Genomic DNA, 57671 nt, shown 5'->3' with positions numbered 1-57671 from the left:
TCCCAGTTTACCTGTTCCCGACGCTGCCGCCCTCGCGCGAAGCGCAACACTGCGTGCCCGCATCGCCGCGGAGATAAGCGACCACGGCGGCTGGCTGCCATTCTCGCGTTATATGGAGCTGGCGCTCTACACGCCGGGCCTCGGGTATTACAGCGGTGATAACGTCAAATTCGGCCGCAGTCCCGCGGACGGCAGCGATTTCATCACCGCCCCGGAACTGACGCCGCTGTTCGGGCAAGCATTCGCGCGCCCCATCGCCCAAGCGCTGAAAATGGCCGATGCCGATACCGTGCTGGAATTCGGCGCGGGCAGCGGGAAGTTGGCCGCGGATCTGATTTTGGCGTTGCACGCCTTGTCGGTTGAATCGGCTGTCGAATCGGCCATGGAAGCGCCGCTCTGCCGGCACTACACGATCGTCGAACTGTCGGGCGAACTGCGGGCGCGGCAACGCGATACCTTGGTCGATCTTCTCGCCCGCGCGGGCGCGACAGGGCCCGCTGGCGCTGCACCCGAGCAAGGCGACGCGGACGCGCGGCAACACGTGCGTGACTGGGTCGACGCCCATGTGACGTGGATCGATCGCTTGCCGGAGCGCTTCAGCGGCGTGGTGATCGGCAATGAGGTCCTCGATGCCATGCCGATCACGCTGCATCCGCTCAGCGCCGGCCGATGGCATGAGCGCGGCGTCGCGCTTGATGGCACGCAACTCGTGCAGCAAGATCGTCCGAGCGCGGCGCCTGCAGCACTGGCGCCGCCGTTACGCGCGCTGTTCGAACAGGTCGGGCGCAGTGGTCAGGACTATCTGGTGGAGACGCATGGCGCGGCCAGCGCGTTTGTCGCCACCGTGTGCACGATGCTCGAAAAGGGCGCGGCGATCTTTATCGATTATGGCTTTCCCGCGCACGAATATTTCCATCCGCAGCGCGGCGCGGGCACGGTGATGTGTCATTACCGGCATCAAGCGCATACCGACCCGCTGCTCTATCCCGGCTTGCAGGACATCACGGCGCACGTCGATTTCAGCGCGATGGCGCAAGCGGGTCTGGACGCGGGCGCCGATATCCTCGGCTATATGTCCCAAGGCCGCTTCCTGATCAATTGCGGCATCGCCGATCTGCTCGCCAAGCAGGCCAGCCCGGAAAAACCTGCGCAGTATCTGCCCAAGGCCAATGCAATGCAGAAACTGTTGTCGGAAGCCGAGATGGGGGAACTGTTCAAGGTGATCGGCTTTTCGCGGGGGCTGGAGGATATTCCCGATGCTTTCCTGACCGGCGATCGCTCGTGGACCCTGCTGCCGGACGATGAGGACGAAGACGGGGAAGAAAACCCGTGCGCCGATGGTGGCGCCGATGCGGTCGGCAACGCAGCGGCAGCCGGAAACGGCACATCATGATCCGCTGGTTCATCACATCGTTCATCGCGACGATGTTGCTCAACGCCTGCTGGCCCTGGCTCAGCAAGATCGGCGTGGGCCGCCTGCCGGGCGATCTGCGCTTTCGCGCCTTCGGGCGCGAGTATGCCTTTCCCTTCATGTCGTCGATCGTGATCACCGCGATCGGCTTCGCGCTGGTGCGCGTGCTCTAGCCGGTAACGGTCAAGAGCAAGATAAAGGTCAAGGTCACCGTCGCGCCACGCTTCGACGGCTTTTACCCCGCGTTCAGTCCGATTTCGGCTCGCCCGGCAAGGCGGCCGCCACGGCCGCTACGCGCGCATCGTGCACGGCATCCTTGATGCGCGCCGGCTGCGCGGCGAACTGTGCCGCCACCGCACCGGCATCGACACTGCGTGCGGCCACCAGCGCCAGACGCAAACGCTCCGCCTGAGGATAGGGATTCGCCTCGAAACCGAGCCGCCCGCGCGCATCGGACTCGCAAGCCTGCAAGGCCTCGGCGAAGCGCGCCGGCTTGCGCAAGGCGTCGCACCGTTCGAGCAAACGCACCAAGGCGGCCGCGCCGAACTCCCGCACCCGATGGATATTGCCGTGCTCGCGCGCGACCATCACCGCCAGATCGCGACAGTCGTTCGGCACGCGCAACCGTTCGCACAGCGGCTTCAGCAAATCGACGCTGCGTCCCTCATGACCGATATGGCGCGGCAACACATCGGCCGGCGTTCCCGCCTTGCCGAGATCGTGCGTCAGCGCCGCGAAGCGCACCGGCAGCGCATAGCCGGCCGCCGCCGCGTGATCGGTCACCATCATCACGTGCACGCCGGTATCGATTTCCGGATGGTAATCGGCGCGTTGCGGCACGCCGAACAGCGCATCGACTTCGGGTAGGATGCGCGCCAGGGCGCCGCACTCGCGCAAGACCGCAAACATACGCGACGGCCGCGCTTCCATCAGCCCCCGCGCCAGCTCTTGCCAGACACGCTCCGGCACCAGCGCATCGACCTCGCCGGCGGCGACCATGCCGCGCATCAGTGTCATCGTTTCCTCGGCCACGGTGAAATCGACGAAGCGCGCCGCAAAGCGCGCCAGACGCAGAATCCGCACCGGATCCTCGTTAAACGCCGGACCGACATGCCGGAAGATCCGCGCGGCCAGATCGCCTTGCCCATCGTACGGATCGACGATCGGTCCGACCTGCGTGCCGTCCGGCGCAATCGCCTGCGCCATCGCATTAACCGTCAGATCGCGACGCGCGAGATCTTCTTCCAGCGTCACATCCGGCGCGTAGTGAAAGACGAAGCCGTGATAGCCCGCCGCGGTCTTGCGTTCGGTCCGCGCCAGCGCGTATTCCTCCTGCGTGGACGGATGCAGGAAGACCGGGAAGTCCTTGCCTACCGGCCGAAAGCCGCGCGCCGCCATCTGCTCCGGCGTGGCGCCCACCACCACGTAGTCACGGTCCTGCACGGGCAGGCCGAGCAAGCCATCGCGGATCGCGCCGCCCACGGTGTAGATCTCCACTTACAACACCTCGTCGTAACGCGCGATGGCCGGTTCTTTCTGGGCATCGGCGATCCACGCCTGCACCGCAGGCAACGCGATCACGCGTGCCATATACGCGGCCGACGATGCGGACAGCGACGGACCGTAAGTCTGGAAACGCATGACGACGGCGACATACATCGCATCGGCGACGGTGAAATCGCCGTACAGGTAGGGACCACCGGAATGCGCCAACGCTTCGGACCAGATCGCATCGATGCGCGCGATATCGGCATGCGTGTCCGCATCCAGATGCTTCAGCCGTTCGGCACCTGCACGCGCGCGGATATTCATCGGCATATTGTTGCGCAGCGCCGCGAAACCGGCGTGCATCTCGGCACTGATCGAACGGGCGCGCGCGCGTGCGATCGCATCGGTGGGCCACAGCGCTTTTTCGGGAAAACGTTCGGCCAGCGTCTCGCAAATCGCCAGCGAGTCCCACACGGTGATCGGCCCATCGATCAGGCAGGGCACGCGACCACTCGGCGAATAACGACGAATGATGTCGGCGGTGTCGGGTTGGGCCAGCAGAACGAGTGTTTCCTGAAACGGCAGATCGAAGTGCTTCATCAGCACCCACGGACGCATCGACCAGGACGAATAGTTCTTGTTGGCGATAACCAGTTGCATCATTGCAATACGCTCCCGAATAGGTTCAAGCGATGCGTGGAAAATAACGCTCCGGGAGACCCATCGCCTGCGCCACGGCCCTGGCTCAAGCTCAGGCCGACGGTTTCCAACGCTGTCCCACCGGCAGGCCGCGCAGATAAGCGCCCGCCACCGTTTCCAACGGCGCCGGCGTCACGCGCAGCAGCGGATCCATCGGGCCGCTCAGCACCGAGTCCACCTCCATCGAATCGATATTGTCGCGGGTGATCGGCGGATTGGGAAGATGCTCGAAGAGCGCGCCCTGAAGCCTCCCGGCCCAGCTCGGCAAACCGATGATCGGACGACGATGTCCGCTGGCCTCCCCGGTGAAGCGCACCAGCTCCGCCAAGGTATAAACGCCCGGACCACCGAGATCGAAAACCCGTGGCACCGTGGGCGCATCCAGTTCGATCATATTGACCAAAGCGCGTGCGACGTCCTCGACATAGATCGGCTGGAATCGCGCATCGGGGCACGCCAGCGGCATGAAGGGCGCGATCTTCAGCACCTGGGCGAAGGTGTTCAGGAACTGATCGCCCGGCCCGAAAATCACCGAGGGTCGAAACACCGTCGCGCGCAGAGGCGTGCCGCCGTCGCTCTCGCTGGCGCGGACCGCCGCATCGATGCGCTGCTCGCCCTCGCCTTTCGAGCGCAGATACATGCTGGGGCCGTTCACATCGGAGTGCAATGCGCTGAGGTGCAGCAAACGCTGTATCCCCAGCGTCCGCATGGCCGTGCAGATCTTTTCCGGCAGCGCCACATGCGCGCGTGCGAAACCGGGACCATAGGGCGTGGCACGCTTGTCTTGCAGCACGCCAACCAGATTGATCACGACATCGGCACCATCGAGAAAGGCGGTGAGCTGCGCCGGCACATGCACATCGCATTCGGTGATGGAGATGGGCAGCATCTGGATCGGACGCGCTTGCACGCGGCGGCGCGTGGCCACGCGCACCGCATAACCGGCTTCCAGGAGTTGGGGAATGAGTGAGCGACCGATAAAGCCGGTCCCCCCGATGACCGCCACCGATTGATAACGCATGTCATCCTCCTTATGGGAACCGCGCACCGAGCGGCGCGCGGCATACCGCGTTCAGGGCGAGATCGTGCCCAAACGCTCGCGCAGCGACTTCGGCCGCCCTTCGAACAGCGCGCCGTAGTAGACGGTATTCGACAAGACATTCTCGACGTAGTCGCGGGTCTCGTTGAACGGAATCGTCTCGGCAAAGATCGCGCCTTCTTCCGGACGCGTCAATACCGCGCGCCATTGCCGCGAACGACCCGGCCCGGCGTTGTAGCCAGCCGATGCCAGCACCGGCGATTGATCGAACTGGTCGTAGATCATCGCCAGATAGGCGGTGCCCAACTTGATATTGGTATCGAGTTCGTTGATCTGCGCACGGCTCAGCTTGCCCATGCCCAACTTGCGGGCGACGAGATCGGCGGTGCCGGGCATCAGCTGCATCAGGCCGGACGCGCCCACGCCGGACTGCGCGTTATAAATGAAGCGCGATTCCTGCCGCATCAGGCCATACGCCCACTCGACATCCAGGCCCGTGCTTTTCGCATAGCGATCGACGATGTTGCGGAACGGCGCGAGGTAGCGCAGCGAGAAGTCGTGCTCGCTACGCGTCCGGTCGGCCGTGTTGACCGCGCGGTCGAACAATTGGATCTGGTTCGCGTAATTCGCCGCCGCCAGCAATTGGCGATCGCTCATCCCGCGCAACTGCCAGTTCCACTCGCGATTGCCCTCGAAGCGCATATTCAGATCGTAGAAGCGACGCGCCAAGACAAAACCCGGATTGCGGCCGGCATCGGCGATTTCCTGCGCGCTGACCGTCGTGCGCGGCGGAATCGTCGTCGCGCCGCCCAGTGCCTCGTTGGCCAACTGCCCGTAGAAGCTGTACTGATTGGCAATCGATTGGAACAGCGTCTGTGCACCGGCCTGATCGCCGCCTTGTCCTGCCTGCTGCATCGCACGGGCGCGCCAATAGACCCAGACCGGCTGGTCGCGCAGGACCGGCGGCATCTCCTCGATCGACCAACGCACCATCGTCCAATCCTGCGCGCCCAAGGCGGCACGGGTGCGCCATTCGTATTCGTTCAGCGTCAGCTGCGTACCGGCAGTCATCCGATACCAGTCCACGGCCGCCGGCATTTGCTTCAAGGCCGCACGATAGGCAATCGCGCCCCAGCCGATGCCCCGCTCGGCCTCGGTCAGACGCGGCGCGACATTGGCGTAAGCCACGGCGGCCTGCGCCGGATCGTTCGCGGCGATCCGAATGATGGCCAGCAGCGCGAGCTGATGCGCGGGATCGTTCGTGCGGATTGTTTGGGACAGATAGATCGGCGGCTTGTCCGTGGCCATCGACAGCACCTGATCACTGGGCTTGTACGGACCCAGCGCATCGCCGATGCGACGGCCCAGCGACGTATAGTTGCCCTCATAGGCCAGGCGCATCTGCGCCCAGACATCGTCCGAGGTGAACTGGCCGCTCGCGGCCAGCGCGCCGATCAGATCGACACAGCCATCACCGTACCAGCGCGGATTCGTCAGCAGCAGACGCGCCGGTTCGGCCACGCTCTCGCCACGCGCCGCGCGTGCCTCGAGCGCATAGCATTTGACTTGCGTGTCGTCGTCGAGCTGGAAGCGCGGGTATTGCGTCATGAACGTGCGCCAGTCGTGGCGCGCGCCCAGCACGGTCAAGTAATCGTTGCGCAGACGATCGGCGATCGCGGTGCCATCGTATTGCTGCAGAAAGCCCACGATCTGGTCGTCCGGCGCGTCGAGCCGCGCCTTGCCCGACTGATCGAACATCTGCGGCTTGATGCGGTAATACGCAACATAGCTCGGAATCGGATAGTCCGGAATCTGCGCGGCAAGCTGGGCGGCCGCAGGCGCGTCGTTTCGACGTGCCGCGTCACGCAACTGCAGGAAGATCCGATCCGCCGCGTCCGGCGCCATAGCGGCGGACTGCGCACGTACCGCTCCGGGGGAACTGCATGCCGCCAACACGACTGCGACCAGACCCGCCGCCATCGCGCGATATACTCGCACCATTGTCTCTGCCATCTTGCGTTCTTTTGAATGTGAACAGCATATCACGCAGTCCCAGCGCCGCAGCGCTCGTATGCGCGCTCCACACAACGGGCCGAACCGCATGAGCGCCAACTCCCCACCGCCCAGCGTTAACCCGTCCCCTGTCCCCGACGCGATCGATCCGATCCGCCTGGAAAAAATCGCACTGCGTAAGCGTCTGCTCCCCTTGCGACAAGCCGCCCTGACGTCGGATCCCGCGACCGAACACGCCATCGCGGCCGGTGTTCGGGCCTGGCTCGACGCGGGCGGCTTCCGTTGCGTCGGCTTCTACTGGCCGCTCGCCGGTGAGCCGGATCTGCGTGCGACCCTATCTCATTGGTTGGCCGACGACCCCACGCGTCGCGCCGCGTTGCCCACGGAAGTGCAGCTTGCAAGCCCTTTAAGGTTTGCCGGCTGGCGCCCCGATACCCCGATGCGCATCGGCCGGTACGGCATCGGCATTCCGGAAAACGACGCAGACGCACCGGCCGTTGACATCACACCCGACGCTTTACTGATCCCCTGCGTGGGGTTCGATGCGCGGGGCTTTCGCCTGGGCTATGGCGGCGGCTTCTACGACCGGACGCTCGCCGACGCCGCGCAGCGTCCGGCCACGCTGGGCATTGCGCTGGAGGCCACGCGGATCGCGGCACTGCCGACCGACACCTTCGATATCCCGCTGGACGCGATTCAGACCGAGCAACAGCGTTATCGGCGCTAAGCGAGCATCGACGCGAGGTCTTCGCGCTCGACCACCGTCGAGACAGATCGCCGTCGGTGACGCCAACGTTGCCGTGTACGGTTCGGCGCAGGCTTAGGCCGACGTCGCCTCCACGGCAACGCCGATCAAGGCCGCGTACTGCCGCATCGCGGCGTCGCTACGGAAGACCTCGCCCATGATCTGGTCGAGCGGCGCGTTTTCCCAGCCCACCGCTTTTTCGATCAGATAGGGCACCGGACTATGGGGCTCCGCCTGCCGTAGAAAGGCGGCAATCTCCGCCAGTGCACGATACGCGTCGACGCGGCGCCATTCGATCTGCGCGTCCTGAAACGTGACCCCAGGCCCGGCACCCCGGATCGAACGCCCGGATACGCCTGCGCCCTCGTTCGCGCTGTCCGGCGATGTCTCCACCCTCGTCTCCTCCGCTGCATCGCTGCCCGTCATATCGCCATCCGGCATTCCGGCCGACGACGCGCGACGCGACGCCGGTCGCCCATCAATCAGCCCCTGTATCGCCTGAAGCGCCGCCTCGATGGCGCGGTCGCCCTGGCGCAAAGTGGGCACTTGCATCCGGGTCTCGCGGTCCGCATGGCGCGCGACGCCGACGTCCAACGCATCGCGCAACGCGTGCCATTGCGCGGCAAAGGTCGTCAGCTGCGCGTGAAGGTCGTGTAGTGCGTCGATGCGTGCGGGATCGGCCTTTGCACGCCAGGTCGCGGCATCGGGCACGCCCACGCCCGCCTTGCCGGCAATCACGTCGGACCACCGTGCGGGCGTCAGATCCAACGCGGCACCATTCGCGTGCGCGGCCTCGTCGCCACCGTCCGAGGTGATGGCGCCACCCAGGGACGGACACACGCTCAGTTCATGCCGCAGCAGGCGTGCCACGGCCTCGTCGAGCCAGGCGAAGACATTGAAGCGCGCATCGCAATCGTCCGGTGCGATCTCGGGAAAGCCGTCACGCCAGTAATGCGACACCAAGGCCCGCATCACCATCACGCCGGCGCGCAATCCCGCGACGCCCGAGACATGAAACCATCCCTCACACAACCAGGCGCCCACTTGATAGTCTTTTCCGCTTTCGCCGAGCGCGCGTTGGCACAAGGCCTGTACCTTGCCCCAATCGGCCTTCTTCCGCGATTTGATCCACTCGCCTTGCGGTAGCGACGGATCGTCGGCGACGCGGGCCAGCTTGATCTCGCCGAACACCGGGTGATAGCGCAACGCGGCGCCCACGGGCGAGCCGCTGCCAAGCGGCGCCACGATCGCCGACATCGCGCTCACGAAGGGGGCAAGCGTCGCGTCTTCCCGCCACGCCTGGATCGTGACGTCCACGCGCGCTTGCCGTTCGGCTGCGATCGATTCGTCCGATGTCGACGCGGACACCTGCTCGCCTATCGCATCCACGGCCCACTCCGATGCGGGCCACGATACCGGCCGCGTGGGGTCACCATGCCGGCGCGCCCTGCGGCCGCCGAGCCGGCCAATCGATCGGCCGCACGGCCGTCACCGCGCCCGGTTGCTGGACGGCGTCGGATGCGGCATCGATCGTCGATCGTTCGTCGGATTGCAAGCTCACGCCGATGAAGACGCGCGCGTTGAGCGTCTCCTCCGTTCCACTGCGCGGATGCGCGTCCAGCGCATCGACCTGCGCCAATGTGGCGGCAGCGATCGGCAAGTCACACGTCTGCGTCGCGCCCGGGATGCAGGGCACGACGGGGAAGGAAAACGCCAAGGTTTCCGTGGCGCCGCCCTTCGCGAGTCGTTGGCGATCGATCATCGTCAGCAGCGCCCAGAGATCGTCGAAACGGAACGTCACCGTCTTGCCATCGGTCGCCAACGCCGGCTGATGGGGGTCCGTCCGGATGCGAATCTGCGCCTCATCTGCCAATCGCAAGGTCAAGACGATCGGATCTCCCGGCTGCCAGGCCAGTGCGGCCGGGCCTTGCGCCGTTAGCGCATCGCGCGGCTTACTCACACGCTGCACACCGGACTGAAACGTCCAATCGATGATCTGATTGCCGTACGATTCCGCCGCTTGATTCACCCGGAACGCGACCCGAATGCGCAACCCCTTTTGCAGGCCGACCGTCGCGAGCGTCGCCGGCGTCGTCTGGGTCGACGCGAGCGACGGTGCGGGGGTCATCGACGCAAGCACCGGCGCCATCGCCGCGAACTGCCGTGCAAACGTCGTCACCGATGCCGGCGTACTGGCGAGCCCGAACGCGCGGCTCTCCGCATCGACGGGCCCGGGCTGGGCTACAAAATGCCCAAACAGCGCCAGGGCTCTCGCGATCTGTCTGGGATCCGCTGCCGCCATGGGCCCAGCGTCATGCCGCCATGACGGCATGGCAAACGGAGCGCGGCCCGCGAGTTCCGCATTGAAGACGTTTTGGAAAGCCTGCCACGCGGTGCGTCGTTGCAGCACGTTCGCCGCGCGACATTGCGCCGATAGCCAGCGATACAGCTGCCATTGCGTCTCGCCGAAATAGTCCTGTGGCAAGGACTCGGGCGGCGCGGCCGCGATACGCGTACACGCGTCGGCGGCGGGCGCGCTTCCGTTTTCCGGACGACCGACGGCAAGAATGAACTGTTCGAGTTGCAACAGCGACGATGTCGGACTCCGCACCGCATGCCGCGCGAGATCCAGCACGATCGCGCGCCATTTTCGCGCCAGCTCGCTTTGCGCATCGGCAGCCGCCAGCAAGGGCAATTGCGCCTTTGCCTGTTCCGCCGACGCAACCACGTTCGCCGATTGCGCGCCGACGAAGGACGTCAATCCCTGCTGCGTGTGCACGCCGAAGGCGCACGCGATCGGCCAGGCGACCGCATCGCCGGACACGGCACGATCGCCCGCGCCGGCACGGGGACGCCCGCATGCATCGGCACGCGTCATCGCGCGGTCAATGGCGTAAGGGTCCGCCAGCGTCAACGCGCGATCCAACGCCGCCAGCCAGCTCATCGCATCGGCCGACACGCGCATCTGCAATTGCAACGCCGCGGGCTGCGCGCCGAGCGCCGTCAAGGCGTCGGCGATACGCGCCAGTGCCACACGGACGGCGGGCGCGGACGATGCCGCCGCCGCGTTGACGGGACCGTCCATCGCGGAAATCGGCACACGCTGCGCCGACTCGCCCAAGCGGTGCAGCAACATCACGGCGCGCTGCGCCTCGACGCCACGCGTAATGGCTTGCGCGACATCGGGCGTCAGCGGCAATACGGTCTTCCCAATAAATTGCTGGCGCGCGTCGTCCTGCATCGCCGCCGCCGTCAGCCCCTCCAGACGCCATCGCAGTACCTGCTGGTCTGCGGGCGCGGGGATGACCTGCGCGCGCGTCGGCGCCATGTAAGGCTGTGCCAACAGCGCCGTGAACGCGCTGCGCAAAGCGGTTCGCTCCGGCTTCACATGCCACGTCGCATCGACGCGACGCCACACGAGGCCGCTACCGGGGTCGGACAGCCACTGCGCCATATCGGATTGCAGCCCGCGCCTGCCGCGCGCCCAGCCTTCGCGCCAGTCCGTTGCGTGCACCGGTCCCAGCAATGCATTGCGCGCTATTCGGCCGGCGATACGATCGACATCGCGCGACACTGGCCACACGACAGGCCGGGATGGCGGAGTCGGCCCGACGACCGCGCGGGAAGCGCTCGCGCCCGCATCCCCCGCATCCTGTGCGTCTGCCCGCGCATCGGCGTCCCGCATCGGCTGGCGCGGAGGGCCCTCGGCCTCACTCAGCACCCAGCGCCATGCACCGCCCTCGACCATTGCCGCCTCGTCATCGAGCGCGGCGACGATCTCGGTATAACGCGCCGGCCAGTCGGCAGACGCGCCGTCTTGCCCATCGCCTTGTCCGAGCGCGCGCACCAGCGCATCGACGCGCCGGTCAGCCGATAACAACGGGCTCGCCGACAACACGTCGTGCCGCGCCCGTGCCGCGCGCAGCTGCCATGCCCTTTGCACGGCGCGAAGGACGTCCGGGTCTACCACGGAAGGCGGCCGCGACGCATCGTTCACGTAGCGATAGAACGTCCGCAAGCGATGCGCGACATCGCCCCGGACATCGTGCGCCATCACATCGCGAAACACCGTCCGAAAGTCGTCGGCATCGGCGGCCCCGCGAGCATCGGCGTTCCGGGCGGCATGCAATCGCTCCCATGCCAGCAAGGCCTGCGCCAATGCATCGACATCGTCCAGATAGGTCTGCACGTCGCGCATCGCAGGCATGTCGCGAGGGGTAGGGGTCGTGTTGTCGATGGCGTCCTCGGGCAAGCCGCCGCGCGCGTCGGCGTCTCGCCAGCCGGCGTCGGCTGCCTCGCTTCGATCGATCGCGTCTCTGGTCAAGCGTTGCATCTTGCGTCTGAAGGCCTGATCGAGCGCGACCACGGCCACGTCGCCAAACACTTGCTGGAATCGCGCGGACGCCCGCGCCTCCAGACGATCGAATGGCAGCCACATCCCGGGCATCGCGATGCGGGCGAGCGGCCCCGCCAGCGTGGTATCGACGGCGAGCAAGGCAATCGTCTTGTTGCGATACCAGTCGGCAGGCATCGCCTCCTGATGCTGCGCCGCAGCCGACATCGCGCTTTCATCGAGAAGTACATCGCGCAACGTCGCCGCCACTACTTTCGCGCGCGTTGCCGTCTGCCAGCTTGCCAGCCCGATACCGGCCGTCCAAGTCGCGAAACATGCCGCCGCGCCCCACAAGGCGATGCGACGTCCACTGCGCGCGCGCAAAAACTGCGTCGATGAGGCGCGCGTCAGCCCAACCTCCGCGAAAACTTTGCACAACAGGAGATCGCGGTAAAACGCCGGCTCGGATCCAGACGCCACCAACGGCGCGCTTGGCGGACAGTCGGCAGCGTCGCCGCCCCAGTAGATGCCGCGCAATAAAAACGGGTCGTGGTAGGCGTTGGGCCGCATCAAGGCCTCGATATAACGATGCAGCGGCTGGCGCATGGCGGCCCATTCGCCCGACAACGCGATCCATTCGGCCGCCGTGCCATCGATCCCACTGGCGCGATCGCGTTCCCGGTCATCGCGGCGCGGATCGGCGAACTGCTGCATCGTGGCATCCGCGACGTTTTCCAGCACCCGCGTCATCGCCTCGTCGACCCAGTCCGGCTCCCAACGTCGGTCCGGCGAATACGGCGACGACCAACCCACCATGCTGTCTCGCGCCGGCACGGAAAAGCCCTGCGCGAACGCCCGGAAGCCGGGGATCGCTTCGCATTCGCCGATGACCACATAGACCGTCACACGCATCGCGAACAGTCGCTGCAGATGCCAGAGCCGTTGATGCGCCAGTTGTGCCGCCTCCTTCAGCGCCACTTGCCCCTGCACCGAGTCATCGCGCAGCAGACGCGCCGGCACGACCAGCACGACCGCATCCAGCGGGCGGCCGGGACGATATCGGCGACAGCAACGCAGGAAGGCGTCCCAGACCGGCTGCGGCTGGCCCGGTACGCCGGAGGACGATGCGTGATCGATCAGCGGATGACGCAACTCGATGACCACGCCCCGGTCGGCACAGCGCCACGTCATGCCCGGCATCGCCGGCATGGCAGCAGGCTCGTCATCGTCGACCGCGACACGACGCGCCGCCAAGCGGCGTCTCATGATTGCCACCAGACGCGACGGCCACGGGCCGTCCGCCGCATGTCCGACATGCGATGCGGAGATCGGCGACCAGGGCGTGACGTCGAGATTCGACAGCGGTAGCGGTCGGGCATCGCGCGAGGCGTTCAAGACCAGCACGCAGGGTGCACCGTAGTGCATCCTGCGTGCGCCGATGCGCGCATCCACACGATCGGCGCAGGCGCGGAAGCCCTCGCGCAGCGCACGCAAGACGCTGGCGAGCGTTGCGGCGTTTGTTAGGCTCGTCGCGTTTGTTACGTTTGCCGCGTCCGGATCGCGTGCCGAGTCCGTCGAACGGGTCCGATCGGCAACCCCGCTCGCCTCTGCATCGACGGCAGCCGTCGCTGCGACGTTGCCGGCGGCAGGCGCGCCGCCCCCCCTCCGCGGCGCGGCGCGATTGCCCTTCATGCCAGCCGCAAGCATCGCGCGACTTTCGTGCAAGCCGATCCATCGGCGCCGGATCAGGACAACCATCGTCGCGATCAGCGCAACGCTTCCCAGGGCGGCCGCTATCGCCATCGTCAGCGCCGTCGTCGGCAGAGATGACAGCAGCGACATCACACTCACGTTATTCATATCCGCCCTTCCGTTGTGCGTTCACGCGCTGGCATCGCGATGCGCGGCATGAGAAGCGATTCGAACGACACGCGGCGGCTTCGTCAGCACTTGGGTCGAAGGCAGCATTGTTTGGCGCAGCGTCTCGCGCACGGGCCAACTGCTTGCAAGCCAGGCGAGTTCCGAAAGCACCAGCATCACGCCGATGCCAATCAAGACGACAATCGCCCACCGCGCCGGACGACGAAAGCGCATCGGCATGACGGTATCGAGCGTATGCGCATAGGGTCGGGCATCGACGCGACGCGGCCGACGCGCATCGTCGGAAAGCGGACGCTGCATCAACGCCTCGTAAAGCGCCCGTCGATACCGGGCGAGCTGCTCGGCCGCGCTCGCGCCGACAGACGCTTCCCCTAGCGGCGCGAATTGTCCGAGCGAGGCGAGGTGTCCGTGATAGCGGCCGCGATAACCCAGTGCCAGCATCGACAGATAGAGTCGTGCCAGCATCGGCGTGGACGGACGTTGCGTCTTCACGAGCCGCTCGATGCGGGCGAACACCGCATCGCCGGCCACATGACTGTTGAACAGGCGTGCCTCGATAAGGCAGCCGATCCATGCGGCCTGCCCAGGCCACGCGGTGTTCAGTAGCAGATCGTCCGCCAGCGCGGCGAACATATATTGCAGTTCATGCGCCGCCTCGCCTATCTCGGCGTAAGCGCTCATCTGCCACTGCACGCCCTGTAACTGCAGGCGTTGCACCAGGCGATCACTGACCTCCCGGGCCGCTTCGACCGCCCGCGTCGGGGGCGCCGTGGGCCCGTCCTCGGCACGCGGTGCCGGAGGCCCGTACATATCGGAGCCCGGCACCCATGCGGTGCTGTCGGCGACGAAGCTAGCCGCATCGACGGAGCGCGCGATCCCGTCGATTTCCGCCACGAAGGCGCGAAACGGCACGAATACCGCCGCATCCTGCCAGCTGGGAATGCTCAGCATGCGACGGCCTCCATCGTATTGCTTTCGCGCCCGTCGCCCTGGATCGGCAGCGCTTCGAGCAAGACGAATGTCGGCTCGTACACGGGCTGCCCAGGCGTAGGCGGCCGGTACAGCGCCAGCGCGGTTCCCGCCTGCAGGTAAGCGTGCCGCGTATCGATACGAAACACCGCACGAGTCGCGCTATCGCCGCCGATGCGCGTCGATGCATCATCGATCGCTTCGCGCGGCAGGCCGAGAACACGGCGCGCGCGTAGCGTGGGCAGATCGGCCTTCGATCCAATCACCGCGTTCGCCATCCACGCCGTCAAACCTTGTATCGTCCCGCCGATTGCGACGACCAGACAGCTGTCGCCGAGATCCTCTTCCAGAACCGCTTCATAGACCCCGTCGCGTAAGGTGAACGTGCGCTCGCGATAGCGCACGCTAACCGCCTGCATGGCCCGCTCGATATCGGCGATCAAGGGCATCACGCTCTTTCCCGGGTCGTCGTGATCGTAGCGATCGAGTAAGGCCGGCACCGTGTCCTCGAGCAACAGCGCCAAGGCGCCGCGGATGGCAGCGAGCGCCCCGAACAACGTATGCGGATGCAGGTCCGGCGTCTGCCGCATCGCCTCGACCTGCGGCAATGCCAGCGTCAGGCACCGAAGACCGTCGCGCGCAGCGAGACCCGGCTGCGCGCGCTGCCGTGCGAGAAACACCGCTTTGGCGCGCATCCGCACGGCGATATCGGACAGCCGCGCCATGATCGGCCCCTGATCCGCCAGCCGCAGCGACGGCGGCAGACGATCGTCGAGCATCACGACATCGGCGCTACGCCTTAACGTGGCGATCCGCAACACGTCATAGCGCGCATCGGGCACGTCGCCTGCCGCCAGGCGCAGATGGGGCACCCGGCGCGGCACCGCCACGGCATCTCCGCCGGATACCGTATCGGGCACGAGCGGCCCGGCAACGGATCGAAAACGTCGGCGCGCCGCCTTCGCATCGGCATCGGCATCGGCGGTGTCATCGGCAGGATTGCCTTGCAGCGTATGCGCCCCGGGAAGCGTCAAATACACATCGACGGCGTCGCCGTTCAGCAGCGCCGCGTGCCGCTGCAGATCGAGTTCGAGCGGCGCCTGCAAGGGGTCCGCCACGTCGTAGTGCACCACCGTGCCATCCGACATGACGGCCTCCAGCGCAAGGACCTGGATTTTGCCGAGTGCCAATGACATCGGCTCGAAACGACAGGACCAGACACCCCAGGCGAAGGGACTGGCGTGCAAACGATGCCAGCGCATCAGTTGGTCCACGCGCGCGTCCAGCAACTGGAAGTGCTGCGGCGACAACAGCATGCCCTCATGCCATTCGACCCGCTCGATGATGCTTTCCCTACGCTCGTCGGTCATGCCCTGGCCATCCGGTTGATACTGCGCACTACCGATCCATTACGACGTCGATTCGCTCCGGCCCCAACTGCACCGTGACCGCTCCTCTCCAAGTGGCGATCCGGGCCCGATGCACGCCCGGCGTGCCATATCGCGCAAACACGAAAGCGGCATTGGCCCGGCGCGACGTCATGTGCGCGCGCGGCAACGCCAGCGTCTGCCCCGGCACCACCTCGCGGGCGATGTAACGGAGACGATTCGGGAACAAGGCCTGCAAGGTCTCGCGTTGCGCAAACCACTGCGCCGCCGACAAACCCGCGAGGCGATCGCTCATTTCCGCGTCGGCACTCAACACCAGGTCGACCGCGACGGGATGGTTGGCATTCGCATCGACCGCCGCGACCAAGGACAGTCGCGACCAATGAATGGCATGCGACGCGCAGCCACTCGATACCGCCAGCACCAATGACAAGGCCGACACCACCGATAGCATCAACGCGACGCGCGTCGCGCCCTGCCGAAAACGGCGCGTACCACCGCTCCGCGCCCTCATCCGCCCACCGTCACGGTCGCCTGACCCGGCGCGACGATCTTGATGACGCCGCCCCACTGGCACAACAAGAGGCTCTTGCTATCCAGTGCCGGCGTCTTGCCGATCACGGTGCGCAATGCGCCGGGAATCCACGGCGCAGCACAGACAGGCACGCATGGCATCGGCGTCAACACACCGGCCGCGGCGGCGGTGGCAGCAGCCACCATCGGATTGGCCGGACAAGAACAAACACCGAAAGGCACGATATTCACGAGGGGAAGGTTGTCGGTAATGGTGGCCGCCGGCGTCCCCGACAGCGTCCGCTTCAGCGGCAGTACGTTCAGTACCGAAGGGGCGGCGCCGAACGTGCATTGCAGCGTGGCACCGGCGATCGTCAACAAGGCCATTGCAAATCCTCCCCGGTGCGCCAGGCACCGACGTCCATCAGTTGATCGACACCAGGCCGCCTTTCAACGTCAACATGCCGCCGCCGTCCACCGTCTGCGTCGCCGATGCTTTCGACGATATCGACAGCCCTTCGTTCGACAAGGTCGTCCCGGCCTTGTTCGTCAATGCCGTCCCCGCCTCATTGGACAGCGCGCCTGCCGCCTTGATCCCGATATTGCCGCCCACCTCGATGGTGAAATTGCCATCGATTCGCAACGTATAGTCCCCGGAGACCAGATGCCGATAGGCGGACCCATCGTGCACGGCATGATCGCCGTTGACCGTTTCGGTCCGCTTGCCCTGCACCGTCTGCGTGTCGTCACCTTCGGCGATTTCAAACACACGGTTTCCCTTGCTCACACGATGCGTCTCGTCGCCGTCGGCGATCGTCGTCGACATCGCATTCGTCACGTCGATCTGCATCGCCCGGCTGGCGTGAAGCGCCAACAATTGCGCGTCCGCCTTGTCGTCGAAGACCAGCGCATTGCCGTCGCTGGCACCCGCGCCGAAGGTGCGCGAGCGCAGGACCGTCTGCGTCTGCTCACGCGGCAAGGTGAGCGGCGGTGTGTGTACGTCGTTGTAAAGGGTCGCCGTCACGACGGGGCGATCCGGATCGCCCTCCACGTAATTCACCAGGACTTCCTGTCCGATGCGGGGCAACACCCAATGTCCCCACCCTTGCCCCGCCGTTGCTTGGGCAATGCGTATCCAGCACGACGCATGTTCGTCGGCAGCACTTGTGCGATCCCAGTGCAATCGCACCTTGATCCGCCCCGCGTCGTCGACCCAGACCGTTTCTCCCGCTGGCCCAACCACGACGCCGGTCTGCGATCCGGCGATGCGGGGCCTGTCGATCGGCTCCGGTCGAAAGGGGCAATCGACCGGCATCGCCGAAAACCGCGCCTGGTACCGCCCGTCTTGAATCTGATGCCGGACCGTCAACACACGGTAATCGCTATCGCCCGGCTTATTGGCGTCTACGCCGTCGCCTTTCAGCGCCATTCGCGACCACGCCGTCAAGGCATGACAACACGTCGTCCCGGACAGCGTGGCACGCGGGACGCCCGCCGCTTCCAAACGCCGCTGCGCCCGCTGCGCGCCATCACCGACATCGTCGTGCCCGCCCGGATAGACATACCGTGCGCCCCACGCCGCCGTGTTGCCCGCCTGCGCCAATAGCAAGCTGGCCGATGTCGTCGGCTGATAATCGTTGACGATCACCTGACGCGGCACCGCCGTCTGTGCCATGCGACGCGCCCACATCGTATCGAAGGCCATATGTTCCGCCGGGCGGCGCACATAACGCAGGACCTGCGTCGTACTACCCGGCAAGGCATACGACGGCACATCGGCGAGAATGAGCCGGGGCGGCTCCGCGGCCATGTCGAAACAAAAGAAGATGCCTGCTTCCGCCATCAGACGGGCGATAAAAGCGTATGCACTTTCGTCGTATCTCACACAATAATCGCGGACCGGATAGGTCTTCGTGAGACAGTCTTCGAAGGCGATATCGTGTTCGCGGAAGAGGCTCCCCATGATCTCGGGAAGACGCTGACCTTGATAGATGGAACGATCCGAATCGAAGGTCAGCAACGCTATTTTCGGCACGACGCTGGCGGTGTAGCAATGCACGATATCGTGGTCGTTTCCCGGTGCCGTTCGCGCGTCGCCCTCGACGATTTCGGACACGATCCCACGCACGAAACGATCGCGTTGCCCCGCGAAGCGCATGGTGATCGACAGCGGCCGCGTGATCATCGTCGTGACGTCGAGCGGTTCGCCGCTCACGGTGAACGCGATCGAAAACGCATAAAGCCGCGACACCCCCTCCTCGCCGTCCAGCGTGTCGAGCACGAGGACCTGATCGACGCCTTCGATGCGCAGGCTCGCCGTGAAGTCCGTGCGGTTTTCCGCATCAGGCATCGTCGTGCTCCCGGACCGCGTCATCGACCGTCGCGTGCTGGTCGAGCTGCACGGAGAAGCGCGCATGCCGCGGCGCGACGCCTCGCGTCCGGGTACACGATGGCCCACCGGACAGCCGCGCGGTCCATCCCAGCCGTGCACGCGATAGCGACAACGGTGCCACGGCACCCGTGTCATCCATGCAGACCGTCACATGCACCATCAGCCGTGACGGCAGATAGCGTTTCAAGGCCTCGATCAGCACGCCATGCCGCGCGCCGCCCGGCAGCAACGCATCCGGGGACACGCGCCCGCCAACCGCGCATCGCAACGCGATGCCCGCCGATTGATCCCATGCGCGTCGCCCCAGCGCGCAGCGCCCGTCGAGCACCGCGCCGGCCGTCCGTCGACCGGCGATCCGACATTGCTGGCGTGGATCGATCGTCAGCCAGCCGCCGACAAACGGCTTGGCGTCGGCGCGAATGTCCAGACGATGTTGCAGCAACGTTTCCAGCCCCTGGAGCGAGCGCGGCGCGCTGGACAGCAGTCCCGCATACGTCGGCCGGGTCGGCGCCGACCGCTGGGCGTCTCCCATCAACGCGCGCAGTACCGCCATCAATGGCGGACCATCGGCATCCCCCAAAGTCGACAGCGCGGCGAAGCGACGCTTCTTGCTGCGATACAAAAACGTCAGCAGACGATGATGGAAAATATCGAGAAAATCGCGCGTCGCGTAATCGCGCTGCGCCGCGCGTTCGAACAGGCGTCGCGCGAACGGCTCGGGCAACGGCCCCTGCACGCCGGCGAGCGCCATCACCGCGGTGCGCAACACCGTTGGCGCGCGCGATTCCCCTGTCGGCTCGACCGACGCGATATCGCGCGACTCGAATTTCATCGACGTGACCGCGCCCAACCGCACGGCCTCGTCTCGTCCGTCGCCATGCCCTAGCGGCACGCAGTCCGCCCGCGCACGCTCGATCAGGCGGATGGCCTGGAACAGGTTGTAGCGCTCCGGCTGCGCCGCGAGGCGCCGCATCACATCATCGGATAGGTCCCTGCGATGGGTGTCCACTGATGCCATATCTCGCCTCCCTTGTTCACCACCAGGCAAATGAATGTGTTGACCGAGGTGTACATCGCAAAGACCCGCGCCAACACGGCCGCGAGCAGCAAGGGCGATGTGCCCGCAAAGGCCTCTTCGTCGAATTCCATCGTGATACGTGTGCCGCGGCAAAACCCCCGCCAGCCTTCGTTTCCGAGATGCCAGGTCATCGCTTCGGCGCGCACCGTGCGCACGCCGTCGATCTGCGCTTTCTCGGCCACGCTCCCATACGAAAACACACTGAGCAGATCGTGCAGATAGCGCACCGCCTCGCCATTCGAAAACGTCTGGTAATGGAGCGTCAGCAGCGATACCAGGCGCCACAAGGCCTCGCTGCCAAGCGGCGGCAAGCGCGCGATGGTGGGCGATGCCAGGCTCTGCGCACGCACATGCTGCGATCCGCGGCTCAGCGTCATCCGCGCATCGGCGGGCATCTGCTCCGCAAGCCGCCGGTTCGAGCAAAGAAGGCGCGCATACACGGTCCATGCGGGGCGCGGCGTACCGGCGTGATCGGCATCGACGAAACTAATAAAGGCGTCGGTTCCGGGACGATGCGGACGTATCGATCGCGCCATCCGCGTCATCCATAGCAAGGCCGCATCGCGCGCCTGATGCGTTCCGGGCGCCACAGCGGGCGACAGCACCGGCGCCGGATCGGCGTCGGGCACACCGCTCGGCCCCCCCCGCCCCGATGCCGGCGACGCCATCGCGTAATGCCGTAGCGGCACGGTGCTGCCGCTGGCGCCGTCGATGTACCACGCGCCCTCCACCGCGACGATCTCCGTATAGGCGTCGTGCCGATGGTCCGCCACCAGCGGATAGTCGTAGTGCCGCTCGTCCACGCGCACCGGCTCGCTGGTTCGCTGGAACAGATTGATCACCGGTACGCACGCAAGATCGAAATGCGCGGCACGCACCGCCGGCAGCGCCCTGACGGAGCGGTCGTACTGAAACGTCAGGCGCGCCGTGCGCCCCTCGCCGAACGCGCCCGCCGGTAGATGCAGATCGAAGAAATGAAACTTTTTGGGAAAGACGAAATACTCCTGCAGCAGCACATACGGCAGATACGCCGGCGCCGGTGCGCCCAGCAAGGACTCCTCGGCCGCGAAGCCCACCTCCCGCCAGGCGCCCGCACCCAGCACCTGCGCCGGGCCTGCATCGGAATGCACGCTCACCTGCCGCACGGCGGTCAACATCAGCGCATAAAGCGGCGTCACTTCGGTCCAATCGCCGCAGAGATAGACCCGCAGACGGCGGATATCGCACTCGTGAAACGTTGCCCCGTGCGTCGTTTCCAACGTCAAGGTAATCGCGTCGTCGCCGGTCTGGGAAGCGCCGCTTACCCGCACCGGCCACAGCGTCATGTCCCAACCGGTACGAAAATGACAGGGCACGCCGTCCACCGTCTCCGCCTGCAAGGCCGTATGCCGGGCCAGCCGATAGCCAGCCGTGACCTTGCCCTGCGCCGGATCCAGCGACAGGCGGACGATCGACATCGACGGCAAAGGCTGCGCCAGCGAAGGGCAAACCTGCGCGAGTAGCGCACCGGCCAGCTCCGGGGCAGCTTGATCGATATCGCGATGGACGCGTGCCGTCAGAAAGGCGACGGCCTCGATCAGCCGCTCGGTTTGCGGATCTTGCGATTCCGTACCGGACAGCGCCAGACGCGCGGCCACGTTCGGATAGCGGGCAGAAAAGGTCGTGCCCTGCTGCCGCAGATACGCCAGCTCGTGCTTGTAGTATTCCAAGATGTCATCGGACATCGACGTTCGCCTGCAGGGACATCAGTCGGTCGCGACGGCAGAGCCTTGTATCGGGCCTTGCCACGCGGCATCGTCTTCGGACGCGGGATCGAGCGGCACGACGCGCGATAGCCCACGGGCCGATTGCGTCAAAACGAAATGCGCTTCTTCACGCACCGGCCCGGCCCTAATCCGCGCGCGGATCGACAACTGCGCATCGACGGGTCCCACCGAGTCGGCATGCAAGGTGATATGCACATCCGACAACCGTGGTTCGAAGCGTGTGATGGCCAATACCATTACACGCGCCAGCAATTGCCGATCCGCCGCGGACTGCATCGACAAGCCGCGGAGATCGGGCAATCCGTAATCGAGTAAATCCAGGATTTGCACTTCATAGCGCCGTATCGGCACACGTGACAGCGTTTGGAACAGATCCGACAATTCGTTTGCGATAGAGGCGCGCCACGCGGAGGCGAGATCGGCGTACGATCCCTTCTCCGTCCGGTGACGCGCCGGCGCGGCGCAACTGCCGTCCTCGCCATGCGACGCCAGTCGATCGAACAACAGCGACGGTGCATCGCCGATCGGATCGACACCAAGGCGGCGCGACTGCGGCAGGCGATGTCCGAAACGCACGGGTCCGATCGACATGACGGTGCCGATCAGCCTTTATTGTTCGTGGCGAAGTTCCACTTGGCCGAGGTGTTGCCCTTGCCCGCGGCATCGGTGCCTTGCGTCTTGTACGTAATCTCGATTTCCGAGAAGCTCAGCAAGACGGAATCGGAACCCTCCATATCGACCGCGGTCGTCCCCAGGCTGGCAACGATGACATTTTTCAGCGTGTAGACCATGTCGGGATTGGCGCCGGACTCCACGTTGCGCACGATGCTGATCGTCGCCGTGGCATGCGACTTTCCTTGCGCGCAGGCCTGATACAAGGTCGGCGTGGCCATATCCATCCGCTTCGTCAGCGAGAGCGTGTTGCCGGTGGGAATCCCCACGCCACGCCCGAGATTCGACGGATCGGTATTTCCATGATTCGCCACACCCATCGCCATCGTCTCGATTTCGATCGTGTCTTCGAACCCTTTCTTCGTGCTATTACCCTTTACGCCTTCCAGCTTCAATAAAATAGACATGTCGCGCTCCTTGCATGAAACATAGCAATCCTGATGATTGCCATGATGTCCGGGAAAGCGAATGCGACAAGGCACCGATGCGTTCCCGGGGTGAGCTGTCCTGCAAAAGCGGGCGCATCGACCACGCCGCCGCATCCGCAGGGCAAGCGTGGACGAATCAGGCGGCCGGTTCCGGCAAATCGGTCACCAAGCGCATCGACGCCGTCATTTCCTCCATCTGAAAATGCGGCTTGATGAAACACGTGGCGCGAAAGCTGCCAGGTCGCCCGGGCACTTCGGTCACATCGATGCGCGCCGCACTGAGCGGGAATCTGGCTTTCATATCCTGCGGCGCCGAGTCGTTCAATAAGACAAACGACGATACCCAGTCATTCAGATAGGCACTGATGGCTTCCTTCGATTGGAAACTGCCCACCTTGTCGCGCATCATGACCTTCAGATAATGCGCGAATCGCGACGCCGCCATGACGTAGGGCAAGCGGCTCGACAGCGCGGCATTCGCGTTCCCGGCATCGGTGCTGTACAAGCCCGGCTTGTTGACCGTCTGACTGCCGAAGAACGTCGCCGAACTCTCACCCTTGGCGCTGACCAGCGAGACGAAACCCAGGTCGCTCAGCTCCTTTTCGCGACGATCGGTGATGGCGACCTCGGCCGGGCATTTCAAGGCCATATCGCCCTCGTCGGTCTGGAAGACGTGCGCGGCAAGGCCCTCCACCTGGCCCCCGCCCTCCACGCCGCGAATTGCCGTCGGCCAACTATGCTGCGCAAATGCATTCGTGATGCGCAAGGCCAACTGGTAGGCCGCATTGGCCCACAGGTATTTGCTATGGTCGCTGCCGTTCACGTCCTCCTCGAACTGGAACGTCTCCACGGGCTGCGTCTTCGCGCCGTAAGGCACGCGTGCGGCATAGCGCGGGAGGACCAAGGCGACGTAGCGCGAATCCTCGGTTTCCCGAAAAGCACGCCACGGCGCCAGCTCGGCGCTCTCGAATGTCTTCGACAAATCGCGCGGCACGCCCAGCTCCGTGTACGACTTCAAATCGAACAACGAGGGGGCGGCAGCCGCGATGAAAGGCGCATGTGCGGCGGCGGCCACCTTTGAAATGCCCTCGAGCAAGGCCACATCCCGCGGGTGACGACCGAACGGGTAATCGCCGACGAGCAGGGAATACGGCGCACCGCCGAAGGTGCCGTACTCCTCCTCGTACAACTTCTTGAACAACACGCTCATGTCGTGATCGACCGCGCCTTCGATGTCCTTCAGCAGCTCCGCTTTCGACACGTTCAATACGCGTAACTTGAGCCGTGCGCTGGTTTCGGTACCGAAGACGAGATCGGACAGACCGCGCCAGGAACCCTCCAGCGCCTGAAACGTCGGGTCGTGCATGATGGCGTTCAATTGATCGGTCAGGATGGCATCGATCTGCGCAACCCGTGCGTTGATCATCGCCACCACGCTCTTGTCGGGACCGGCTTGCATGCCTTCATCCAGAATCTGCGACGCGAGCTGGCCGATCAGTTGCCGGGCATAGCCGCCTTGCGTCGGCTCGACCGCCATATTCCCCTCTTGGACGATGCGGTCGAGCAGGGACAGCGGCAGCAAGGTCGCCTCGGCGAGCGGTGCGCCGGACTCCGCCGTGACGGGTGTTTCGGTATTCATGGTATTGCTCGCGTCGATTGATCCGCATCGCGCGCCGTTTCCGGCGTGGCGCCGGCCGTGCCTGCGTCGTGTTGCAGCGCTTTCAGTGCCTCGGTATTGCTGACGACGCCCTCCAGCAGCGCGTCCAACTCATCGTTGCCATCGAGCTTTGCGAGCAGATCGCGTAGCTGCTGACGCGCTTCCAGCAAGCGCTTCAATCGGGGCACCTGGTTCACCAGCGCATCCGGATGAAAGTCGTGCATCGTGTCGAAGCGCAATGCCAATTCGAGATTACCCTCGCCTTTCATCGTATCGGGCGTTGAAAGCACCAAACGCGGCGCCATTCGTCCCATCACGTCGTTGAAGTTGTCCCGATCGATCTCGGTGAGTCGCCGATCCTTGAGCTTCGGCAGCGGTTTTTCGGGCATACCGGACAGATCCGATAACACGCCCACCACCATCGGGAGTTCCCGACGTTCGACGGCATCGCCAACTTCCACGTCGTAAGTAATTTGCACCCTTGGGGAACGGTTACGGCCTACCCATTTTTGCAAGCTATTCGACATACTCTGCTCCTGAAACGCATCCCGCTCTACAGGACAGGTCCTATGGTGGGATCACGGCTGGAAACCTTCGCTTACCACGGGCCATGAATCGCGCGAACGGCGCGGCGATTCCCTCTGGATAACCGACGGCGGGAGAGTGAACAGTAAGTCGTTGCTGCCGAGATCTATAGCTGGCGGGGTCTCAAAACCTTGGGACATCAGGAAGAAGTCTGCACCGCGCTGCGGTGTGCGCGGCAGCGCGACGGCACCGATACCGGGCATCGATCGGTCGATCGCCGCACGAAAACGCCGCCTCATCAGCGACCGCTTACCGTGCTCGGCGCCAGGCGTGGGCGCGGGAAATCAGCAGATTCGCCCGCCGCGGAGACGAATCTTGCACGCCGCCATAACGACACAGAATATTGGAGACTTGGTACGATGCTAAAACGTGCATCGAATCGATGTGACCGAGAAATTGCATGGATTGTCCTCATAACATCTAAAACGTCATCACATGGTTCGATTTCTGTTTCGACGGTTAGGCGTGCTGTTACCGACGTTTATCGGCATTACCCTGTTGGCATTTGCCCTGATCCACCTGATTCCCGGAGACCCGGTCGAAGTGATGATGGGCGAGCGCGGCATCGATCCCGCCTCGCACGCCGCCGCGCTGCATCGGCTTGGCCTCGACCAGCCTTTGCCGCTCCAGTACTGGCATTTCGTCTCGCACGCGATACGGGGCGACCTCGGGCAATCGATCGTCACCAACACGCCCGTCCTGCAGGAATTCTGGGCGCGCTTCCCCGCCACCTTGGAACTCTCGATCTGCGCGATGATTTTCGCCTTGGTGGTGGGCTTGCCGGCGGGCGTGGCCGCGTCCTTGAAGCGCGGCTCCACACTCGATCATGGCGTCATGGGCGCGGCGCTAACCGGCTATTCGATGCCGATTTTCTGGTGGGGGCTGATCCTGATCATGTTCTTCTCCGTGAAACTCGGCTGGACGCCGGTATCGGGCCGGATTTCGGTCGAGTACGATATTCCGCACATCACCGGTTTCATGTTGATCGACGCGGCGTTTTCCGATGACGAAGGCGCCTGGCGCTCCGCCGTCAGCCATCTGATCCTGCCCGCCATCGTGCTCGGCACGATCCCGCTGGCCGTCATCGCGCGGATGACGCGCTCGTCGATGCTCGAAGTGCTGCGCGAGGACTATATCCGCACGGCACGCGCGAAGGGCTTGTCGCGGACCCGCGTGATCATCGTCCACGCGCTGCGCAATGCGCTGATTCCCGTCTCGACGGTCATCGGCCTGCAGGTCGGCACGCTGCTGGCCGGCGCGGTGCTGACCGAGACGATCTTCTCCTGGCCGGGCATCGGGAAATGGCTGATCGATGCCATCGGTCGCCGAGATTATCCGGTGGTGCAAGGCGGCATTCTCCTGATCGCGTTGTTGGTGATCTTCGTCAATTTGATCGTGGATCTGCTGTATGGCGTGCTCGATCCGCGTATCCGCCATCGCCGCTAGGAGCCACACGATGAGTCGATTGCAACCCGCTGTCGATGCCGCCGTTCCCGCGGCGGCGGAAGGCGGCCTGCGCGTACGCGCGCGGGACTTTTTCCGGCAGTTCTCCACGAACCGCGGCGCGCTCGTCGCCAGCATCCTGCTGATCCTGCTGGTGCTGGCCGCCTTGTTCGCGCCCTGGATCGCGCCGCACGATCCAATCGTGCAATACCGCGAAGCCATTCAACAGCCGCCGGCCTGGGAAGCGCACGGCAGCGCGCGCTTCCTGCTCGGCACCGACGAAGCGGGCCGAGACATTCTGTCTCGCCTGCTGTACGGTGCGCGCCTCAGCCTGATGATCGGTCTGCTGTCCGTTTTCATGGCGATGATTCCGGGCACGATACTGGGCTTGATCGCCGCGTTTTTCCCGCGCTGGATGGATGCGCCGGTGATGCGGCTGATGGACATCCTGCTCGCCCTGCCCTCGCTATTGCTCGCGGTGGCGGTCGTGGCCGTGCTCGGCCCGGGCCTGGTCAATACGATGATGGCGATTGGCATCGTCGGCTTGCCGGCCTTCACGCGATTGACGCGTGCGGCGGCACAGTCCGAGCTGCAAAAGGACTACGTCACCGCGTCGCGTCTGGCCGGTGCCGGCACGTTGCGCCTGATGTTCTCGCAGGTTTTGCCGAACTGCGCCGCGCCGTTGCTCGTGCAGGCGGCCCTGAGTTTTTCCACCGCGATCCTCGATGCCGCCGCACTGGGCTTTCTCGGTCTCGGCGTGCAGCCGCCTTCGGCCGAATGGGGCGCGATGCTCTCGTCGGCGCGCGACTATATCGATAGCGCCTGGTGGATCGTGACGATGCCCGGCCTCGCCATCCTGGTGACCGTGCTGGCCATCAATCTGTTCGGCGATGGCTTGCGTGACGCGCTCGATCCGAAGTTGCGGAGGTTACGTTGAATTCTTCGTTTGAACAGCAGGACGTCAAACCGGGCGCGAGCGGCATTGGCGAGACGCTTCTCGATATCCGAAACCTGAGCGTCGCCTTCGATGGCGCGCCCGCCGTGGAGCGCGTGAACTTCACCGTGCGCGCCGGCGAGGTCGTCGGCGTGGTGGGCGAATCCGGCTCCGGCAAAAGCGTCACGATGCTGGCGCTGATGGGGCTAATCGATGCGCCTGGCAAAGTCACCGCGGACCGTGTCGCCTTCAATGGGCAGGACCTGTTGAAAATGTCGGACCGCCAGCAGCGCCAGATCATCGGACGCGACGTCGCGATGATCTTCCAGGATGCGCAGTCGAGCCTGAATCCGAGCTACACGATTGGTTATCAGATCGCCGAAGTCTTGAAACGCCATGAAGGCTTGCGCGGCCGGGCGCTGGAGCAACGGATTCTGGCCCTGCTCGAACAGGTCGAGATTCCCGATGCGAAGAACCGGTTGAAGTCTTATCCGCATCAGATGTCCGGGGGAATGAACCAGCGGGTCATGATCGCCATCGCCGTCGCATGCAATCCCAAACTGCTGATTGCCGACGAGCCGACGACGGCGCTCGACGTGACCGTCCAGGCCCAGATCATGGCGCTGCTGCGCAATTTGCAGCGCGAACGCGGGATGGCGATGGTGCTGATTTCACACGATCTGGCCGTGGTCTCCGAAATGGCCGATCGCGTGGCGGTCATGTACGCCGGCGAGCTTATCGAACGGCAAGCGGTACCGGCCATCTTCGAGGCGCCGCGCCATCCCTATACCGCCGCCCTGCTGGCCGCCATTCCAGAACACAATCGTGGCGCGGCACGCCTGACGGCCTTGGGCGGGATGGTGCCGGGCAAGGACGATCGTCCGAAGGGCTGCCTTTTTGCACCGCGTTGCGCCTTCGTCGAGCCGGCCTGCGAAGCGGCGCGCCCCGCCGTATTGCCGCCCGCATCGCAGCCGGGGGCTGGAGCAGACGCTCGGACCGCGCCGACGACGGCGCAAGCCGAAGCGGAAGCCATGTTGCTCGATCCGACGATTCCGCTGGTACGGTGCATCAAACCGCTGTCCACGCAGCAACCAGGAGGTGCGGCATGACGGAAAGCCCTCTCGCGATGCCCACCGAGGACGACGTCGCGCGCGACACCGCCCAAGGCACGCCGGACATCGCCTTGGAAGCGCATGCGCTGTCCAAACACTATCCCGTGCGCGGCGGATTTTTCGGCGGCACGAAGACGTTACGCGCATTGAATGGCGTCTCGTTGTCGTTGGAACGGGGCCGTACGATCGGCGTCGTCGGCGAGTCCGGCTGCGGCAAGTCGACACTGGCGCGACAGTTGACGATGGTTGAAACGCCGACCGACGGCAAGCTCGTCATCGACGGCCGCACGATCGCCGAAAACGGACAGCGCCTGCCCGGCACGCACGACGCCGACTTGCGACGACGCGTGCAGATGGTCTTTCAGAATCCGTACGCCTCCCTGAACCCGCGCAAGACCATCGAACAGGCCTTGGGCGAGCCGCTGCGGATCAACACGGATCTGCATGCCGACGCGCGGCTTGCGCGTATCCGCGACATGATGCAGACGGTCGGCTTACGGCCCGAGCATCTGCGTCGCTATCCGCATATGTTTTCCGGCGGCCAGCGTCAGCGGATAGCGATCGCGCGCGCGATGATCGTCGATCCGTCGATTGTCGTCGCGGACGAACCGACCTCGGCGCTGGACGTCTCCGTGCAGGCGCAGATCCTGAACCTGTTTCTCGATCTGCAGCAGCAGTTCCGTACGAGCTATGTCTTCATCTCGCACAATCTGTCGGTGATCGAGCACGTAGCGCACGACATGATGGTGATGTATCTGGGCGCGGTGGTCGAGACCGGCGAGAAGTCGCGTATCTTCAGCCAGCCGCGGCATCCTTATACGCGGGTGCTGATGTCGGCGACGCCGGCCCTGCGCGCCGAAAACCGTCGCGATCGGATTGCGATCGAAGGCGAATTGCCGTCGCCGCTTAACCCGCCGCCCGGCTGCACCTTCCACCGACGTTGCCCGTATGCAGTGGATCGCTGCCGGACCGAGGTGCCGGTATTACGGGCGGTGGACGGTCGCATGGTGGCCTGTCATCGCGCCGAAGAAGTAGCATAAAAGCGGCGTGATCCGATCGCCGCGAAGTAAAGGCGGCGATCGCCGGGCGTAAAAAAAAACCGGACAGGCTTCGTCCGGTTTTTTAGTGCCTCGGCGCTGCGTTACACCGAGACGATTTCGCGGCAGATGTCGCCTGTCGCCACGGCCGTATTCAGCGTGTAGAAGTGCAATCCCGGCACGCCGCCGGCGACGAGACGCTGGCACATGGCCGTGATGACATCGAGGCCGAACGCGCGGATGGACGGCAGATCGTCGCCATACGACTCGAGGCGACGGACGATCCAACGCGGGATTTCCGCGCCGCACATTTCCGAAAAGCGCACCAACTGCGAAAAATTGGTGATCGGCATGATGCCCGGCACGATCGGCAAGGTTGCACCGGCAGCGCGTGCATCGTCGACGAAGCGGAAGTAGGCATCGGCGTTGAAGAAATACTGCGTGATCGCCGAGTCCGCGCCCGCATTGACCTTGGTCATGAAATGCGCGAGGTCCTGCTTCGCATTGCGCGACTGCGGATGGCATTCGGGATACGCGGCCACTTCCACGTGGAACGCATCGCCGGAATGCTGGCGAATGAAGGCCACCAGATCCGATGCATAGCGAAACTCACCGGCGTCGACCATGCCCGACGGCAGATCGCCGCGCAATGCGACGATGCGGCGGATACCCGCCGCGCGGAAGGTGTCGAGGGTCTCGGTCAAACTTTCGCGCGACGCACCGACGCACGACAAATGCGGCGCCGCCTCGATGCCTTCGGCAGCGATGGCCTTCACCGTATCCAGCGTGCCTTGCTGCGTCGAACCGCCCGCACCATACGTCACCGACATGAAACGGGGATTGAATGCGCGCAATTGCGCGCGGGTGGCGGCCAGCTTTGCCACCCCTTCCGCGGACTTCGGCGGGAAAAACTCAAACGACAGTTCGATGGCAGCCATCGACAACACCTTTCAGAAGACCGCGCCGGAAAGACCCGGAGAGGCCTGGGCAAGACTTAGACAAAGCCCGAATCGCCTTTGCCCACGCCCCAACTCAGCCCATGCCCCAGAACGAGCGCGGACAACAACCACGAGATGACGCTGTACAGCAGGGAGCCGAAAAACGCCGACCAGAAACCGCTGACTTCGAAGCCTTTCAGCAGCCAGGCAGCAAACTGGAACAGCAATGCATTGATGACGAGGATGAACAATCCTAGCGTGATCAAGGTCACCGGCAGCGTCAACAGGACGAGTACCGGACGCAGCAGGATATTGATCAGGCCCAGCACCAGCGCCACGACCAAAGCGGTCCCAAACCCGCGAATCTTGATCGACGGGATTACGTACGGCAGGATCAACAGCGAGACCGCGTTGATCAGCCAAGCCAGCAGCCAGTCCATTGAAAACTCCTTCGGCGAATGCGCCATGCACGACGGGAAACGATATGACTATCGACGCACGTCATGCATGCCGCAGGCGCTCCCCGCGTGCAACGCGGATTAGTAGCGATAATGCGCCGGCTTGAACGGGCCCGACTTCGACACATCGATGTACTTCGCTTGCGTGTCCGTCAGTTCCGTCAGATTGGCGCCGATGCGGCCCAAATGCAGACGTGCGACCTTCTCGTCGAGATGCTTCGGCAGCACGTAGACCTTGTTTTCGTACTTGTCGCCATGCGAGAACAGTTCGATCTGCGCCAGCACTTGGTTCGTGAACGAATTCGACATCACGAACGACGGGTGACCCGTACCGCAGCCCAGGTTCACCAGGCGGCCTTCGGCCAACATGATGATGCGCTTGCCGTCCGGGAAGACGATGTGGTCGACTTGCGGCTTGATGTTGTCCCACTCGTACTGACGGGTGGACGCGACATCGATTTCCGAATCGAAGTGACCGATATTGCAGACTATGGCCTGATTGCGCATGGCCTTCATGTGATCGTGATTGATCACGTGCAGGTTACCCGTCGCCGTCACGAAGATGTCCGCGCGCGAAGCGGCGTAGTCCATCGTCACGACGCGATAGCCTTCCATCGCAGCTTGCAGGGCGCAGATCGGATCGATTTCCGTGACCCACACCGTGGCGCCTAGGCCGCGCAGCGATTGCGCGCAACCCTTGCCCACATCGCCGTAACCGGCCACGACGGCGACCTTGCCGGCGATCATCACATCGGTCGCGCGCTTGATACCGTCGACGAGCGATTCACGGCAGCCGTACAGATTGTCGAACTTCGACTTCGTCACCGAGTCATTGACGTTGATCGCCGGGAACGGCAGACGGCTCTCGCGCTCCATCTGATACAGTCGATGCACGCCCGTCGTCGTTTCTTCGGTCACGCCTTGGATGGCCTTCAGACGCGGCGAGTACCAATGCGGATCCTTTGCCAGCCAGGTCTTGATCGACTTGTACAGCGCGACCTCTTCCTCGTTCGTCGGGTTGGCGATCACCGACGGATCCGTTTCCGCGCGCGTGCCCAGCACCAGCAGCAACGTGGCGTCGCCGCCATCGTCCAGGATCATGTTGGCGTGTTCGCCATTCGGCCATTCGAAGATACGGTGGGCGTAATCCCAGTACTCGTCCAGCGTTTCGCCCTTCACGGCGAACACGGCGGTGCCGTTGGCGGCGATGGCCGCGGCGGCGTGATCTTGCGTCGAGAAGATATTGCACGATGCCCAACGTACGTCGGCACCCAATGCTTCCAGGGTTTCGATCAGCACGGCGGTCTGGATCGTCATATGCAGCGAGCCGGCGATGCGCGCGCCCTTCAGGGGCTGTGCGCCGCGGAACTCATCACGGATCGACACCAGGCCCGGCATTTCGGTCTCGGCGATCGCGATTTCTTTCTTGCCCCATCCGGCCAATGCGATATCGGCGATGACGGCTTCGGCATTCGGGGTGGATTTCAATACGGCAGCGTTCATCACGCCTCCTTTTCTAAAGTGGATAGAAATCAAGACGTGAGCGCCGTTGTGGCCAGATATTGGCCCAATTGACCCGCGGCGGCACCGTCATGACGATAACTCGCCAATGTGCCAAACCGCGTTTTCCGAGCCTGGCGGGGGAAATACCCCGTCGCAACGCTCCTCGGAAGGTCAGGAATTATAGCAAATTTTTGTACCGAAAACCTTTATTGCGGATCGGGACGGGCCTCGGGATCGATCGCCGGCATGGGGGGCGGAAGGTCGTCGCGGTCCCGTCGAAGCGGGCCGCGCGTAGCGGGCGGCGCATCGACACTAAACGGCACATATCCTCTCTGACGGAACCGCAAGGTGGGATAACGCCCGTCCGGCCCGGGTTGCAGCGAGGGCTTGCGAGGCGCGACCATGAAATCGCGAACGACATTTCCACTGATGAAGTAACCGTTGCGAAAATGCACGTAGTAGTCGATTTCGTTGATACCGACGACGAGTCGGACATCTTGTGGCTCAACACCGGGCGGCAATGCGTTGAACCCTTCGATACGCTCGGCTGGCGACCACCCGCCTGGAATGCGCACGCGTTGATCCACGTGCAGACGATGAATGGCTTCGTCGGTATCGCAATGTCGATACTCTCGGGTACCGGTAATCAAGAGTCGCATATCGATCGCGTTTTTTCGGTACGCGTACTCGAAAATCGTCTCGGCGTTGAATCGCGGTTCGACCTTGATCGCCTCTCGGATCACGGTAACGGCCATCGGCAGCATCGCATGGAGCGCTATCAACCCCGCACCGCGTCGGTCAGCCAGCGCATCACGGGCTTGCCGTCGGGCAGCATAATTTTCCGTTTTTTCGGCATCTGCCACCAGATGCTTGTGCTGCGGGGGGCTCGGCACAAAACTCTCCCGGACACCGTCAATGGCCAAGCAGCTGGCCCAGAGCAGTTCGAGTCGGCGTATCGCCCTTGCACGCGTGCGGGCGCGCGCTGCCGCCGCGATCATCCGCGCATAACCATCCTCATATTGGCCGACGTAATCGGCGACATCATAAATGCACGGAACGCGTCCCCCGCGCATCTCGCGTCGATGACCCGACGCAATCGCGTCAGCACCGCTTCGACGCAGCCCACGTTGACCACCGGCCAGGTGCCGGACCATTCGACACTTTCCGCCGCCTTTCGGCGGATCGACGCAACCCGGGGGACGTGCAGACCATGCCCCTCGGTGCGCGCTATCCTGTTGGCGGACGGTATCCGCTCGGTTGGCGCTATCCCGTTCGCCAGTGCACCACCGATGGCGCCACGCAGTTGTACACCGACGCCCGCAGTGGAAGGGGGCGCGTCTGCGAACCAGGCTAGCTGATAGAACGTGCGCTCTGCTATGTAGTCGGCGCCATGCGTTTCCTCACGCCGCAGCGGATCATGAAGGGATCCAGCCCCATGGACATAGTGACGAAAGTCATACGCTGGCGCCGCGGGATCGAAACGCCCCTGCAGTCGATTGCATGCGAGCAATGCCAGCGTCACGACATTCCCCATCGATAAGACGCCCAACCCCTCCTTCAATCCGGCCATATAGCGACATCGCGCCATTTTGATGGCCTCCGCAACGCCATCGGGAGACCGGTACGTCGAGCGGCAATGACCGAACCAGGATTTCAGCAGCCCATCACGCTTTCCCTTCACCGCAGGGCGCTTCTGCGCTTGCCGCGCGGCCATACGCTCGGCGCTGCGAATGTCGTCGATCAGCAAGGGAATCAGAATGGCTTCGTATTCCGAGATCGCTTTCAGCGCGACGTAGTAACGTGCGGCATCGTCTTGGCTAAATCGATCGGTCGGAAATACGGCTTTCACGTGGCGCGCTTTTTTGAGCGCACGCTCAACGAGGCTGCTTTGCACATAAGGCCAGGCGCTGTCGACGTCGACACTGCCCCGCAGATCGATTCGCACAGCGTCCTCCCATCTGGGCAGTGTCCGCAATGGACGTGCATCGATTTCGCCAACGCTGGCGCGAAGCGGCGCCTCGCCGCCCGGGATTTCGCCGCTTGATCGCGCGTCCTCGGTAATACCGCTCTCAGTGGCGCCTGCGACCTTGACCGATTCACGTAGCGTTCTGTTCGCCGTCTCCGTACACGTCCTTGGCAGGCCAGGCGCGTATCTACCGCTTTCCACTCTATACATACGACCCCGACGAAGCACTTTTGCGATTTCTCTGACGATTAGCAATCGGCGACAGGCTTGGCGTATCGCGCGGCGGCGTACGACGCCGGATGGCAAGGCCTAGCGTGATAGCGCCTTCCGCGCTCCTTGAAAAACCTGCGTTGCGTGTACGCGCTTGAGCAGACGCCCCCGAGCCGCCTGCTGTCACGAAAGGCGCTTAGTTGGTGGGAGGATGCCGAAGCCGTAATGTGGGGAAGCGCCCATCTCGGCCCGGCCGAAACGTTGACTCAGATTGCGGGGCGACCGGTTGCGGCACGACCGGTTCAGGGGGGCGTAAATCGCGCAACGCTTGCGCTTCGAGAAAGCTCCTGTGCTGATCGATCTCGCTTTGCGTGATCATAAAGCGGACGCTTTTCCCCTTCGGACGCGACTCGGGTGTGCGGAGCTGCAATCGTGGAAAATGCCCCTGTTGTGTGGGCCCGTATGGCCGCTCGGGAGGGGGGGCGATCGGACTGCTCGAGAGATTTTCGCTCTTGACATAGCCGTTGCGATAGCGCGTTTGCAAGCCAATATCGTTTTGCCCCGACATGAAATGGACGTCTTTCTGACGAACGCCTGGCGGGAGTGCGTTGAACCCGGCAATGCGATCGACAGGCGCCCAGCCGCCCGGGACACGCAAGCGTTGATCGACACGTTGACGTTCGAAATCGTAGTCCGTTTTAAGATTCCTATATTGCATCGTTTGGACATTGACGAGCCGTCTGTCGCACGCGTTTTTCCGCTCGGCGTATTCGAAGATCGTGTCGCTAGTAAAGCGCGGTTTGACCTTTGTCGCCTCTCGGACCAGCGCGGCGGCCATCGGCAGCATCGCATGAAGTGACATAATGCCCGCGCGACTCCGGTACGCCGCCAAGTCGCGGGCGTGGCGACGCGCTTCCTGGTCGGCCGCTTTCTGTGCGTCCGCAACAAGATGCTTGTATTGCGGGCGACTTGGCACTGTCGTTGCCGCAACGCAATTGGCTACCATGCATCCAACCCAAAGCGTCTCGTTTCGACGCCACTTCCGGGCGCGCTCACGGTCACGCGCCTCAGTAATGAGCATCTGGTCGTAGAGGCCGCGATACTGACCGACATAATCCGTCGCGACATATCTAAAGTCTTGATCCACTGTTTCCGCAAATGTCTGCAGAAACTCGCACGCGGTGTTGGCGAGATCCTCGTCGCTTCCTAGTGACAATGCCTGAAATAAGGCTCTCAACCCGTTTTTATAGAAGATGGGCAAGCCGTCAAGGAATGCGGTGCGCGGATTAATGGGATCAATGCCCCGAGACGGCGCTGGCTCGCCGGTGCGGGGTGGTTCCGCAGACAGCGCCGCCGCCAATGGGGCGTCGCCATAGTCGGACCGACGCTCCCGGCGGAGTTCGCTTTCGGCGATCTCGCCATGCACTCGCGCTACAGCAAGAAAAGCCGTTTCGTAGACCGTCAGCACTTCCAATACGACATCGAGACGCGCCTCGGAAAAGGATGCGAAGGCATCGTGATAATCACCGATACGCGCGTCAATATCGCGGCGGAGCTCGCTTAACACCGTCGTCACCGACCAGGCATTCATCGCCGGCCAATTGCCAGCCGAATCCAGACTTCGCCGCAGCTTGCGAATAGCCGACCGGGGAAGGGGCACGGACTCAGGCGTTTGCTCGCCTACTTGCTCGCTGCTCTGCTGGCCTTCTTGCTCGCCGTTTGTCGCTGCTGCCACTGTCTGCGCTCCGTCCAACAGCATGCCCGACGGCGCGGCCCGCAATCGCACCGTTTTACCCGCTGCAACCACGTCCCGAATCACCTCCGCAAATTGGGCAAGCTGGAAGAATTCACGCTCGGCAATGAAGTCTTCGCCTTCCGTTCGGGAAGCGTCACCCCATGTCGGCACTTTCAGAAATCGCCGCACGTTGCGTTGGAGATCGTACTTCGATGCACTCTGTGAAAATTGCTCGGCTAGTCGCGCACAGGCGATCAGGGTCAACGTCAAATCGTCACCCAAGGACAAAACAGCAAAGGCGTCTTCCAAACCCGCTTTGTAGCGCGTTGGTGCATTTTCGAGCGCAACACCGACGCCATCGCCGTAGTCGCATGGCGCGGGGCGCATGCCGTAAAAACACCCGAACAAACCCTTCTCCTTTTTCTCCCTTTTGTCGCGGCGATGCTTCTGTTTGGATGCGATCTGCGTCGCATCTTGAATTTGTGCCTTCAACATGGGTATCAGCGCCGCTTCATAGTGCGGCAAGGCCCGCAACGCGACGTAATAACGCGCCGCATCGTCGCCTTCGAACTGATCCCACGGGAACACGTCGCTCACTCGGCGCACCCGACGGAGCGCGCGTTCGACCATATCCGGATCCAGTCTGGGCCACATGCCATGAAGCCTGATGCTCTTTCGAAGATCGATCGCGGCTGCGTCCTGCCATGTCGGCATGGCAGGCATGGGCGGCATGGACGAAAGCGACGCCGTCGCCGATATATCGATGCTGTCGTCGATCGGCGACGCCACGGCTCTGCCGGAAGTGGCACTAGACCACACATCGCGTTCGACATTTCTCTCTGCCGTCTTTGTCAAACTATGCGTCCGCGCCCCATCCTCGTCCGCCACTTCGACGCAGGTTCTGGAACCTGCGCTCGCTTCACCGCCAACACCTGCTCTAAACATGAGGCTCCGACGAAGCACTTCTTCGTAATTTTCGCTGAAACAAACAGTGGCGCGCACGACGTTTCGCGTCACGCCCCCGATAAAACCCACTACGTGACGCTGCGCAAATATGCGCCGTACGATACATCCATCCCTCGGAGCGCGTGCCCCTCAGTGACGGATCCTCGCGCCGGCTTCGCGCGTGTCGAAACTGCTCTGTGCATAGACGTTTTCGCCGAATCTTTCAGCCATTCTGACCGGCTCAGAGAATACGTTTTCCACCGGAATGCTCGGCTCCGAGAACATGTCCCGACCACCACGACTGCCGAATCCAAAAGCGAGCCTTGGATAATTTCGTGCCTCGCTTTCTATCCCGATCGCTCCGCCCGAGTACGAATCGAAACCGCTCGACGCCGTCACCAAGCTACCGATCCGGCTAGTGATATCTGCTTCGTAGCCGCGCCCCGAAACCTCCTCGTCCCGCACGTGGCTGGCGACACGGCTGTCAAGAGGGTCATATCCGCTTGCGAACGACGCCAGCTCCTTTCGCCGTGCCTCACGAGACGTCGAGGGACGCATCGAGGTGGAAGCGGGAACGTTTTTCGACGGCGCCGAACGGCTTTTCATCAATTTCGCCGCACGCGATGATCGACTATCTTGCGCCTTCGCGACTGACCTGACCTCACCTAGTCTGAGCCGGTACCGGCGAAGGGGCGACACCACGGCGTCCCTGTCTTCGTGAATGGCGCCACGGAGCGATTCGACCGCCTCGATCTGGGCCCGACCTTTTGTCCAACCTTTCACCGCGCTCTTACGCGCATTGGTCGCCGCCAGAGTGATCGTCTCGACCGACCGTATAACGTCGTCATTGAGGATTCTTTCCACCTCCACTATTTCGTCCGGCTCGAGCAGGGGACTTGGCACCCCCAATCGCCACGTTGCTTGCGAGAGCCGCCACATCGTGTCCTCCAGGTATAAGGACGGGCAACTTTCCTGTATGACTTCAGCCGCTCTCAGAAAGTCCGCAATACGCGCCAACATCGCGCAGAATGCGCTTAGATCATCACCGGTGCCGCTTCCCATACCCGCACGCTGCCATGCAAGCCGCGCTTGTTCCTCCAAAGCACCAGGGTCGCCGCCCTGGCGCCAATCGTTCACCGCCGCGCACGCATCACACGAGCCACACCTGCTATCCGAACCCGAATTTTGACAACCCACTGCGCCTCCTTGACGTCACGCTGTATGTGACGTGATGCCCAACGATACGCAAATCAAACGAAATCGGACAGCTAGCCGTATGGACTAAATATTAATGAAGCAATTTATCTTTGCGAATAGGGCAGCCGCAACGCTGTATTTACTTAACAATCAATTTTTTGTTCTCCTACCCGACGCGATTCGGATGGCAGCAGGTATCTTTCTCAGGCGACACACCGCAAACTATAGTATGTAATGCAAACTATAGTGACATCCCCGGGCATCGCCGATCCTCGGATAACCGCGTCATACACTACAGGCGAGGGCAATGCATTTTCTTTCCCAGTTACTCCGAACCAAACCGCTTGAATGGGCTCTAAGACATCAGGCCACTAGTGACTCGACGCAGCCCGCACTGGCCCGATCGCTCGGCGCGCTGGATCTTGTCATGCTGGGCATCGGCGCCATCGTCGGCACGGGAATATTTGTATTGACCGGTACGGGCGCGATGATGGCAGGCCCAGGCCTCAGTCTGTCGTTTGTCGTCGCGGCAATCGCTTGCGGCTTGGCCGCTTTGTCGTATGCGGAGTTCGCTTCTTCGATCCCCATCGCCGGCTCGATCTACACCTACACGTATATTGCGATCGGTGAGCTGGCCGCCTGGTTGATGGGGTGGATTCTGGCATTGGAGTATGGGCTCGCAGTCTCAGCCGTTTCCATCGGGTGGTCGGGCTACTTCCAATCGCTATTGAATGGATTCGGCGTCGTGTTACCCATTGCACTGCAAGCAGCGCCCGGATCCATCCCTGGCGTCGCAACGCTGATCAACCTCCCCGCGTTTCTGGTGGTCATGGTGATCACGTCCCTGCTGGCGATCGGCATCCACAGTACGTCAAAGGTCAATAACGTCATGGTCGCCGTCAAGATCGGCGTCGTGCTGCTCGTGATTGGCGTCGGTGCGTTCTATGTTCGCCCGGAAAACTGGCAGCCTTTTCTTCCGATGGGGCTGGGCGGCGTATTCCAGGCTGCCGCGATCATGTTCTTCGCCTATATCGGATTCGATGCGGTCAGCGGGGCTTCGGAAGAAGTCAAGGAGCCGAAACGGGATTTGCCGATCGGCATCATCGGCTCGCTATTGGTCTGCACGATCTTGTATATCGGCGTGACGATCGTGTTGACCGGGATCACACCGTGGCGGGATTTCGCGGGCATCACGCACCCGGTATCGCTGTCGTTCCAACAAGTGGGCGTCTATTGGATGGCCGGCTGCATCGACTTGGCAGCCGTCGTCGGCATGCTGACGGTGATGCTCGTGATGGCCTATGGACAGACCCGGCTGCTGTTCGCCATGTCGCGCGACGGGCTGTTGCCCCCTGCTCTGTCAAAGGTCCATCCGCGCTTCAAGACCCCTTATCTGGCGACTTGGCTCGTTGGCCTCGTGTTCGGTCTAATTGGAGCCCTCGTGCCGTTGCAGAAACTCGCGGAACTGGTCAATTTCGGTACATTGACGGCTTTCGGCATGGTCTCGGCGTGCGTCATCGTGATGCGACGTACCCACAAGGATCTTCCCCGCGGTTTCCGCTGCCCCAGCGTGCCTGGGATTCCGGCAGTCTCAATCGCGATGTGCCTGTTTCTTCTCGCACAGTTACAGGCACTGACCTGGATCGCATTTGCCGTGTGGGTGACGGTCGGCCTGATCGTCTATTTCGGCTATGCCCGCACGCGGGCTCATATCGGCAGCACGTGATATCGCGATGAACCCGCCGCGCATGCGGCGGCCTGGGGGGCTCGCGTCCGAGCCAAAAAAGCAAAACGCGCCATGTTGAGCACGAGGCCCTGCATGGCGCGTTCGGTCGCGCATCCTCGCCGTAGACATCTTGGGCGAAGCGGGATCCGACGAAGGATAAAGGCTTATCCTTCGCCTATCGGGATTTAGCGCTTGATGCCGGCGGCGTCCGCCAACACAGCAGCCTTGTCCGTCGCTTCCCAGGTGAACTCCGGCTCTTCGCGGCCGAAGTGGCCATACGCAGCGGTCTTTTCATAGATCGGGCGCAGCAGATCGAGCATCTTCACGATACCCTTCGGGCGCAGGTCGAAATGCTCACGAACCAGCTTCGTGATGACGTCATCGGCCACTTTGCCCGTGCCGAACGTATTCACCATCACGGACGTCGGCTCGGCCACGCCGATTGCGTAGGAGACCTGGATCAGCGCCTTCGATGCCAGGCCTGCGGCCACGATGTTCTTGGCCACATAGCGGCCGGCATACGCTGCCGAACGGTCGACCTTCGACGGATCCTTACCGGAGAACGCGCCGCCACCGTGCGGCGCCGCACCACCGTAGGTGTCGACGATGATCTTACGGCCGGTCAGGCCGCAATCGCCTTGCGGGCCACCAATCACGAAACGGCCCGTCGGGTTGACCAGGAACTTGATGTCGCCCTTGATCAGTTCCTTCGGCATCACCGGCTTGATGATTTCCTCGATCACGGCTTCACGCAGGCGACCCAGCTCGATGTCCGGCGAGTGTTGGGTCGACAACACGACGGTGTCGATCGAGTGCGGCTTGCCATCGACGTAGCGAACCGTGACCTGCGACTTCGCATCCGGGCGCAGCCAGTTCAAACGGCCGTCGCGACGCAGATCCGCCTGACGCTCGACGAGGCGATGCGACAGGTAGATCGGCAGCGGCATCAATTCGGGCGTTTCGTCGCAGGCATAGCCGAACATCAGGCCCTGGTCACCGGCGCCTTGGTCGAGATTGTTGTCGTGCGCGCGGTCCACGCCTTGGGCGATATCCGGCGACTGCTTGTCGTACGCGACCAATACCGCGCAACCCTTGTAGTCGATGCCGAAGTCGGTATTGTCGTAACCGATTCTCCGAATCGTATCGCGGGCGATCTGGATATAGTCGATATTCGCCGTCGTCGTGATTTCACCGGCCAAGACCACCAAACCGGTATTGCACAGCGTTTCGGCAGCGACACGCGCATATTTGTCCTGGGCCAGGATGCCGTCAAGAATCGCGTCGGAAATCTGGTCGGCGACTTTGTCGGGATGGCCTTCGGAAACAGACTCGGAAGTAAACAGATAATCGTTTGACACTTTGCAACACTCCCTTGCGGAACATTAATCGGTTACGAGAGGACATTTGGCACGTCACGTAGCCGACTCATTCGCTTTTTTGAGGTGACAAGCACCTCAGGGAGGCTGCAAAGCGGCGACGCTTTAGCGGTTTTTTTCGCGATCCTCGGCGCTGGCGACGTACAGATGCCTGCCCCGGTGGACCGCCTTCGCCCCGCAAGTTGTCCGTTAACTCGGCGAAGAAGGTATAACGGTTATTATAGCGACTTTGTTTTTTCTGCGCTCGTTCCGGTGGTCCTGACAACCCCACGCACCGGAGGGTTTACCAATTACGCCACCATGTTTACACGTCTGGGCACCTCTCTTGCCATCGGATTACTCCGGTTTCTCGCCATACTGCCGTACGGCCTGGTCGCGCGATTCGGCGCTGGACTGGGCGCACTGTTGTACATGATCCCGAGCCGGCGGCGTCGTATCGTCCATATCAATCTGAAACTGTGCTTCCCGGAATGGGACAATGCGCGCCGTGAAGAAGTGGCGCGGCAAACGTTCCAGCACGCCATTCGAAGCTATGTCGAACGGAGCGTTCAGTGGTTCGGCAGCGCCCGGAAACTCGAAAAGTTGTTTCAAGTCGACAGCGCCGTGGACTTGAGCGACCCGGACATGCCGCCGACGATCTTGCTCGCCATGCATTTCGTGGGAATCGAGGCGGGGTCGATTTTCATGAACCACGTGCTGAAACGTCCCTGCGGCGCGCTCTATCAGCCGTTATCGAACCCTGAGGTCGACCGTATCGCGAAAGAGGCACGTGGACGTTTCGACGCAGAAATGGTGTCGCGCGCGGACAGCGCCCGCGCGGTCATGAGAATGCTCCGCGCGCGGAAACCGGTGATGCTGGGTGCCGATATGGACTATGGCGAGCGGAACTCGGCCTTCGTGCCGTTTTTCGGCGTCGAAACCTGCACCCTGACCAGCGTCGCCCGGATGGCGATTGCCGGCCGGGCGCAAGTGCTTCCCATCATCTGCGAGGTACTACCGAACTACCGCGGATACCGGCTGCGGGTTTTCGCCCCGTGGGAAAACTATCCCATTGGGGACGAAGTCGCCGATGCGCGCAGGATGAATGCGTTTTTGGAAGAACATATTCGCTTGCTGCCCGAACAATATTACTGGGTGCACAAGCGCTTCAAGACGCGGCCGCCCGGCGAGCCAGGATTCTATTGAAGCATGGGCCGGCCATCAATCCGGGCCATCCCCGACTTGGCCGGCACTCGGCGCGGCGGCGTTACGCCGCAGTTACCCAGTTGATTTAGGCCGGCGCCGCGCGGACTCCCACGCATCGAGCGACGGGGGTTGGTCGACGGTACCCTTACTGTCGACAATCGTCCAAACCGGCTCCGCCTTGGCCGGTACGGGGACCTCGACCGGCACGGTAACGGCATAGCTCATGCACAATCGCGGATTATTGCCTTTGAGGGCCTGCCAGAACTGTCCTAGCGCGTCGAGGTTCTCCGATGGCGGCAAGACCCGGCAAAAAGCGCCTGGCACGTCCTTCAAGGTTCGATTCCGAAGCATCGCATCGAGTACGACCTGCGGCAGCCTGAAGGCAGGGGATTCCGCGGCCGCGCTCCTTGCCATCGATAAATCGGCGGTTTCCGGTTCGCCTTCCTGGTCTTTTCGCCAACACGTGATCAAGTAGGAGAAACGCAGGAACATTCGCAATGGCTTCCAGGCGCCGGTCCGGTCCTCTACTTCCCTCGCAGCGCCAATTCGCACATCCAGATCCTCATGCACGTCGTAGAGAAAGACACTGACTTTCTGTTTATCGGTTTTCCGGGGAACGCGAAATGTCACGCAGCTCTCTTGCTCACACACGATCTTAGCGTCGCCCAGCCCCTCTTTGATGATGTTTTCCACCGCCTTCGTGACGGTCGATAACGCCTGCCCTTCGACGTTGATGGTCATTGCCTCTCCTCCTGAGCACCCGTGCGCGAATCTAGGTCGAGGATGGGCTGCTTGAGCCTATACGCCAATGCAACGCAGCCGAACATCCCAGCAAGCGCCAGCATGTCGTTGATCGACATCGGCCGCTTTCCATTTCCTACGGGCGGCTGCCCTTGCTGCCACAGCAGCCATTTCTTTTCCGCGAGCCGGTCGAGCGCCACGACCGCATCGGCAACCGACACGCCGCTGCCGCGCTGGCGCCGCGTCAACGCCAAGCCGATCGCCTGATCCGCCGGCAGCGCCCCCGCTTTGTCAGAGCCGCTTCGCCACTGTATCGACGCCGCGCGCGCGGAAAGCTGCGCAGCTAATTCAGCGAATGCGCTCGTCGCTTCCATCGGAATGGAAAGCAGGGAAAGCAGGCCGGCCTGGACTTTCGGATCGCGCCAGCGTTTTGCCTCTTTCGATAACGCGTCCATCAACTGTAATTCCGCATCGCGCAGGTTGGCCCGGGCGCCCACGCCCTGCGGCGCCCTCGCGACGACCTGCAACAGACGGACAATGCGCTCGGCATCGTCGTCCAGTGCCGAAAGTTTTCCGTTGGCGACGGGACGCAGGTGCAGCATCGTGTTGTTTTCCGCGATTTTGATCGGCGGTTCGGCATCGTTGGCGCGCTTCGGCGGGGCATACGGTACGGTAATGGTCAGCCCCAAGGTCAGGCGCGGCCGGGAATCGTCCAATGCCTGCCAAAACTGTCCAAGGCTGAACAGCTTTTCAGACGGCGGCAATAAGCGGCAGTAGGCGCCCGGTATCAACGGCTCGCCCCGCAGACTGATCAAGGCACTCAGCAAGGCATCGCTGATACGCATCGCATAACGTTCGTCTTCTTCCGACGACCTGTCGTCGTCTTTGCCGCCGAACCAGCACGTGATCAGATAGCACAAACGGATAGGCCGCTTTCCGGCCGACGCCGGGTTCTGCGCGCGCCATTGCGGCATGGCGCTATGGCGCAACGCATTGTCTTCGTGAACGTCATACAAAAACAAACTGATCAGGGTCGCCTTTCCTTTTGCCTGATCGCTTGGAATCTCGAACGTATATTTAATGCCGGGACTGACGTCACCGAGCGCACGCACGGTGCTCGCGCCCCGCTTTTCCGGCTGCAGTTGGTCGTCAATCCGTGTGGTCAGCCGCTCGGCGAGAAGATAACTGACGCGCGACAGCAGTTTCGACGATAGGCCCAAGAGCGGGTCTGCTGTTTCAATTGCCATTATGTAAACCCTTCCTTTTCTTTAACCGTTCGCGCTGGTCGAGATCGACAAAGGCGCCACCGGAGCACATCCCATTTCCGCGACAAGCCGGCCATGAATGCGCTATCGAAACCACAAACGTCCAAGTTTTTCGAACTCTCGGGCAATGGCGGTGAAGACGGCATCGCGGCTCACGGCAGCCGCACCCGCCTCCATCGACATCCATGCAGATAACAAGGCGACATTCTTGATATTGCCGCCCGCCAGATCCGAAATATCGGCCAACTCGTCGAACGAGAGGTCGGCCGCCAGCGCCACGCCCTCCGGCCAGGCCGAAGACCACAGCCGGCGCCGCGTATCGCGATCGGGATGCTTGAACTCGATCATGAATGCAATTCGCCTGGAAAACGCCTCGTCCAGATGGTCAGGATGATTTGTCGACATCACGATCAATCCCGGGAAGCTCTCCATCCGTTGCAATAGATAGGAAACCTCAATATTGGCGTGACGATCATGTGCATCCTTGGTTTCAGACCGCTTGCCGAAGAGCGCATCCGCCTCGTCGAAGAAAAGCACGCCTGCGTCCGCACTCGCCAAATCGAAAATGCGGGACAGGTTCTTTTCGGTCTCGCCAATGAATTTGTTGACGACGGTCGACAGATCGACTTTGACCAGATCGACCCCGAGATGGTGTGCCAGCGCCTCGGCCGTCAGGGTCTTGCCGGTGCCAGACCCGCCATGGAACATCGCCGCAATCCCGGTGGCACGTCCGACTTTCTGCGCGAAGCCGCGCTCGAGCGCGACCTCGCGCTGCCGAACGGCCGCCAACAACTCGTTGACTCTTTGTCGAACGTCCGCCGAAAGCATCACATCCGACAAACCGAGGCGCGGAACGATACGCTGCGCGAGCTTGCCGAAATGCCGTTGCGAACGCAGCGCGAAGGCGTGCCGCAAAGCCTCGGCGGTCAGTGGCATTTCACCGCCCTCGCAGGCTTGATACAACAGCGCCTCTCGCACCGCGGGTCTGGCCGTCTGGGGCGACAGCCTGAAGCGCGCGGCCAATGACACGCAGGCATCGGCGGAAATCGGGTCGCCCTCTATTTCCGCGGCAATGGTGCGTGCCAACATGCCGGCCGTCTCCGCCACGTTCGCCTCCGGCAGCTTTTCGAGCCGATGTGAACGCTGGCCGAGCCACACCAAACCGTCGCTGGCCGACAAAGAAAGCGCGAGCGGCCCGAGGTAGTGCTCCAAACCCTGCGCGACGTAATGCCAATTGCCCGGCTTTCGCGCCTCCAGCAAGTCGGCGTTCCGAACCCACAGCCACGCCCCCCGCATGGCGCCCTCCCGACAGCATTGTTTGATGAGTCGCACGAGATCGAGATCGCCGTCGGGCAACAGCTCGCAATCCAATGCGAGCACCTTGCGCGCGGCGCGATCGGCCGCCTCGACCCAGGCCGCGCAAGCGTCCTCGTGCGTGTCGCCGCGAAACACGAGGATCGGGCTACTTTGCCCTCTCGCATCGGCCGCCCGCATCGCGACCGACATTCGCTCGACCAAGGCACCATGAAAGACGGGGTCGTAGGCATAGCGCGCTGGGTCCAGCCATTGCGCCGCGGGATCTTGCCATGTGGATCCGCCTCCGATAAGAAAAGCGAACACCGCTGGGTCGCAGCGTAACTCGACAGCCCAGGCAGCCGTTTTCGGCGAGCTTCCGACAACGAGTTGCTGCGCGAAAATCGGCGCATCCGGCCCTAACGCGGCACGGGCGAGAATGCGTGACTCGCCTTCGATGCCCAGCAGCGTGAACGCGAGATCCAACGTCGGCCATTCCAGATTCGGCTTATCCTGTTGCGCGAAACTGAACAACGCCGCGTAGCGGCGGTCGATCAGCGGCATGGCACTCAGCAGGAGCAGATTGACCTGCAATGCATCGAGTCCGAAACGGCTGACCAGTTGTCCCAGCGGGCTGGCTACGTCGAGCAAGGCCACATCCGCCGCCGACATCGCCGCGCCACACCCTGCGTCTCGCGAAACAGCGCTCTCGACGCTGCCCTGCCGTGCCCAAAACGGCGAGCCGATCAGTTGGCCCAGTTGTCGATCGACGACGTCGGGCGGTAGCACCAGCGTTCGCAAGCCCAGCTTGTCGTCGGGCGTGGCGTCTACGCGATGAACGGCTTGTTGCAATAGCAGATCCAGCGGCTCGATGAAACGCAGCAAGCTTGTGATGCGTTCCGGTGACGTTATCCCCGATGCCTCGCCTGCTACGTCCCTCGATCGGCTGTCCGCATCACCGCCGCCATGTTGCGGCAGCGCTGCGGCATGCGCGCGGTTTGCGCCGAAAGATCCGCCGCTCCCCGCGCCACTCTGCGTATTGCGTTGTTGGTCGGCCATTGCCTTGCTTCCTATTGCGGTTTCAATTTTTTCGGGCGGGCACCCCGCGGATCGCAGCGACAGACGTGCTCCGCGCGCGGACGCCTCGCGGCGCGCAAAGGCAGACGCGCGCGCAGGCACACGGACGAAGCTGGCCGCGGCGCCGCCTATCGCCCAGGTGCCGACTTATGCTTTTTCCATCTTTTCACTGAACCGCAAGATGATGAATTCCGCCGGACGCGAGGGCGCTACTGCTACCTCCGCGATCAGCTTGCCGTTCTCGATGTCTTCAGCGCGCATCGTCACATCTCGTCCGATCAGAATCCGATAGGCTTCTTCCGGCTTTGTTCCCGACAGGCCGCCCTGGCGCCAGATTTCATACAGGTAGTGATCGATCGCCGAACGTACTTTTTCCCATGTCGCAGAGGTGTTCGGCTCGAAGACCACCAACTTCATGGCCTTCTTGATGTCGCGTTCCAGCGCATTGAAAAGACGCCGCACCGGAATGTATTTGAACAAGGAATCGAGATCGGCCGTCCGCGCCCCCCACACCATGGGAGCATCGCTACCGAACTGTCGAACGACGTTCACCGGCGAGGAATGGCTGTTCAATTTGCCTTGATCGGCATCGCTGACATTGGTCGCCAGTGTCAGGCCCTGTACCGCGACATTCGCAGGCGCCTTCCACACGCCGCGCTCCGCATCGACCTGCGCATAGATACCGGCCATCACGGCGCTGGGCGGCACCGCGGACGCACCCGCCTTGAACCACGGAAAGTAGAACGCGACGTTTTCATTTTTGAGCGCGCTCTCCCCGAAGATCGTCAAGGCAGGGTCGATCTTGGCGTCTGCCCCCAGCGCACTCGCGCCGCTGGGCGTGTCCAGCAAACCGAAGATGCCGAATGCCCTGCCGCACAGCGTGGTCACCGTGGTAGAAGACAGATGTTCCTTACCCGGTGCAGCGGTGGACGTCACCCCGGCCTGTACCAGTAAGGTCACATCCGAAAGCGTGGGCACCACGGCATCCAACTTGCCGACCGGGCAGACGTAGCATCGTCCGCCGCCATTCGTGAAATAGGCGGCAAGGGCGAGATACAGCGTCGTCGTCCTGCTGTTCTCGGCGACGCGCGTGGTAACCGCAAGCCAGGAATCGAGCTCGACATAATCGGCTGCCGACTTCAGCGTGCCGTAATCGGCCGTCGTGGCAGCAAACACCGGGACGGCCGTATCCCCGCTCGTCACCGATAACGACAGGCTCTTCGTTTCTTCCACATAGACGCCGGGCGCCTTGTTCTGATAACTCACACTCATATCCTTTCCCTCTGTCCGGTAAGTTCGCGCCCCTGGCCAGGCACGACGTGCATCTCAAATTCCTCGGGGCTGCCCTAGGGCGCCGCCGCGCTGCACCACCGCGCAAGCGTTTGGCCTTGCCCCCGTCGATCCCTATCGGCAACGTGTCATGCCGCAACCTGCACGGTCAGGCGGTCCGCCATCAAGGACAATTCCGCCACGGCAATCTCGTTGCTCGTCGCATCGAAGCCCGGCGCGCTGAGTTTGGTCGGGAAGGCATTCGCCACATTCCACGTCACCAACACGTCGGTGCCTGTCTCGTTCGTCAGGCTGACCGAAATATCCCGCTTCTCGACCCGATTCAGCGTGATGCTGTTAATCCACTCGTAGAGCTTCTTGTCGCCCTTGAACAAGCCGCGGCGCAAGGTCATATTGATCGTCTGCCGTTGGCCCGGCATCCGGAACCAGCCGCCCGTGCCGTCGCGATATTCGATCGTGTCGAATGCCAGCTCCAGCCCCGACACAGCGGCGAAGGCCATGTCGCCGAGGCCCTCGACCGTCACCTTGAAGCGGTACAGCGGGATGGGATATTGATTTTCGATGTCTTCTGGTGTTGCGCTCATGCCTTTTCCCTCGTCTATTAACCAGCCTGCCTGGCTGGGTTATTCATAAAAATGTCGATACGCGATACAACTACACTATTCGCAGTGCTTACTAAATACGGTAATTGCCGATATGCATCGCCCGCACCACCTTGCCTGCTACCCCTGCATCTTCTCGCTAAAGCGGATGACGACGAACTCCGCCGGACGGACCGGTGCGACCGCCACCTCGGCAACCAAGCTCCCTGCTTCGATGTCCTCCGCGGTCATCGTGACATCCCTGCCGATCAACACGCGGTACGCTTCTTCGGGCTTCGCGCCCACCAGGCCGCCTTGGCGCCAGATCGAATAGAGATAGTTGTCGATTGCCGAACGTACCGTCTCCCACGTCGCCGAGGTATTCGGCTCGAATACCGCACGCTTCATCGATCGGCGGATGTCCCGCTCCAAGCTATTGAACAGGCGGCGTACCTGTATATATCGGAAAGGAGATGCTTTTTTTGCCGTTCGGGCGCCCCATACTTTCGGCGGACCGTCCCGCTCCTTACGGATCACATTGATCGGTGCCGCGAGATCGTTCAACACACCGTGATGCGCGTCGGACATATAGCTTTCGACCTGCGCACCCTGCACGGCGATATTCGCCGGCGCCTGCCAGACACCGCGCTCCGTATCGGACTTTACGTAGATGCCCGCCATCACCGCGCTGGGGGGAACATCCTTGTCGCCGTCCTTCAGCCAGGGATAGTACGTGGCAACGTATTCCGATGCCGTGCTTGCTTGCAGCGCACTGCCATTGCTGCCGGAAAAGGCAACTTTCTGTGCGTCCAGCACGCCGAAGATCCCGCTCTCCGCCGTACATATCGCGGTGACCGTGGTGGCGGGCAGGCTGGTCCCTGCGTCGACCAGTAGCGTCACATCGGACAACAGCGGTACCACGGCGGTGAGCGAACCCGATTTACAGACGTAAGCCCGACCGCCACCGTTGATGAAATAGGCCTTCAGCGCACGCCCCAGATTCGTGTCGAGCCCCGCCAATGGATCGGGCGGTTCTGCCGCGTCGGTCACGCCCTCGCGCGGATTTCTGATCGGATCTTTTGCCGTTGCGTCGGCGCGCGCCACAGTCAGGACGCGATTCGTGACGTCGAGCCAGGAGGCGATTTCGAAATGCAGGACTGCGTCCCCTTTTTCCATCATTGCGAAATCATCGTCCGCTGCAGCAATCACCGGAATAGCGGAATCGCCGCTCGCTATCGACAAGGACAGCGCCTTCACTTCTTCCACGTAGACGCCGGGCGTCACATAATTTTTCATGCTTATACTCTCTCTGTTCAAGGAATGCACAAGGACTGGGTGCCACCGATCTGCCAAATCAGGCGCTTTTCAAACGCGCAACCGGCGATTGACGCACCGTATTCCGTCTCGACATCACGCAGCAACCTGTACCGTCACGCGGTCCGCCATCAATGACAGCTCGGCAACGGCGATCTCGTTGCTCGTCGCATCGAAGCCCGGCGCACTGAGCTTCGTCGGGAAGGCATTGGCCACATTCCACGACACCAGCACCTCGGTGCCGGTTTCATTCGTCAGGCTGACCGAAATATCCCGCTTCTCGACGCGATTCAATGTGATGCTATTGATCCAGTCATAGAGCTTCTTATCGCCTTTGAACAGACCGCGGCGCAGCGTCAAATTGATCGTCTGCCGCTGCCCCGGCATCCGAAACCATCCACCGGTTCCATCCCGGTATTCGATCGTATCGAAGGCCAGTTCAAGCCCGGATATGGCCGCGAAGGCCATATCGCCCAGATCCCCCACCGTTACCTTGAAGCGGTACAACGGAATCGGATAGTGGTTTTCGATGTCCTGTACGCTTGTGCTCATCCTTCCTCTCCTATATTTCGCTTCCATTCCCCGGACATACGGGGCATAACGATACGGCGCATCGAGCCGGATTCATGTCGACCCGTGTCTTTCTCCCGGCCCGATACGTCCAGGCACGACGCACCCCGCCAAAAGCGCTGTTTCCGCTCGCCCCACAGGCTGGAGGGCACGGGATAACAATATCGAAATCGAGAGGGCGCCATAAGCTGACCGGAAGTTATAAGGCAGGTCGTCGACGGACGAGACACTGCGTCGACCGCGCTCAGGCGATAAAGGAGGGAGGCAGCGAAGGCAGTGTGCGCACTGGTCGTTCCGGCAGCAAGGCGCGCACGGTGAATCGCGGTGAGCCATACACATCGAACCCGGCTTCCATCAAGTTCGGCAATAGTTCGCCTCGAACGTCCGCGACGGACTTCGCCGCGGTCAGGTCCACGATCTTGTGCGTAGACCAGGCGTCGATCAGCAGCACATTGTCGCGATTTTGTAGCAGCCATTCGCAGAAGGTCGCTTCGTCGAGCGTCGGCGCCGTGCGCTGCGCGCGAAGGTCCCTCTCGGAAAGATCGGCCAGTACCTCGAAGGCAGCCGGTTCGTCGGCGTAGGCCACCATGACATGGCTGCCGCGAATGCCGTCCTCGTCACGCAGCGCGATCTGCAGCAGATTACGTCTGAGCTTTGCATTCCCCGTCGTCAACGCATGCAGCAACAGGTCGGCTATCTCATTGCAATACCCTTGCAGGCAAGGCCACATTTCCGAGCGCGTCTGACGATATGCCTGTCGGATCATCAGTCCGACCTCGTACTGTTTCTCCTGCACGGTCATCTCTCGCCATAGCCGCTCCGGCGGATAGAGGCCGAGGACCCGGCGCCGCAAGCTCAGCACCGCCGGCGTCAGCTTTTGTCGAATGGAGGGGGGCATCCGGTTCACCGCCACCATCGCCGTGGCTTCCAAGCCATTGAAGGCGGCCGTCAGGCGGTGGCGCAAGGCACGCCGCTGCAGTACGAGAGGCGCCGGTTGGGCCGTGAAGAAGAACGCGAAGTGCTTCAGGTTCCGCGCGTAGTGCGCGAACAGCGCGAATTCTCGATCGAGTCCGGTCTTGTCCGAATCGAATGCAGGCAGGCCGACCATTGATCCGGGATTTTCGTGCTGTCGGCCTTGCGACGGGCCCAGGTCCGCCTCGGGACTGAAACCATCGTCGGCCGCGACGCCCAAGTCGTCGAACGCGTCCGCGTGTGCCCTGTCGGCCCCGTTGACCGCCTCATGGAAAAGGGCGAGCGCCTCGTCGATCGACGCGTGACCTAAACCGGCCTCGGGGACGTGCGCATCGCGGGAAGCCGGTGCATCGACGGCGACCGACGCGGCGGCCAAGGGCATCGGATCATCGAGCGCGAGACCGTCCACCGCGGCGCCACCTTCGCGAATCTCCAACACGCCCCATTTGCGTCGCTGTATATCGAAGTCGACGAGTACCCGGCTTGCCGGCTGTCGAGCATTGGCATCGGCATCGGTGACATAGAATTCGTGAACCGCCAGATCGAAACGCAGCCGGTAGTAGCCAAGGCCGCCCTCGATCCAATGGCTTCCATCGGCGAGCTGGATGATCTGCATGGCGTTCCCGCCCGGCATCGGCTCGTGTATCGCGTGCGCCAGCCCCGCCAGCGCGTGCTCGCCATCGATCACCGCACGCGACACCTCGACCCGATCCTCGCCCAGCGCGACGAATTTGCGATTCAGATAGCGGAAAAATCCATCCTGGCCCGCGACTGCCGGCGCGCCTGGCGTCGCGTGTTTCACAGACGGCTGCTCCCGTTCCCACCGATTGCCGTTTCGTCGTAACGGCAGCGGCGGATAGCGATCGCCGGGCAAGGAGGTGCCGTCCGTTGCCAGGCGATGATCGACGATCCAGAGGGCCCCGGATTGGAATTCACGTACGGCAAGCGCATAGCCTTCAAGACGAAGGTAGCGTTGGCCATCGACGACGAAGACCTCTCCCTGCGCCCGATCGCGCACGTCGATATCGGCAACGCGATAGTCCGATAGCGCAAAAGGCTCCCAATGCGTTTTCATTCGCGCATTGCGGCGAATCGGCACCGTCTGCACGCGCGTCCATTGCACGCGCGCAGGCGCCACGCCAGCAACGATGTCCCGGATCGCGGCGTCCTCCGCCGACGGCATCGCCCGGTCCTCCGGCACGCGCGATGGCAGGTAGGCATGCGCTTCCGGCGGGGCGTCGGCGAGCGGATCGTCGACGCCGCCATAGTGCATCTCCAGCGTCGTCCGCGCAGGCCCGGGCACCATGAGGGCGTCCGTCTCGTCGGGCTGCGTGTCGCCCTCTGCAGCCGCTTCCGCAACTCCGTCAGACGCGCCCTTGCCCCCGATCCCTTGCCCTTTGGACAGATCGGCCGACGTCTTTCCTCCTGGATGCCGCGCGCCGATCGCGCCGCCGATATCGGCACTGCCCGGCTTCCCCTGACGCGTCGAAAGCCCGCGTCCGAGAACCGGTCGCGGCGTGTCCGCGCGTTTCAGCGAAATCACATATCGGCCCAAGGTGTTCACGTCCATTGCATCACTTCCGCTTAGCGGATTGCCATCGAGAATATCGGCGACGATCCGAAAGAGATTGCAGACGCTTTGCATCAGGAACACCTGTGATGCCAGCGCCGCCAACTGATCGATGATCATGGCGGCGCGACGCAGCAACACGCGTTGCTCCACCGTATAGCGCGGGTGGGTCGCAACGGAAAACAACTCGTCGACAATCTGGCTGGCCTGTGTGAACGGCGCACGACAACTGCCGAGCGCGCGGAGTGCCTGCGCCAGCGTGTATTCGGTGCGAATCGACCACGCGCCCGGCGCGACTTCCGAGACCACCTCATCGACTGGCATGGCGGTCGGCGGCGACATGGCATCGCGGTCTTCGAGACGCGCGGTGCGCCGACTGCGCGCGAGCAAGGTCGCCACGGGCGGCGCCACACTCCAGCGCCGCTGCGCAGCTGTCCTGACGGCGCCGTCCCATTGCCGCGTCACGCGCTCCAGACGCATCGGGTAGACGGCGTGGCGTTCGCACAGCGCCGAATGTGGCAACCGCGTCGTCGCGTCGGCAGACAGACGGGCGGCGCCCGATGTCAGGCCCCCCTTCGTCACGAGATCATGCATGGCCTGCTCCCCGGTTGGCACACCGCCAATGTATCGGGAAGGTTCTCGCCCCACTACGACACAGACGACGCTCTGACCGATCGGCCTAGGGCCTTCATCGCCGACGCGGCGTTAACTCGGGACGCTCCGGCAACACCGCGCTCACCTGGAAGCGCGACAAATTCGGCGCCACTTCGAAGCCGGCTTCGAACAGATTCGGCCGCAATTGATCGCGCACGGCCTCCACCGTCTGCACGTTGCTAAGATCGACGAACTTGGTCGTCGACCAGGCGTCGATCAACAGCACACTGTCGCGATGCTGTAGCAGCCAGGAATAGAACTCGGCGTCACTCAGCGTCGGCCGCGACCGCTGGAAACGTACGTCGCGCAGGGAAAGGTCGCCAAAGACGCTCAGCGTCGCCGCGTCGTCCGCATACACCAGGATCACGTGCGTACCCTTGACGCCCGCCTGGTCCGCCAGCGCCACTTGTAGCAGGTTCTCGCGAAGCTTTTGCCGGGGGACGGTCAAGGCATTCAACATGACGTCGGCGATCTCGTGACAATAGCCGGCGAGGCAAGGCCACATATCCGGGCCGGCCTTGGCATAAGCAAGATCCACCATGATGCCGACTTCGTACTGCTTTTCCTGCAGCGTCATGCCGCGCCATTTCGCCAGGGACGGGTACAAACCGCGCAGGCTTTGTCGAAACCCGAGGACCTGAGGCGTGAAATCGAGCCGCACGTTGCGGTCCATGCGATTGACCGGCACCATCGACTCGTCTTCCAGCGCAAACAGCGCCTCGCGAAGGCCACGCCGCAGCTTGCGCCGCAGGGATGCCCCGGGCCCGATACGCGCGGAAGACAGGAAGGGCAATTTCTTAATATTCCGCGCGTAATGTCCGAACAGCGCAAACTCTCGCTCGAGCCGCGTTTGCTTGGCGTCGTAGGCCAGTGCGGGGAAGGGCTCGCGGTCGCTTGCGACGGCACCCTGCGCCTCGACAGCCTCCTCGGTATCGTCCAGATCTTCCGATTCTGCCCGAGGCGCCATGCGCTCCCGAGCCGGCGCGCCAGGGACCGACGCGATATCGTCCGCGCTCGCGAGCGGAGCCTCTTGCCGAATCCGCGCGTCCACGCTAGGGCCGGCGCGATCGAAAAACGTCGCCTCGTCCGCCGGCGCGTTTCCCCTAGGGCTCGATGGCGTGTCCCCGTACGGCATCGGACCATCGCTCGCGCCCTTGTCGGCAATCGCCGACCATCGATGCCGCTGCACGTCGAAATCGACCAGGCGCCGCGCGTGGTCAGTTGCGCCGTCCGCAGCCTCCGCTCCGACAACATGGAACTCCTGCTGATCGAGATCGAAACGCAGGCGATAGTAGCCATGCTCGCCTTCGATCCACGGTTGCCCATCGGCCGACCAGATAATCTGCATGGCATCGGCACCCGGCACGGGATCGGGCAAGGGCTGGGCCAACGGACGCAGCGTCGCTTCGTCATCGATGCCCACACGCGACGTCTCGACACGCACGCCGTCGATCTGAACGAATGTCCGCCGCTGCACGCGCACGTATCCGTCATCGGAGACCGGCATGCCATGCGCGTCGGGCGCATCGATCAAATCGGGTTCCTGCACCGCCCATCCGCCGCTGTTCTTCCACAACGGCAACGGCGGCAAGCGCTCCGCGCTACTGGGGGTATCGGGATAAACGCGGTTGTCGACGATCCACGGCTCGCCAGGGAGCAGCTCGCGCACCGCGACGGCGCCCCCTTCGATATGGAGATAGTCTCGGCCGTTCTGGCGAAATCGTTCGCCAGGCGCGGTGCCGCTGAGATCGACGCCGCGCACCTGATAGGCAGACACGGGGAAACGCTCCCATTGACCCGCCAGATCCGTGCGCCGACGCAAGGGAACCGACTTCACCCTGGTCCACTGCACGGGCGCGGGCGCGACATCGGCGGCAATTCGGCGTATCGCCGCGCGCTCGGCATCCAACTGTGCCGGCGAGGATTCGCGCGCGGGCGGCGGAACCGCTTGATGGCTTGGCGGACGACCCGGCGTCTCGGCATCATGGCCGCTGCCGGCAAGGCGCTCGTTCGATGCGGCGACCTCCCGCTCGGCCACTTCCGTGTAGAAGAATTCCAACGTGGTCTGCGCAGGCGCCATCTCATCCGCCCGAAGCGGCGGCGTTCCAGGCCGTCCCGCGGCCTGTTCGCCGTAGTACACCGACGCATGGTGCGCTTCCGGGCCGACCGCATCGGACGCGGCGGCAGGCCGGTGAAGCGGGGTCTTCACACGTGCGATGCCGAGGGCACCCTTCGGCCGTCGCTGACGCGGCGGAGCGAATTTCGGATTGACGTAGAGCGGCGACCGAAGGCGCTTGAGTACCATCAAGTGCCGCCCCAGCATATTGATATCCAGGATATCGCCGGGCGTGATCGGCTTGGCTTCGATCAGATCGGCCAGGATACGAAACAGCTTGCAGACGCTTTGCAAGAGGAAGACCTGTGGCGCAAGCCCGGTCAATTGATCCGCGACGATCGCCCCGGTTCGAATCATCGCTCTTTGTGACGCCGTGTAGTTCGGATGCGTCGACACCGCGAAGAGATCGTCGGCCAGCTGACTGGCATGCGTGAACGGCGCCGAACAACTGCTCAGTCCGCGCAGCACTTCCACCAAGGTGTATTTCGTGCGGATCTCCCAGTGGCGCGGCACGGGCACAACGACGACATCGCTTGGCGCTTCGACCGGCACGACCGTCGATGTCGCATCGCCGCGCCCTGCCGTCGCTCTCCGCTGCCGCGTCATATGCCTCAAAAAAGCAGCGGCGCGTCGACCGTCGTTGGACGCCGTGGGGGCGCCGTGGGCATCGGCTTCCGCGCGCGTGCCGTGATCGCCATCGCCCGCGTCGGCGCAAAGCCTCGAACCTTCCGGCGCAACGGTCCATTGCCGCCGCACGGCCGTGTGCGATGCGGCGTCCCACCGCTGCTGTAGTGTTTCGATATCGTGCGCCTGGCCGGCACCCGCTTGCGCCGTCGGCGGCAAACGCTCATCCCAGATTGCGCGGTCCGCACGCACGCGCCCACCGGCGGACGTCGTGCCGGCGTCGCGGGTAAGATCCATCATCGGCGCCCCTCCTTTTGCAAACGTTCAATGTATCGCGTGCCAAGATGCCGCTCCACCCAGTACAGGCCGTTTTGACCGCCTGGCTAGGGCATGCCTGCACCGCGGTGATGCCCTCCGGCAACGCGCCATACGGCGCCATCGCGCTCCAACGGGATCGACGGCAAGGCGGGCCGTCCGAACGGGCTGTCGTTCGGATCGACGATGAAGAGACGCCCGGGCATGATCTCCCGCACGGCGTAGTACAAGCCATCAGGCATCCACACATAGCTGTTTGCGCCCAGCGCTTTGACCATCGAGTGATCGTCGTCCGACGGCACCATCGACCGGTAAGCGGACAGCCGCGCATCCGGCGTCAACATGCGCCCCTCCGTCGTGTCGGACGGCGTACGCGTTGCTGTGGCGGCGCTCGTACCCGGGTCGGCATCTTCGTTGACGGATGCATCGGTCATCGCGACCTCGGTTACGCCCGCCTCGGTCGCATA

The 57671-nt window shown here is 63.2% G+C and carries 43 protein-coding genes, 1 pseudogene and 1 riboswitch (2 of these 45 cut by a window edge); of the genes and pseudogenes, 9 read left to right on the top strand and 35 right to left on the bottom strand.

Features of this window, described 5'->3' with window-relative positions; all coding sequences use genetic code 11:
• Together ABEG21_RS02050 and ABEG21_RS02045 are read left to right on the top strand one after the other, a co-directional pair.
• Positions 1–1291, top strand: a pseudogene (locus tag ABEG21_RS02050) (SAM-dependent methyltransferase) (its annotated part extends 17 nt beyond the left edge of the window); the annotation flags it as partial.
• 98 nt (positions 1292–1389) lie between these two features.
• Entirely contained in the window at positions 1390–1584 is a 195-nt protein-coding gene (locus tag ABEG21_RS02045; protein ID WP_347555625.1) for a DUF2905 domain-containing protein, read from the top strand.
• Positions 1585–1657: 73 nt separating this feature from the next.
• Here the strand turns inward: ABEG21_RS02045 and ABEG21_RS02040 are convergent, their stop codons facing one another.
• The 4 genes from ABEG21_RS02040 to ABEG21_RS02025 form a co-directional block, all read right to left on the bottom strand.
• A complete protein-coding gene (locus ABEG21_RS02040) occupies positions 1658–2908 on the bottom strand; it encodes a multifunctional CCA addition/repair protein (RefSeq protein ID WP_347555624.1) in 1251 nt (416 codons plus the stop codon).
• Positions 2909–3559, bottom strand: a complete 651-nt coding sequence (locus ABEG21_RS02035) for a glutathione S-transferase family protein (RefSeq protein ID WP_347556581.1) — start codon at positions 3557–3559, stop codon at positions 2909–2911.
• Between the two features lie 91 nt (positions 3560–3650).
• Complete coding sequence (locus ABEG21_RS02030; protein WP_347555623.1) at positions 3651–4619, bottom strand: complex I NDUFA9 subunit family protein; 969 nt, start codon at positions 4617–4619, stop codon at positions 3651–3653.
• 51 nt (positions 4620–4670) lie between these two features.
• Positions 4671–6650 carry a transglycosylase SLT domain-containing protein gene (locus tag ABEG21_RS02025; RefSeq protein ID WP_347555622.1) on the bottom strand — a complete coding sequence of 660 codons (1980 nt, stop codon included), beginning with the start codon at positions 6648–6650 and terminating at the stop codon, positions 4671–4673.
• 88 nt (positions 6651–6738) lie between these two features.
• Between ABEG21_RS02025 and ABEG21_RS02020 the strand changes: the two genes are divergently transcribed.
• Positions 6739–7377 (top strand): 5-formyltetrahydrofolate cyclo-ligase, encoded by a 639-nt coding sequence (locus tag ABEG21_RS02020; protein WP_347555621.1) that lies wholly within the window; start codon positions 6739–6741, stop codon positions 7375–7377.
• A gap of 93 nt (positions 7378–7470) precedes the next feature.
• Here the strand turns inward: ABEG21_RS02020 and tssA are convergent, their stop codons facing one another.
• From tssA to tssB, 13 genes are all read right to left on the bottom strand, one after another.
• Positions 7471–8784 carry a type VI secretion system protein TssA gene (gene tssA / locus ABEG21_RS02015; protein ID WP_347555620.1) on the bottom strand — a complete coding sequence of 438 codons (1314 nt, stop codon included), beginning with the start codon at positions 8782–8784 and terminating at the stop codon, positions 7471–7473.
• Positions 8785–8824: 40 nt separating this feature from the next.
• Entirely contained in the window at positions 8825–13588 is a 4764-nt protein-coding gene (locus ABEG21_RS02010) for a type VI secretion system protein (RefSeq protein WP_347555619.1), read from the bottom strand.
• Positions 13589–13609: 21 nt separating this feature from the next.
• On the bottom strand, positions 13610–14560 hold the full coding sequence (locus ABEG21_RS02005; protein WP_347555618.1) for a DotU family type IV/VI secretion system protein: 951 nt from the start codon (positions 14558–14560) through the stop codon (positions 13610–13612).
• Entirely contained in the window at positions 14554–15948 is a 1395-nt protein-coding gene (tssK, locus tag ABEG21_RS02000; RefSeq protein ID WP_347555617.1) for a type VI secretion system baseplate subunit TssK, read from the bottom strand. Before tssK ends, ABEG21_RS02005 begins: the two co-directional genes overlap by 7 nt.
• A 28-nt stretch (positions 15949–15976) precedes the next feature.
• A complete protein-coding gene (locus ABEG21_RS01995) occupies positions 15977–16480 on the bottom strand; it encodes a hypothetical protein (protein WP_347555616.1) in 504 nt (167 codons plus the stop codon).
• On the bottom strand, positions 16477–16866 hold the full coding sequence (locus ABEG21_RS01990; RefSeq protein WP_347555615.1) for a DUF4280 domain-containing protein: 390 nt from the start codon (positions 16864–16866) through the stop codon (positions 16477–16479). The genes ABEG21_RS01995 and ABEG21_RS01990 overlap by 4 nt, the downstream gene beginning before the upstream one ends.
• Before the next feature lie 37 nt (positions 16867–16903).
• Positions 16904–18829, bottom strand: a complete 1926-nt coding sequence (gene tssI / locus ABEG21_RS01985) for a type VI secretion system tip protein TssI/VgrG (protein WP_347555614.1) — start codon at positions 18827–18829, stop codon at positions 16904–16906.
• Positions 18822–19889: a type VI secretion system baseplate subunit TssG gene (tssG, locus tag ABEG21_RS01980; protein ID WP_347555613.1), complete on the bottom strand. Its 1068-nt coding sequence runs from the start codon at positions 19887–19889 to the stop codon at positions 18822–18824. The genes tssI and tssG overlap by 8 nt, the downstream gene beginning before the upstream one ends.
• Positions 19844–21673, bottom strand: a complete 1830-nt coding sequence (gene tssF / locus ABEG21_RS01975) for a type VI secretion system baseplate subunit TssF (RefSeq protein ID WP_347555612.1) — start codon at positions 21671–21673, stop codon at positions 19844–19846. Before tssF ends, tssG begins: the two co-directional genes overlap by 46 nt.
• A 21-nt stretch (positions 21674–21694) precedes the next feature.
• Complete coding sequence (tssE, locus tag ABEG21_RS01970) at positions 21695–22306, bottom strand: type VI secretion system baseplate subunit TssE (RefSeq protein ID WP_347555611.1); 612 nt, start codon at positions 22304–22306, stop codon at positions 21695–21697.
• 11 nt (positions 22307–22317) lie between these two features.
• The gene (locus tag ABEG21_RS01965; protein WP_347555610.1) at positions 22318–22794 is read right to left on the bottom strand and encodes a type VI secretion system tube protein Hcp; all 477 of its coding nucleotides are present in this window, start codon (positions 22792–22794) and stop codon (positions 22318–22320) included.
• A gap of 157 nt (positions 22795–22951) precedes the next feature.
• Positions 22952–24454, bottom strand: coding sequence for a type VI secretion system contractile sheath large subunit (gene tssC, locus ABEG21_RS01960; protein ID WP_347555609.1), 1503 nt, complete (start codon positions 24452–24454; stop codon positions 22952–22954).
• Complete coding sequence (tssB, locus tag ABEG21_RS01955) at positions 24451–24999, bottom strand: type VI secretion system contractile sheath small subunit (RefSeq protein WP_347555608.1); 549 nt, start codon at positions 24997–24999, stop codon at positions 24451–24453. Before tssB ends, tssC begins: the two co-directional genes overlap by 4 nt.
• A gap of 493 nt (positions 25000–25492) precedes the next feature.
• Between tssB and ABEG21_RS01950 the strand changes: the two genes are divergently transcribed.
• The 4 genes from ABEG21_RS01950 to ABEG21_RS01935 are packed head-to-tail and all read left to right on the top strand — an operon-like array spanning position 25493 to position 29586.
• Positions 25493–26503, top strand: a complete 1011-nt coding sequence (locus tag ABEG21_RS01950) for an ABC transporter permease subunit (RefSeq protein ID WP_347555607.1) — start codon at positions 25493–25495, stop codon at positions 26501–26503.
• Between the two features lie 10 nt (positions 26504–26513).
• Positions 26514–27437 carry an ABC transporter permease subunit gene (locus ABEG21_RS01945; protein WP_347555606.1) on the top strand — a complete coding sequence of 308 codons (924 nt, stop codon included), beginning with the start codon at positions 26514–26516 and terminating at the stop codon, positions 27435–27437.
• 44 nt (positions 27438–27481) lie between these two features.
• The gene (locus tag ABEG21_RS01940; protein WP_347556580.1) at positions 27482–28543 is read left to right on the top strand and encodes an ABC transporter ATP-binding protein; all 1062 of its coding nucleotides are present in this window, start codon (positions 27482–27484) and stop codon (positions 28541–28543) included.
• Positions 28540–29586 carry a dipeptide ABC transporter ATP-binding protein gene (locus ABEG21_RS01935; protein ID WP_347555605.1) on the top strand — a complete coding sequence of 349 codons (1047 nt, stop codon included), beginning with the start codon at positions 28540–28542 and terminating at the stop codon, positions 29584–29586. The genes ABEG21_RS01940 and ABEG21_RS01935 overlap by 4 nt, the downstream gene beginning before the upstream one ends.
• 101 nt (positions 29587–29687) lie before the next feature.
• Here the strand turns inward: ABEG21_RS01935 and metF are convergent, their stop codons facing one another.
• From metF to ABEG21_RS01900, 7 genes are all read right to left on the bottom strand, one after another.
• Positions 29688–30521: a methylenetetrahydrofolate reductase [NAD(P)H] gene (gene metF, locus ABEG21_RS01930; protein WP_347555604.1), complete on the bottom strand. Its 834-nt coding sequence runs from the start codon at positions 30519–30521 to the stop codon at positions 29688–29690.
• A gap of 56 nt (positions 30522–30577) precedes the next feature.
• On the bottom strand, positions 30578–30961 hold the full coding sequence (locus ABEG21_RS01925; protein WP_347555603.1) for a phage holin family protein: 384 nt from the start codon (positions 30959–30961) through the stop codon (positions 30578–30580).
• Between the two features lie 99 nt (positions 30962–31060).
• A complete protein-coding gene (gene ahcY / locus ABEG21_RS01920) occupies positions 31061–32482 on the bottom strand; it encodes an adenosylhomocysteinase (RefSeq protein ID WP_347555602.1) in 1422 nt (473 codons plus the stop codon).
• 31 nt (positions 32483–32513) lie between these two features.
• Positions 32514–32653, bottom strand: a riboswitch (S-adenosyl-L-homocysteine riboswitch).
• 35 nt (positions 32654–32688) lie between these two features.
• The gene (locus ABEG21_RS01915; protein ID WP_347555601.1) at positions 32689–33375 is read right to left on the bottom strand and encodes a hypothetical protein; all 687 of its coding nucleotides are present in this window, start codon (positions 33373–33375) and stop codon (positions 32689–32691) included.
• Between the two features lie 101 nt (positions 33376–33476).
• Positions 33477–34427, bottom strand: coding sequence for a hypothetical protein (locus ABEG21_RS01910; protein ID WP_347555600.1), 951 nt, complete (start codon positions 34425–34427; stop codon positions 33477–33479).
• A gap of 427 nt (positions 34428–34854) precedes the next feature.
• The gene (locus ABEG21_RS01905; protein WP_347555599.1) at positions 34855–37395 is read right to left on the bottom strand and encodes a hypothetical protein; all 2541 of its coding nucleotides are present in this window, start codon (positions 37393–37395) and stop codon (positions 34855–34857) included.
• A 93-nt stretch (positions 37396–37488) separates the two neighbouring features.
• Positions 37489–38475 (bottom strand): hypothetical protein, encoded by a 987-nt coding sequence (locus tag ABEG21_RS01900; protein WP_347555598.1) that lies wholly within the window; start codon positions 38473–38475, stop codon positions 37489–37491.
• Between the two features lie 454 nt (positions 38476–38929).
• Here ABEG21_RS01900 and ABEG21_RS01895 point away from each other — a divergent pair, with 454 nt between their 5' ends.
• Entirely contained in the window at positions 38930–40261 is a 1332-nt protein-coding gene (locus tag ABEG21_RS01895) for an amino acid permease (protein ID WP_347556579.1), read from the top strand.
• A 185-nt stretch (positions 40262–40446) separates the two neighbouring features.
• Here ABEG21_RS01895 and metK read toward each other — a convergent pair whose 3' ends face one another.
• Positions 40447–41619, bottom strand: a complete 1173-nt coding sequence (gene metK, locus ABEG21_RS01890) for a methionine adenosyltransferase (protein ID WP_347555597.1) — start codon at positions 41617–41619, stop codon at positions 40447–40449.
• Positions 41620–41937: 318 nt separating this feature from the next.
• On the opposite strand from metK, the gene ABEG21_RS01885 reads away from it, so the two are divergent.
• Complete coding sequence (locus ABEG21_RS01885; protein WP_347556578.1) at positions 41938–42822, top strand: lipid A biosynthesis lauroyl acyltransferase; 885 nt, start codon at positions 41938–41940, stop codon at positions 42820–42822.
• 72 nt (positions 42823–42894) lie between these two features.
• On the opposite strand, the gene ABEG21_RS01880 is transcribed toward ABEG21_RS01885, so the two are convergent.
• The 10 genes from ABEG21_RS01880 to ABEG21_RS01835 all read right to left on the bottom strand — a co-directional run.
• On the bottom strand, positions 42895–43563 hold the full coding sequence (locus tag ABEG21_RS01880) for a Pvc16 family protein (protein ID WP_347555596.1): 669 nt from the start codon (positions 43561–43563) through the stop codon (positions 42895–42897).
• Complete coding sequence (locus tag ABEG21_RS01875) at positions 43560–44810, bottom strand: Pvc16 family protein (RefSeq protein ID WP_347555595.1); 1251 nt, start codon at positions 44808–44810, stop codon at positions 43560–43562. The genes ABEG21_RS01880 and ABEG21_RS01875 overlap by 4 nt, the downstream gene beginning before the upstream one ends.
• A gap of 102 nt (positions 44811–44912) precedes the next feature.
• Entirely contained in the window at positions 44913–47180 is a 2268-nt protein-coding gene (locus ABEG21_RS01870; RefSeq protein WP_347555594.1) for an ATP-binding protein, read from the bottom strand.
• A 165-nt stretch (positions 47181–47345) separates the two neighbouring features.
• Positions 47346–48464, bottom strand: a complete 1119-nt coding sequence (locus ABEG21_RS01865; RefSeq protein ID WP_347555593.1) for a phage tail sheath C-terminal domain-containing protein — start codon at positions 48462–48464, stop codon at positions 47346–47348.
• A 152-nt stretch (positions 48465–48616) separates the two neighbouring features.
• A complete protein-coding gene (locus tag ABEG21_RS01860; protein ID WP_347555592.1) occupies positions 48617–49072 on the bottom strand; it encodes a phage tail protein in 456 nt (151 codons plus the stop codon).
• Positions 49073–49210: 138 nt separating this feature from the next.
• On the bottom strand, positions 49211–50365 hold the full coding sequence (locus tag ABEG21_RS01855; RefSeq protein WP_347555591.1) for a phage tail sheath C-terminal domain-containing protein: 1155 nt from the start codon (positions 50363–50365) through the stop codon (positions 49211–49213).
• Positions 50366–50479: 114 nt separating this feature from the next.
• Positions 50480–50935, bottom strand: coding sequence for a phage tail protein (locus tag ABEG21_RS01850; RefSeq protein ID WP_347555590.1), 456 nt, complete (start codon positions 50933–50935; stop codon positions 50480–50482).
• A gap of 262 nt (positions 50936–51197) precedes the next feature.
• On the bottom strand, positions 51198–54089 hold the full coding sequence (locus ABEG21_RS01845; RefSeq protein WP_347555589.1) for a hypothetical protein: 2892 nt from the start codon (positions 54087–54089) through the stop codon (positions 51198–51200).
• Positions 54090–54183: 94 nt separating this feature from the next.
• Positions 54184–57189: a hypothetical protein gene (locus tag ABEG21_RS01840; protein ID WP_347555588.1), complete on the bottom strand. Its 3006-nt coding sequence runs from the start codon at positions 57187–57189 to the stop codon at positions 54184–54186.
• 83 nt (positions 57190–57272) lie between these two features.
• On the bottom strand, positions 57273–57671 hold the 3' portion of the coding sequence (locus ABEG21_RS01835) for a hypothetical protein (protein ID WP_347555587.1). Its footprint extends 3477 nt past the window's final position; 399 of the gene's 3876 nt are visible here — the last part of the coding sequence; the start codon falls outside the window, past its right edge; it ends in the stop codon at positions 57273–57275.

This window comes from Robbsia sp. KACC 23696 (genome assembly GCF_039852015.1).
In the GTDB taxonomy this organism is placed as follows: domain Bacteria; phylum Pseudomonadota; class Gammaproteobacteria; order Burkholderiales; family Burkholderiaceae; genus Robbsia.
The sequence above is the reverse complement of the archived record's forward strand: the minus strand, read 5'-3'. Positions and strand labels throughout refer to the sequence as shown.

Excerpts from the sequence above, each read along its gene's own strand:
- ABEG21_RS02025 (WP_347555622.1), bottom strand. The coding sequence starts at position 6,650 with ATGGCAGAGACAATGGTGCGAGTATATCGCGCGATGGCGGCGGGTCTG.
- metF (WP_347555604.1), bottom strand. The coding sequence starts at position 30,521 with ATGGCTGCCATCGAACTGTCGTTTGAGTTTTTCCCGCCGAAGTCCGCG.
- ABEG21_RS01855 (WP_347555591.1), bottom strand. The coding sequence starts at position 50,365 with ATGAAAAATTATGTGACGCCCGGCGTCTACGTGGAAGAAGTGAAGGCG.
- ABEG21_RS02045 (WP_347555625.1), top strand. The coding sequence starts at position 1,390 with ATGATCCGCTGGTTCATCACATCGTTCATCGCGACGATGTTGCTCAAC.
- ABEG21_RS01990 (WP_347555615.1), bottom strand. The coding sequence starts at position 16,866 with ATGGCCTTGTTGACGATCGCCGGTGCCACGCTGCAATGCACGTTCGGC.
- ABEG21_RS02005 (WP_347555618.1), bottom strand. The coding sequence starts at position 14,560 with ATGCTGAGCATTCCCAGCTGGCAGGATGCGGCGGTATTCGTGCCGTTT.
- tssG (WP_347555613.1), bottom strand. The coding sequence starts at position 19,889 with ATGGCATCAGTGGACACCCATCGCAGGGACCTATCCGATGATGTGATG.
- ABEG21_RS01965 (WP_347555610.1), bottom strand. The coding sequence starts at position 22,794 with ATGTCTATTTTATTGAAGCTGGAAGGCGTAAAGGGTAATAGCACGAAG.
- ABEG21_RS01850 (WP_347555590.1), bottom strand. The coding sequence starts at position 50,935 with ATGAGCACAAGCGTACAGGACATCGAAAACCACTATCCGATTCCGTTG.
- ABEG21_RS01925 (WP_347555603.1), bottom strand. The coding sequence starts at position 30,961 with ATGGACTGGCTGCTGGCTTGGCTGATCAACGCGGTCTCGCTGTTGATC.
- ABEG21_RS01935 (WP_347555605.1), top strand. The coding sequence starts at position 28,540 with ATGACGGAAAGCCCTCTCGCGATGCCCACCGAGGACGACGTCGCGCGC.
- ABEG21_RS01840 (WP_347555588.1), bottom strand. The coding sequence starts at position 57,189 with ATGATGGATCTTACCCGCGACGCCGGCACGACGTCCGCCGGTGGGCGC.
- ahcY (WP_347555602.1), bottom strand. The coding sequence starts at position 32,482 with ATGAACGCTGCCGTATTGAAATCCACCCCGAATGCCGAAGCCGTCATC.
- tssC (WP_347555609.1), bottom strand. The coding sequence starts at position 24,454 with ATGAATACCGAAACACCCGTCACGGCGGAGTCCGGCGCACCGCTCGCC.
- ABEG21_RS01845 (WP_347555589.1), bottom strand. The coding sequence starts at position 54,089 with ATGCATGATCTCGTGACGAAGGGGGGCCTGACATCGGGCGCCGCCCGT.
- ABEG21_RS01950 (WP_347555607.1), top strand. The coding sequence starts at position 25,493 with ATGGTTCGATTTCTGTTTCGACGGTTAGGCGTGCTGTTACCGACGTTT.
- ABEG21_RS01860 (WP_347555592.1), bottom strand. The coding sequence starts at position 49,072 with ATGAGCGCAACACCAGAAGACATCGAAAATCAATATCCCATCCCGCTG.
- ABEG21_RS01945 (WP_347555606.1), top strand. The coding sequence starts at position 26,514 with ATGAGTCGATTGCAACCCGCTGTCGATGCCGCCGTTCCCGCGGCGGCG.
- tssI (WP_347555614.1), bottom strand. The coding sequence starts at position 18,829 with ATGCCTGATGCGGAAAACCGCACGGACTTCACGGCGAGCCTGCGCATC.
- ABEG21_RS01880 (WP_347555596.1), bottom strand. The coding sequence starts at position 43,563 with ATGACCATCAACGTCGAAGGGCAGGCGTTATCGACCGTCACGAAGGCG.
- ABEG21_RS02020 (WP_347555621.1), top strand. The coding sequence starts at position 6,739 with ATGAGCGCCAACTCCCCACCGCCCAGCGTTAACCCGTCCCCTGTCCCC.
- ABEG21_RS01870 (WP_347555594.1), bottom strand. The coding sequence starts at position 47,180 with ATGGCCGACCAACAACGCAATACGCAGAGTGGCGCGGGGAGCGGCGGA.
- tssK (WP_347555617.1), bottom strand. The coding sequence starts at position 15,948 with ATGACCGACGAGCGTAGGGAAAGCATCATCGAGCGGGTCGAATGGCAT.
- ABEG21_RS02030 (WP_347555623.1), bottom strand. The coding sequence starts at position 4,619 with ATGCGTTATCAATCGGTGGCGGTCATCGGGGGGACCGGCTTTATCGGT.
- ABEG21_RS02010 (WP_347555619.1), bottom strand. The coding sequence starts at position 13,588 with ATGAATAACGTGAGTGTGATGTCGCTGCTGTCATCTCTGCCGACGACG.
- ABEG21_RS01875 (WP_347555595.1), bottom strand. The coding sequence starts at position 44,810 with ATGGCAATTGAAACAGCAGACCCGCTCTTGGGCCTATCGTCGAAACTG.
- tssB (WP_347555608.1), bottom strand. The coding sequence starts at position 24,999 with ATGTCGAATAGCTTGCAAAAATGGGTAGGCCGTAACCGTTCCCCAAGG.
- tssE (WP_347555611.1), bottom strand. The coding sequence starts at position 22,306 with ATGTCGATCGGACCCGTGCGTTTCGGACATCGCCTGCCGCAGTCGCGC.
- ABEG21_RS02035 (WP_347556581.1), bottom strand. The coding sequence starts at position 3,559 with ATGCAACTGGTTATCGCCAACAAGAACTATTCGTCCTGGTCGATGCGT.
- tssF (WP_347555612.1), bottom strand. The coding sequence starts at position 21,673 with ATGTCCGATGACATCTTGGAATACTACAAGCACGAGCTGGCGTATCTG.
- ABEG21_RS01885 (WP_347556578.1), top strand. The coding sequence starts at position 41,938 with ATGTTTACACGTCTGGGCACCTCTCTTGCCATCGGATTACTCCGGTTT.
- ABEG21_RS01995 (WP_347555616.1), bottom strand. The coding sequence starts at position 16,480 with ATGAGGGCGCGGAGCGGTGGTACGCGCCGTTTTCGGCAGGGCGCGACG.